Below are 56217 nucleotides of genomic sequence, written 5' to 3' on the forward strand. Positions count from 1 at the left end.
GGGGGGGGGGGGCCCCGCGGGCCGGGCGGCGGCCCGCCGGCCCCCCCCCGGGGGGGGGGCCCGGGGGGGCCCCACCCCCACCCCACACCGACCGCAAGGGACACGGCAGCGCCGCAACAAGGGACACGGACCCGAGGCAGCGCCCAACCCACGGACCGCAACAATCAGAAGGCGTACCGGACGCGGCAGTACGGCAGCTTGGCGGCGATCAGGTCCGTCAGCGCGGCGACGTAGGCACCCTTCCGCCCCGTGCGGTATCGCACGTTCCAGCCGCCGGTCTGGGACCGCTTGGGCTGCTGGAGATCCGGGCGCCAGAGCACGTCCTCGGCCTTCGGGTGCCAGCCCAGGTTGACCTCGTGCAGCCGATCGTTGTGGGTCAGGAAGATGACCTCGGCGGCGAGCTGCGCCTTGGCGCGGGGGCCGAGCGCGTCGTCGAGTTGGTCGAGCAGCTCCGCCCAGGTAGCCGGTGATCCGGTCGATGTTGGCGAAGACCGTCACCGGGTTGCTGTAGCCCTTGCGGCGCGGCACGTAACAGTAGGCGCAGGCCATCGCGCAGCCGTTCGCCGTGGACGGGGCGATGAAGTCGGCCGAGCGGCCGTTCGGGCGGGCGGTGAGGGACTTCTTGACCCCCAGCACGAGGGCCTCGCTCTTGATCCGCACCCACCGGGCCACGTTCGTCTCGTCCCCGTACAGCTCGGGGATGCGTGAGTGGCTCTCGACCTCGACGCGCTCGGCATCGGGGAAGCGGTCCAGCACGGCCCGGCCGCGGGGCAGCGCGGCGGCCTCCGGCTCCACGTAGATCCGCCGGATGTCGAACAGCCTCGGATGCGGCACAGCGTCGGTCACAAAACTGGACAACTGCGGACCGATCGGCATTGTTCCCGCCCTGGGCGGCACCGTTTTCCGGCACCGCCGCCCGGGTACCCGGGCGCATGCCCGAGGGCCACCTCATCCACCGGTACGCGCGCGACCAGCACGCCGCACTCGCCGGCCAGGTCCTCTCCGTGTCCAGCCCGCAGGGCCGCCTGGACGCCCGCCCGTACGACGGCCGGCGGCTGCGGGCCGTGGAGGCGTACGGCAAGCACCTGCTCTACCACGTCGACGGGGCACCCGGCCTGCACGTGCACCTCGGGATGAGGGGGCTGTTCCTGCGCTACGACGACCCGGACGTGCCGCCACGGAAGGGAGTGCGGCTGCGCCTGGCCGGCGCCTCTGTCGCGTACGACCTGATCGCCCCGACCCGCTGCGAACCGCTGCCGGCCGATGGCGAGCGCGCGCTGCGGGCCTCGCTCGGCCCGGACCCGTTGCGTGCCGACGCCGACGGCGACGAGGCCGCGCGGCGGCTGACCGCCGCGCGGGCCGCCGTCGGCGCGGCGCTGCTCGACCAGGCGGTGTGGGCGGGTATCGGCAACGCCTGGCGGGCGGAACTGCTCTTCCTCGCCGGCCTCGCCCCGGACGCCCGGGCCGTCGCGTCGGCGACCGCCCACCGGCTGTGGGACCTGGCCGTCCGGCATCTGGCGCTCGGCCGCGACGCCGGCCAGGTGGTCAGCGACCCGGCGGCGCCCGACGAGCGGTGGGTCTACAAGCGGACCACCTGCCGGCGCTGCGGTGCTTCGGTGCGGACGTGGGAGCTGGGCGGGCGCACGGCGTACGCGTGCCCGGTCGACCAGCCGGCGACCTGATCGCCGTCAGCGGCGGGAACGCCAGCGGCCCGCGAGGCGCAGCGCGTTGCAGACGTCGACGACACCCCGCACGTCCCAGGCGATCTCGCCGGCCACCTGCCGGGCGTCCGGTCCCGCCACGACGCCCGCGAGGATGACGACCCGGTTCTGCACCGTCACCACGATCTGCTGCCGGCGGGTGGTCCAGTCGCTGCCCAACCGTTGGGCGACCAGCGCGGCCAACCGGGCGTCCTCGTCGCCGGGCGCGGGCCGGGGCGGCTCGGAACGGAACGCGCCCTCGTCCGGGTACGGCCAGGGCATGAGCATGTGGGCGTCCTCTCGACGGGGCGCGGGTGGCGGTGTCGGCTCAGCGGGACGGCGAGTCGGCCGGCGCCGGGCGGCCGGTCCGGTCCGGCCCGGTCACGGTGGCCGTCAGCCCGGGGGGCTCGCCCGCCCCGGCCGGGGAGAGCCGCCGGACGGCCTCCTCCGGGCTGACGAAGATCGGGAACAGGCCGTCCAGTCGCATGGTGTGCAACACGGTGAGGATGAAGCGCGACGGAGCGGCGAGGCAGAGCACGGCGCCTCGTTCCCGGGCGTCGCGGTGGGCCCGCACGAGCAGCCCCAGCCCGCCCGCGTCGATCAGGTGGACCCGGGTCAGGTCGACCACGACGTGCCCGCAGATGTCCACCGCCTGCCGCAGGGCGGTCCGCAGGTCGTCGGCGGTGTCGACGTCGATGTCGCCGGCGGCGCTCACCACGGCGACGTCGTCGAGGTGGTCCACCCCCAACGTCCCGCCAACCACCTCGTCTCCCCGGCCGGCCTCACCGCCGAGCCCGGCGTCGGGGCCCAGGAGGCTGCAGCGGGGGCAGCGGTGCGGGCCCGTCGCGAAGGGCGACCCGCTCCAGCCCTGCTCGGCGACCAGGGTCCAGACGACCTCGGCGTCCGGCAGGACGCAGGCGGCTCCCGTCGTCACGTCTCCGCAGCTGTCGCAGATCAGCGTCATCGTGTTTTCGTCCGGTACGACGGTCATGGTGTCTTCCTCCACGGGAGGTCGGGCGAGGCGACCCGCCGGCCGGCGACCGGCGGCGTCGGGGTGGAATCGAGGTCCGGCCCCGTCCGGCGGGCCGGGAGGGGCGGGCGCCGCGGGCCCGCCGTGGCGGCCACGAGGGCGACGCCGAGGACGGCGGAGCCGGCCGGGACGGCCAGGCGCCACAGGTCGGAGCGACCGGTGTCGAGGCCGACGATGCGGGCCAGGATGACGCCGAGGACGGCGGTGACGACCCCGGTCACCAGGGCCAGCCAGGCCGGCACCTCCCACCGGCGCGGGACCACCAGCCACCCCGCCGCGGCGACGAGGAGACCCACGGCGAGTGCGGTGACGAGACCGGCGACGGTCATCTGCTCCCTCCTCCGCAGGGGCCGCTCGGCCGACGGCTGTCGTTCCGGCGAGCCCAGCCCGGCCGCGGTGACCGGCGGGCCGGCCGGTTGTCGTCCACCACCCTGGGCGGCACCCGTGGCGCGGGCCACGCGGTTGTATGACAGTTGCGTGACAAAACCGTCGAGCGCCGGACGCGGCTGGGCACTCGCGCCCTCCTTGGGGATGATGCGGGTATGACGGGCGTGCTGGTGATCGAGGACGACGACCGGATCCGTCTGGCGCTGCTGCTCGCGCTCGAGGACGAGGGCTACGCCGTCCGGGGGGCGGCGACCGCCGAGGAAGGGCTGCGGATGCAGCGCCGGGAGCCGGCCGACAACGTGCTGGTCGACCTGATGCTGCCGGGCCTGGACGGCTTCGAGTGCATCCGGCAGCTGCGCCGCGACGACGACGTGCCCATCGTGGTGGTCAGCGCCCGCGACGACACCCACGACATCGTGGCGGCGTTGGAGGCCGGCGCCGACGACTACGTGGTCAAGCCGGTGGCGGTCAAGGAGCTGTCGGCGCGACTGCGGGCGCTGCGCCGCCGGGCCCGGGCGGTGCCCGCGCCCGTGCCGGTCCTCACGTTCGGCCCCTTGGAGATCAGCCCGGACGCGGGGGAGGTGCGTCGGGCCGGCCGACCTGTGCCGGTGACCCGCACCGAGTTCCGGCTGCTGTGCGAGCTGGCCGAGCACGCCGGTCGGGTGTTGTCGCGCCAGCAACTGCTCCAGCGGGTCTGGGGCTACGACACCGGTGACGAGCGGCTCGTCGACGTGCACGTGGGTCGGCTGCGGCAGAAGATCGAGGACGACCCGGGCAGCCCTCGGCACCTGGTCACCCTGCGCGGCCTCGGCTACAAGCTGACCCGGTGAGGCGGCTCGGGCTGCGGGCCCGGGTGTCCGCCGGATTCGCCGTCGGCGCGCTGCTGCTGTCGGCGTCCATGGCGCTGGTCTCGTACGAGTTGACCAGGCGGTCCCTGCTCGACGAGCGGGAGCGCACCGCGGTGCGGACGGCGTACTTCGACGCGGCGGTGGTGCGTACGGGGCTGGACACGGAGGACCCGGATGTCGTGGAGGTGCTGCGGTCCCTCGACACCGGCGGCAACCGCCGACCGTTGCTGCACCGCGGCGACGACTGGTACGCCCGCAACGCCGATGCCGGTCTGACCGCCGCGATCCCGGCCGACCTGCAACAGCTCGTCCGGGCGGGGGAGCCGGCCGTGCAGCGGGTGCGGGTCAACGGCCAGCCCACCCTGCTCGTCGGCCTGCCGCTGGCCCCGTCCACCAGCTACTACGAGCTGACCTCGCTGCGTGAGCTGGACGAGACCCTCCAGGTCCTGGCGCTCGCGCTGACCGCCGTCGCCATCGTGGTCGCCGGCTCCGGCGCCGCCCTGGGCTGGTACGCCACCCGGCACAGCCTGCGCCCGTTGACCGCGGTGGCCGACGCCGCCGAGGAGATCGCCGATGGCAACTTCTCGGCCCGGCTCGCGCCGACCACCGACCCGGACCTCACCCGGCTTTCCACGTCGTTCAACCACATGGTCGACCAGCTCTCCCAGCGCATCGAGCGGGACCGGCGCTTCGCCGCCGACGTCAGCCACGAGCTGCGCTCGCCGCTGCAGACCCTGGCGGCGGCCGCCAGCGTCCTGGCCCGCCGCCGGGAGCATCTCGACGACCGGACCGCCACCGCGGCCGGCCTGGTGGCCGACGAGATCACCCGGTTCCAGCAGCTGGTCAACGACCTGATCCAGCTCGCCCGCAGCGACCAGCCGGCGGATCGGGGGCCGGTCGACGTGGCGGCGTTGGCCCGCCGGGTGTGCCAGGCGCGCGGGCTGCCGGAGGCGCTCGTGCACGTGGCGGCCGGGGTTGCCACGACCTGGCTGGTCGACCAGCGCCGCGTCGAGCAGATCCTGGCCAATCTGGTCGACAACGCGCTCCGCCACGGCGGCGGCCCGGTGGCGGTGCGGCTGTCGCAGCGGGGCGGGACGGGCATCGTCGAGGTCGACGACGAGGGGCCGGGCGTGCCGCCGGCCGACCGAAACGTCGTCTTCGACCGTTTCGTCCGTGGCCGCGCCGCGCACGCCCGCGCGGCCGGCGACGGCACCGGCCTCGGGCTCGCCATCGTCGCCCAGCACGCCGCCGCGCACCGGGGACGCGCCGGCGTGGACGACCGCCCCGGCGGGGGCGCGCGATTCCGGGTCGAATTGCCTGGGGTGTCGCCGTGAGCCGCCGGGCGTGCCGGCCGGGACGGTGGCGGGTCGCCGGCGGCGCGCTCGTCGCCCTCGGGCTGCTCGGCGGCTGCGGCGTCCCGACGGAGGACGCTCCCCGCGCCGTGGCACCCCCGCCCGGGCCGTTCCCCACCTCGGGCACGGTCGTGGCGACCCCGACCCCGACCCTGACGGCGGGGCGGGCGACCGAGGTGCTCTGCTTCGTCCGCGACGACCGCCTGGTGCCCGTCGAGCGCCGGGTGGACGGCACGCCCACCGTCGACGCCCAGCTCCAGCATCTGCTCGCCGGTCCGACCGCCGCCGAGCGCGACAGCGGCCTCAGCACCGCCCTGCCGGGGGCCGTCGCGGCCGCCGTCGCCCGGCCCCGGGGCACCGAGGTCGAGGTCGACGTCGGTGAGGCCGGCGACGAGACGGGCCGCAGCGACGAGGTCCTCGCCTTCGGCCAGATCGTCTGCACCCTGACCGCCCGTTCCGATGTCGACACCGTGGTGTTCCTGCGGGGTGGGGCGCCGCTCGGGGTGCCGCGCGCCGACGGGTCGCTGTCCCGGCGTCCCCTCACCGTCACCGACTACGGCGACCTCGTCGCGCCCCGGTGACGGCCGGGCATCCCCGCCAGCCCGTCGCCGGAGCCGGGGCGCTGCTCGAGCGCACCCCGGCCGGACTGTGCATACTTGCGCCGTCGATGTCGTGCCGGCGGGCGGGCCCCCGGCTGCTGCGAGGTGGTTGTGGTGGTCGAGAGGACGACGGCGCGGCGCGCCCAGCGGACCGGCGGCGGCACGGCGGCGATGGCCGATCCGGGGCTGCGGCAGTTGCTGGCCGGCCTGACGGCGGTGCGCGACGGCGACTTCGGCACCCGGCTGCCGGAGGACGCCGACGGCCTGCTGGGGGAGATCGCCACCGTCTTCAACGGGATGGTGGACCAGCTGTCGTTGTTCACCTCCGAGGTGACCCGGGTGGCCCGGGAGGTGGGCACCGAGGGACAGCTCGGCGGTCAGGCCGAGGTGCCCGGGGTGTCGGGCACCTGGAAGGACCTCACCGACTCGGTCAACGCCATGGCCGGCAACCTCACCGACCAGGTCCGCGACATCGCCGAGGTGGCCACGGCGGTGGCCCGGGGCGACCTGTCGCAGAAGATCACCGTCGACGTGCGCGGTGAGATCCTGGAGCTGAAGAACACCATCAACACGATGGTGGACCAGTTGTCGTCGTTCGCCGACGAGGTGACGCGGGTGGCGCGGGAGGTGGGCAGCGAGGGGCGCCTCGGCGGTCAGGCCGAGGTGCCCGGGGTGGCCGGCACCTGGCGCGACCTCACCGACTCGGTGAACTTCATGGCCGGCAACCTCACCAACCAGGTGCGCAACATCGCCCAGGTCACCACCGCCGTGGCCCGGGGCGACCTGTCGCAGAAGATCACCGTGGACGCCCGGGGCGAGATCCTGGAGCTCAAGAGCACCATCAACACGATGGTGGACCAGTTGTCGTCGTTCGCCGACGAGGTGACGCGGGTGGCGCGGGAGGTCGGCACCGACGGTCGGCTGGGCGGCCAGGCCCAGGTCAGCGGCGTCGCCGGCACCTGGCGGGACCTCACCGACTCGGTGAACTTCATGGCCGGCAACCTGACCAGCCAGGTGCGCAGCATCGCCCAGGTGGCCACGGCGGTGGCCCGGGGCGACCTGTCGCAGAAGATCACCGTCACCGCGCACGGCGAGATCCTGGAGCTGAAGAACACCATCAACACGATGGTGGACCAGTTGTCGTCGTTCGCCGACGAGGTGACGCGGGTGGCCCGGGAGGTCGGCACCGAGGGCCGGCTCGGCGGCCAGGCCGACGTCAAGGGCGTCTCCGGCACCTGGAAGGACCTCACCGAGTCGGTCAACGTCATGGCGGACAACCTCACGGCGCAGGTGCGCAGCATCGCCGAGGTGACCACGGCGGTGGCCAAGGGCGACCTCACCCAGAAGATCCGGGTCGACGCGCGCGGCGAGATCCTGGCGCTGAAGGAGACCATCAACACGATGGTGGACCAGCTCTCCGCGTTCGCCGACGAGGTGACGCGGGTGGCCCGCGAGGTGGGCACCGAGGGCCGCCTCGGCGGCCAGGCGCGGGTGTCCAACGTGGCCGGCACCTGGAAGGACCTCACCGACAACGTCAACGAGATGGCCAACAACCTCACCAACCAGGTGCGTTCGATCGCGCTGGTCGCCACCGCCGTGGCCCAGGGCGACCTGAGCCGGCAGATCACCGTGGAGGCGAAGGGCGAGGTGGCCGTGCTCGCCCAGACCATCAACACGATGGTCGGCACCCTCGGCGCCTTCGCCGACGAGGTGACGCGGGTGGCCCGCGAGGTGGGCACCGAGGGCCGCCTCGGCGGCCAGGCGCGGGTGCCGAACGTGGCCGGCACCTGGAAGGACCTCACCGACAACGTCAACTCGATGGCGAACAATCTCACCGGCCAGGTGCGCAACATCGCCCAGGTCACCACGGCGGTGGCCCAGGGCGACCTGACCAAGAAGATCGACGTGGACGCGCGCGGCGAGATCCTGGAGCTGAAGACCACCATCAACACGATGGTGGACCAGCTCTCGTCGTTCGCGGCCGAGGTGACGCGGGTGGCCAGGGAGGTCGGCAGCGAGGGCCGGCTCGGCGGCCAGGCCGAGGTCGAGGGCGTCTCCGGCACCTGGAAGCGGCTCACCGAGAACGTCAACGAGCTGGCCGGGAACCTGACCCGCCAGGTGCGCGCGATCGCCGAGGTGACCAGCGCCGTCGCCACCGGCGACCTGACCCGCTCCATCACGGTGGACGCCCCCGGCGAGGTCGGCGAGCTGAAGGACAACATCAACTCGATGGTGGAGTCGCTGCGCGAGACCACCCGGACCAACCAGGAACAGGACTGGCTCAAGACCAACCTCGCCCGTATCGCCGGCCTGATGCAGGGCCACCGCGACCTGGACGTGGTCGCCGGCCTGGTGATGAACGAGCTGGCCCCGCTGGTCTCCGCCCAGCTCGGCACGTTCCTGCTGGTCGACGAGAGCGCTGGCGGGACCGGGCTGCGGGTGGTCGGCGGGTACGGGCACGCCGCCACCGGTCGCCGGTACGCCCTCGGCGACTCCCTCGTCGGGCAGGCCGCGGTGAGCAAGCGCGCGATCGTGGTGGACGCCGTGCCGGCCGACTACGTCACCGTCTCCTCCAGCCTCGGCGCCGCCGCCCCGCTGCACCTCGTGGTGCTGCCGATCCTCTTCGAGGACCAGGTGCTCGGCGTCATCGAGCTGGCCAGCATGAGCCGCTTCACCGAGGTGCAGCGCGACTTCCTCGACCAGCTGACCGAGACCCTCGGCGTCAACGTCAACACCATCGTCGCCAACGCCCGGACCGACGTGCTGCTCACCGAGTCGCAGCGACTCGCCGCCGAGCTGCAGGCCCGCTCGGAGGAGCTGCAGGCCCGCTCGGAGGAACTCCAGCGCTCCAACGCCGAGCTGGAGGACAAGGCGGCCCTGCTGGTCCGGCAGAACCACGACATCGAGACGAAGAACTCCGAGATCGAGCAGGCCCGGCAGGAGCTGGAGACCCGCGCCCAGCAGCTCGCGCTCGCCTCGAAGTACAAGTCGGAGTTCCTCGCCAACATGAGCCACGAGCTGCGTACGCCGCTGAACTCGCTGCTCATCCTCGCCCAGCTGCTGGCGCAGAACCCGAACCGCAACCTCACCGCCAAGCAGGTCGAGTACGCCACCGTCATCCACTCGGCCGGCACGGACCTGCTCCAGCTCATCAACGACATCCTCGACCTGTCCAAGGTGGAGGCCGGGAAGATGGACATCAACCCGGAGACCTTCGAGCTGACCGCGCTTGCCGACTACGTCGACGCCACGTTCCGCCCGCTGACCACCCCCCGTGGCCTGGAACTGGAGATCACCACCGGCCCGGGCGTGCCGACCGAGCTGCACACCGACGAGCAGCGGCTGCGGCAGGTGCTGCGCAACCTGGTCTCCAACGCGGTGAAGTTCACCGAGCGGGGCCGGGTGCAGCTGCGCATCGAGCGGGCTGCGCCGAGCGAGCTGCCCGAGGGCTTCGCCCCGACGGACGCCGTCCTCGCGTTCCGGGTGATCGACACCGGCATCGGCATCGCCGAGCGGCACCTGACCGCCATCTTCGACGCCTTCCAGCAGGCCGACGGCACCACGAGCCGGCGGTACGGGGGCACCGGCCTCGGGCTGTCCATCAGCCGGGAGATCGCCCACCTGCTCGGCGGCCGGATCAAGGCGCACAGCGTGCTCGGTCAGGGCAGCACGTTCACCCTCTACCTGCCGGTCGGCGCCGTGCCGACGACGGCGGGCGCCGAGGCGGTCACGGACGGCGGGGCGTCGCCGTGGACGCCCCCGGCGGCGCTGCCGCCGGCCGTCGCCCTCCCGCCGGGCGAGCCCCGCCGGATGCTGGTACTGGAGCGCCACGACAAGGGGCTGCTGACGCTGCTCGCCCAGGGCGTGGCGGCGGACCTCGGCGAGGCGCACCCGCCGGTGGAGGTCTCCACCGCCGTGGACGTGGCCTCGGCGGTGGAGACGCTCGCCGGCGGGCGGCACCACGTCCTGGTGGTCCAGGTCGACCTGCCCGACGACGGCGGGACGACCCTGCTGAAGGCGCTGCACGACGACCCGGTGCTGCGGGGGGTGCCCGTGCTGGCGTACCACGGGCACCCGCTGGCGGCCGGGCAGCAGGCCCTGCTCCAGGCGCTGGCCCACGAGCGGCCGCTGGAGGTCCTGCGCGGCCTGGACGACCTGCGGGAGCGCATCGCCCTGCACCTGACGGCGGTGACCCCCGAGCGGGTGCTGCCGTTCGCCCCGGTGCTGCCCGACGTCCGGGCGGCCGCCGACCGGCTGCCCGGCGAGCTGGCGGGGCGCAAGGTGCTGGTGGTGGACGACGACGCGCGCAACGTCTTCGCGCTCACCAACATCCTGGAGCTGCACGGGCTCGACGTCGTCTACGCGGAGAACGGGCGGCAGGGCATCGAGACGCTCATGCGGCACGACGACATCGACCTCGTACTGATGGACGTGATGATGCCGGAGATGGACGGCTACGCGGCCACCGCCGCGATCCGCGCCATGCCGCGCTACGCCGACCTGCCGATCATCGCGGTGACGGCGAAGGCGATGCACGGCGACCGGGAGAAGAGCATCTCCTCCGGTGCCAGCGACTACGTGACCAAGCCGGTGGACGCCGCCGACCTGCTGGAGTGCATCCACCGCTGGCTCAACGGCTGACCGCGCCCGGCCCGAGCCGCCCGCCCGACCCCCCGACCCCGCCCCGCCGCCCGACCCCGCCGCGCCGGCCGATCCCCGCCCCGCCGGCCGCGCCGGGCGGTACCTGGGGCCGCGGCCCCGCCGCCCGGATCCGGCGGCGGGGCCGAGTCGGATTCCGGGCCGTCACCAATGCGACTCTCCGCATCCGGGCGACCGCGTGGAGTGCTCCGATGTCCCCCTCGGGCCCGAACCGTTCGGGCCCACGGGAACGGAGAGTGCGAGTGGGATCCCAACTACTGCGCCGGGTCGCCACGGCGGCCGTGGCGCTCAGCTGCGCCGTCCTCGGGACGGTGGTGGTCGCGGCGGGGCCGGCGGCGGCCAGCCCGATCCGCAACAACACCCCCTGGTCGGTGCTGCTCTGCAAGTTCAGCGACAAGCCGGCCGAGCCCAGGACCCCGTCGTTCTTCGCCAACTTCCTCACCCACGCCGGGCTCGGCACGGGCGGCGTCGCCGACTACCTCGCCGACCAGTCCGGCGGCCGGGTGTCGCTGGCCGGCTCGGCCGTGCGGGGCTGGTACACGATGCCGTACACCCTGGCGCAGTTCCAGTCGATCGACCGCGGTACGCGCATCCAGCGCTGCGTCGACACCGCGGCGGCCAACGGCTACACCGTCCCCGCCGGGCACCGGACGGCCGTCATGCTGAACGACTGGGTGGACTCCGGGGCGGCGGGCGGCCGGGTGCTGCTCGACCCGGGGGCGTGGAACGTCGGGTTCGCCGCCCACGAGATGCTGCACGGCTACGGTCTCGGGCACTCGTTCTCCAACGACACCACGTACCAGAACGCGCCGTGGTCCCAGCCGGGTGAGTACGACGACCCGTGGGACGAGATGAGCGCCATGCACATCTACACCTTCGCCACCGCGAACTACGGAACGAGCGCCGTCGGGCTCAACGCGTTCCACCGTGACGAACTGGGCTGGCTGCCGAAGAACCGGGTGTTCACCATGGCCGCCGACGGGGTGGGCTCGCGGACCATCACGATGGCGCCGCTGGAGGTGCCGGCGGCGAGCGGCCCGCAACTGGTCCGGATCCCGTTCGACCCGGCCGACCTGTTCCACTACTACACCGTGGAGTTCCGCCGGAAGACCGGCTGGAGCGCCGGCATCCCGGCCGACACCGTCCTGCTGCACGAGGTCCGCAACGGCACGCCCACCCTGCTGCGTACCGGGCCCGGCGGCGGTCCGGCCCAGTCGCTCAACGCCAACGGCGTGCAGATCGGCGTGAACTGGACCTCGGGCAACGCCGCGTCGGTCACCGTCACCACCGACGTGGTCGACCGCTGCCTGCAGGGGTACGTCTGGCGGGAGGCCCGGCCGGGCGACCTGGTCTGCGTCACCCCCGCCACCCGCAGCCAGGTGTGGGCGGACAACGCGGCCGCCCCGAGCCGCTGGATCAACGGCGCGTACGGCCCGCACACCTGCATCTCGGGTTACGTCTGGCGGGAGGCGTACGCCGGTGACGACGTCTGCGTGACCCCCGCGCAGCGCAGCCAGGCCGCCGCCGACAACGCCGCCGCGGCGTCCCGCCGCAACCCGGCCCGCCTGGTGTCCGGCCCGAACACGTGCGTCAGCGGGTACGTCTGGCGCGACGCCGACCAGTCCGACTACGTCTGCGTCACCGGGGCGACCCGGACCCAGGTGCTCGCCGACAACGCCGTCGCGGCGAGCCGCTGGGTCGACGGCGCGTACGGCCCGCACACCTGCGTCTCCGGCTACGTGTGGCGTGAGGCGTTCCTCGGCGACGACGTCTGCGTCACCGGCACCCAGCGCAGTCAGGCCGCCGCGGACAACGTCGCCGGCCCGAGCCGGGTGCTGCGGCCGGGCGGCTGACCCGCGGCGCTCCCCGGGCGGCCGCCCGGGGAGCGCCTCCGGCGTCAGCGGCGTGCCTCGAACGCCTCCCGGTCGAGGAACATCAGCCGGGCCCGCTTGTCGGGCAGGTCGATCAGCGGGCCGGCGACGAAGCCGGCCAGCAGCAGCCGATGCACCGCCTTGTCGTTGCGCGCGTCCGGCTCCATGACGACCCGCCGGCGCCCGGGGTCGGCGAAGACGAAGCCGAGGAACACGCCCAGCAGGGTGCCCGTGAAGCCGCGCTCGGTTCTGGTGGGCGGGCCGATCAGCAGGTGGACCCCTTGGTCACCGGGCCGGACGTCGTAGCACCGGCCGACCGGGTCGACCGCCGGCTCGTACGTCTGGAACAGGGCGACCGGCACGCCGTCGCGGTGCACGAGCCACGCGTGGTGGGTGGTCAGCGAGTCCAGGTAGCGGTAGATCTCGGCGACCCGCTCGCGGCCGGCGTCGCGCATGCCCCAGAACCGGGCCCGTTCCTCGCCGACCCAGCCGTGGATCAGGTCGATGTCCGCGTCCGGGTCGACGGGGCGGATAGTGACCCGGCCGAACCCGTCGACCTCCTGTCCGTAGGTGCCGGTCGCCTCACGCATCGTGACCACCGTACGGCGATTCCGGTCGACGCGCACGGACGTGGCCGCCCGGCCGGCGCGGGGCGGGGCTCAGGCCGGGTCCCCGCCGGCGGCCGCGACCGCCGGGGCAGGCGCGCCGGCCCGGCGGCGGGCGGCGGGGACGACCAGGGGGGTGCCGGTCTCCGGGTCGTCGATGACCCGGCAGGGCAGTCGGAAGACCTCCTCGACCAGATCCGCGGTGACCACCTCCCGGGGCGGGCCGGCGGCGACCACCCGGCCGTCGCGCATCGCGATCAGGTGCGTCGCGTAGCGGGCGGCGTGGTTGAGGTCGTGCAGCACCGCCACCAGCGTGCGGCCCTGCTCCTCGTGCAGCCGGGCGCAGAGGTCGAGGATCTCGATCTGGTGGGCGATGTCCAGGTAGGTGGTCGGCTCGTCCAGCAGCAGCAGGGGCGTCTGCTGGGCCAGCGCCATCGCGATCCACACGCGCTGCCGCTGCCCGCCGGACAGCTCGTCGACCGGCCGGTCGGCCAGGTCGGCCACCCCGGTCGCGGCCATCGACTCGGCGACCACCCGCTCGTCCTCGCGCGACCACTGCCGCAGCAGCCCCTGGTGCGGGTACCGGCCGCGCGCGACGAGTTCGGCGACGCCGATGCCGTCCGGGGCGACGGACGTCTGCGGCAGCAGGCCGAGGGTGCGCGCGACGCCCCGGGCCGGCAGCCGGTGGATGTCCTCCCCGTCCAGCAGCACCGCCCCGGCGGTCGGCTTCAGCAGCCGGGACAGGGCGCGCAGCAGCGTCGACTTGCCGCAGGCGTTGGGGCCGATGATGACGGTGAAGGAGCGGTCGGGCACGGCGACGCTCAGGTCCTCGGCGATGGTCCGCCGCTCGTAGGCGAGGGTCATCGCGCTGCCGCTCAGCCGGGACTGCATGCTCCGTGCTCCGTTCTCGTCGTGGGTGGCCCGCCGGCCGTCCCCGGTCACAGCCGACCGGCCCGGCGTTCGGTGGCGAGCAGCCAGACCAGGTAGGCGCCGCCCAGCACCCCGGTCACCACGCCCACCGGAAGTTGGTGCCCGGGGAACGCGCGTACCGCGAGCTGGTCGGCGGCGACCAGCAGCACCGCCCCGACGGCCGCCGACGGCAGCAGGTTCGGCCCCGGCGCCCGGGTCAGCCGCCGGGCCAGGTGCGGCGCGGTGAGCGCCACGAAGTTCACCGGCCCGGCGGCGGCCGCGGCGAGGGAGACCAGCAGCACCGCCACCGCCAGCACGACCAGTCGCACCCGCTCCACGCGTACGCCGAGGGCGGAGGCGGTGTCGTCGCCCATCTCGACCAGGCGCAGGGCCGGCCCGAAGCCGACCAGCAGCACGGGCACCAGCACCGCCAGCGCGACCAGCAGGGGCAGCGCGTTGACCCAGCCGCGCCCGTCCAGGCTGCCGGTGAGCCAGAGCACGGCGCGGGCGGCGTCCATCAGTGGGGCCCGGGTCAGCAGCCAGCCGTTGACGCCGGTGAGGATCGCCATGGTGCCGATGCCGACCAGGATCAGCCGGAACCCGTGCACGCCGCGCCGCCAGGCCAGCGCGTACACCAGGATGCCGGTGGCCAGGCCGCCGACCACCGCCGCCGAGGCCAGCAGCATGCTGCTGCCGCCGAGCACCACCACGACCAGCGCGCCGGTCGACGCGCCCTGGGTGAAGCCGAGCATGTCGGGGCTGCCCAGCGGGTTGCGGACCAGCGACTGGAAGACCGTGCCGGCCAGCGCGAGCGCGGCGCCGACGCAGAGCGCGGTCACCAGCCGGGGCAGCCGCAGCTCGGTGACGATGAACTCCTCGGCCGGGCTGCCCCGGCCGGCGAGGGCGCGCAGGACGTCGGAGGGGCTCATCGGATAGTCGCCGCTGCCGATGGCGAGCACGCCCAGCGCCAGGGCGAGCACCACGCAGGTGAGGCCGACGGCGATGGCGCGGGGGCGCAGCCGCAGGGACACGCCGCCGGGGGTGCGGATGGTGATCACGGGTGGCCCACCCGCCCGCGCAGCACCAGCCAGAGGAAGAGCGGCCCGCCTGCCACGGCGGTCACCATGCCGACCTGGAGTTCGCCCGGCCGGCTCAGCACCCGGCCCAGCACGTCGGCGCCGAGCAGCAGCACCGGGGCGAGCACCGCGCAGTACGGCAGCAGCCAGCGCAGGTCCGGCCCGGTGAGCGCGCGGACCAGGTGGGGCACGAGCAGACCGACGAAGACGATCGGCCCGCAGGCGGCCGTGGCGGCTCCGCAGAGCAGCGTGATCGCCACGATGACGGTGCCCCGGACGAGGGCCGGCCGGGCGCCGAGGGCGCGCGCCGCGTCGTCGCCGAGCGCCAGCGCGTTGAGCGCGCGGGTGGCGGACAGGGCGACCAGCAGGCCCGCCGCGATGAACGGTGCGACCGTGCGCACGGTCGATGCCTCGGCGCTGGCCAGCGAGCCGACCGTCCAGAACCGCAGCCGCTCCAGCGACGCCGTGTCGAGCAGCATCACGGCGCTGACGTACGAGTAGAGGGTGGCGTTGAGCGCCGCGCCGGCCAGCGCCAGCCGGGCGGGGGTGGCGCCGCGCCCGCCGCCGACGAGGTAGACGGCGGCGGTGACGACGGCCGCGCCGAGCAGCGCGAACCAGACCTGGCCGCCGACGCCGCCGATGCCGAGCAGGGCCGCCGCGCTGGCCACCGCCGCCGAGGCGCCGGCGTTGATGCCGAGCAGCCCGGGGTCGGCCAGCGGGTTGCGGGTCAGCGCCTGCATCACCGCGCCGGCCACGCCGAGCGCCGCGCCGGCGAGCAGGCCGAGCAGCGTACGCGGCAGCCGCATCCGGTGCACGACGGCGTACTCGGCGGCGTCGCGGTGCAGCAGGCCCTGCCACACGTCGGTGAGCGGGAGCTGCTTGGCGCCCACGGCGATGCTGAGCACCGCGACGGCGACGAGCAGCAGCACCGACGCCGCGAGGCCGGCGGCCCGCAGCGCGGCGCGGCCACGCCGGGGCGTGACGGACCGTGCCGGTGGCACGCCGATGCGTGGGGAGAGGGTGGCGGACAGTGTGGGCTCCGATGTGGTGCGTGATTCCGGACCGGCCTTGACAGCAATTTAGGTTAGGTTAACCTAACTCCGCTGTCCATGGTCCTTCGCCCGACCCTGATCGAAAGACATCGCCATGCCGCATCCCGCGACCGCCCGCCGACTCTCCCGCCGGGGCCTGCTCGCCGCCGGTGGCGCCGCCACCCTGGCCGCCCTGCTCGCCGGCTGCGGCCGGGACGACGACTCCGCCGCCCCCGCCGCGTCCGGCTCCGGCGGACCGTGGTCGTTCACCGACGACCGCAACGAGAAGGTGAGCGCCGCCAACCGCCCGACCCGGGTGGTCGCCTTCACCGGGGTCGCCGCCGCGCTGGTCGACTTCGGACTCGACAAGCAGATCGTCGGCGTGTTCGGCGAGACGAAGCGCGCCGACGGCACCGCCGAGCCGCAGGCCGGCGACCTGAACGTGGACGCCGTGGAGATCCTCGGCAACGTCTGGGGCGAGTTCAGCCTGGAGAAGTACGCGGCCCTGCGGCCGGAGCTGCTCGTCACCCACATGTACGACCCGGGCGCCCTGTGGTACGTGCCGGACGAGAGCAAGGACAAGATCCTCCCGCTCGCCCCCAGCGTGGCGATCACCACCGCCCGGGTGCCGATGACCAAGCCGATCGAGCGGTACGCGCAGCTCGCCGAGTCCCTCGGCGCCGACCTGTCCGCCAAGAAGGTCACCGACGCCAAGGCCCGCTTCGAGGCCGCCGCCGAGGCGGTCCGCCAGGCGGTCAAGGCGAACCCCGGCATCAAGGTGCTGGCCTCCTCCGGCAGCCCCGACCTGTTCTACGTCTCCAACCCGAAGGTCAGCACCGACCTGATGTACTTCGCCGAGCTGGGCGTGGAGATCGTCGTCCCCACCAAGCTGGAGGCCGGCGACTACTTCGAGGCCCTGAGCTGGGAGAACGCGGGCAAGTTCCCGGCCGACCTGATCCTGCTCGACAACCGCAACACCGCCCTGCAGCCCAAGGACATGGCCAGCAAGCCGACCTGGCAGCAGCTCCCGGCGGTCAAGGCCAACCAGATCACCCCGTGGGACGCCGTGCCCCGCTTCTCGTACGCCGGCGCCGCCCCGCTGCTGGAGAACCTGGCCACCGCCATCCGGAACGCGAAGAAGGTCACCGCATGACCACGGTGGTCGCCCTCCAGTACCGCTTCTACGCCGCGCGGGTCGTCGGCGCCCGGCGGATCGGCGCCTCCCTGATCCGGGTCACCCTCGGCGGACCGGAGCTGGCCGACTTCGCCGGCGGCGGCCGGGACCAGAGCGTCTCCCTGTTCCTGCCGCACCCCGGCCAGCCCGCGCCGGTGCTCCCCGTCCAGGCGGGGGAGGACTGGTTCGGCGCGTACCGGGCGATGGACCCCGACGTGCGCGCGGTGATGCGCTCCTACACCATCCGGGAGCAGCGGCCCGAGCTGGCCGAGGTGGACATCGACTTCGTCAGCCACGGCGAGACCGGCCCCGCCTCCCGCTGGGCGGGGCACGCCCTGCCGGGCGACCGGGTGGTGCTGCTCGGCCCGGCCGTGCACGACAACCGCAGCGTCTGCTTCCGCCCGCCGGCCGGCACCGACTCGGTCCTGCTGGTCGCCGACGAGACCGCCCTGCCCGCCGCCGCCGGGATCCTGGCCTGGCTGCCCGCCGAGGCCCGGGCCCGGGCCTGGATCGAGGTCCCCGACGCGGGCGACATCCAGGAGTTGCCCACCGCCGCCCGCGCCGAGGTGAGCTGGGTCGTCCGGGGCGGCACCGCCCCCGGCAGCACCCTGCTGGCGGACGCGGTCCGCGCCGCCCGGCTGCCGGCCGGCACCCCGTACGCCTGGGTCGCCGGCGAGTCGTCGATGGTGCGGGCCGTGCGGCGGCACCTCGTCGGCGAGCGCGGCCTGGACCGGCGTCACGTCACCTTCTCCGGCTACTGGCGCCGCGGCGCCTCCGAGGAGGACCTGCGCGCCGAGGCCGCCGCCGCGGCCACCGCCTGACGGCCGGCGGCCGGCCCCGCTCCGTGGACGGGGCGGCGCCGGGTCAGAACTCCCGGTACATCACGTGCAGGCCCACCCGGCCGAGGGTGGGGTGCGCGAACGCGCCGGGCACGGTGCCGACCACGGCGAAGCCCTCCCGCCGGTACAACTCGACGGCCGAGGTATTCGTCTCGACCACCGCGTTGAACTGCATGCCCGCGTACCCCCGGTCGCGCGCCCAGTCGAGCGCGTAGCGGCACAGCGCGGTGCCCACGCCCCGGCCGCGCGCGTCACGGGCCACCATGAAGCTCGCGGTGGAGACGTGCGACCCCGGGCCGGGGCGGTTGGTGCCCATCTTGGCGGTGCCCAGCACCCGGTCGCCGTCGACCGCCACCACCGTGCGGCCCGGTGCGGCCTCCACCCACATGTCGTACGCCTGGTCGGCGGTCATCTCCGGGTCGTACGGGAAGGTCTCCCGCGCCCGGACCACCTCCCGGACGATCGGCCACACCTGGGTCCAGTCGGGCTCGTGGAACTCGCGGATCTGCACGGCGGCACCCTAGGAGGCCGCCGCGCGCCCCGGCAACGCGTTTCGGACGGGGTCGATCGCCCGGAAACGTGGCCGGGACGGCTCGCGGCCGTGGCCGGACCCGACGCTCACCCGAGCGGGGCCGCCTGCGGCGTGGGCGCGGAGTCGTCGGAAACAGCCTCCGCCGGCCGGGACCGGCCGGTCCCCATCCGGGCCACGGCGAACACCGCATGGGCCAGCGCGAGGGACCCGGCCAGGACGGCCACGGCCACAGCCGCGTGCCCGACGTCGGGCGTCCAGAGCATCAGCGCCTCCAGACCGCCCAGGAACGACGGCAGCACCCCCAGCACGACGCCGGACAGGGCCGCCCAGCCGACCGCCCAGGCGACGGCCGCGACCAGCGCCTGGCCGCCGGGCGACGGACCGGCGCGGTGCCGACGCACCCCGCGGACCACCGTCGCGACCAGGACGAGCAGGAGCAGGCCGGCGACGCCGAACAGCACGGGGGCGACCGAGAGCAGAACGGTGTCGTTCGACGCCGGGTCCGGTGGGACGCCGAGCATGATGCGCGCGATGTCGAAACCGGCCGAGGCGAGCGCCGGGTCCGCGGCCGGGTGATAGATGTTGGCCAGCACGATCACGGCCAGCTCGGAGTCGGGCACCAGCACGACGTGCGCGAAGTAGCCGGGGGTGGCGCCGGCGTGCCAGACCAGCCGCGCGCCGCTGCCGTCGAGGGTCGTGTCGCGCCAGCCCAGGGCGTACCGGCCGCCGCTGCCGATGGCGGCCTGGCCGTGGTGCATCTGCGCGACGCCGGCGGCCGACAGCAGCCGGGACTCCCCGAACCGGCCGCCGTCGAGCTGGGCGACGGCGAAGTGGCCGAGGTCGGCGAGGCTGGCGGCCAGATAGCCGTACGGGACGCCGGACGTGTCGTACGGCGGGTCGAAGCCCTGCGGCTGACCGAGGTAGCGGCGATGGCCGGCGGGCAGGCCCACCCGCTCCGCCTCGTCGGCGGTGGCCGCCGCCTGCCGCATCCGCAGCGGATCGAGAACGCTACGACGCAGGTGGTCGGCGAACGGCCGGCCGGTGACCTCCTCGACGAGCGCGCCGAGCACCATGTAGTTGGCGTCGCTGTAGCGGTGTTTTTCGCCCGGCGGGCCGGCGAGCGGCACGTCGGCGAGGTCCCGCACCGACCGGGCGAGCCCGCCCGGTGTGTTGTCGTAGCGGTCCGTCAGGCCCCTGGTGGCGACCTCGGGGAGCCCGCTGGTCTGGGTGAGCAGTTGCCGGACGGTGATCCGGCCGGTCGTCGCGTCGTCGCCCAGCCGCAACCAGGGCACGTACGCCCGGGCCGGCGCGTCGAGGTCGATCCGGCCGGCCTCGGCGAGCTGCAGCACCGTCAGCGCGGTGAACGGCTTGCTCACCGAGCCGAGCAGGAAGGGCGTCTGCGCGGTCACCGGCGCGCCGTCGCCGGTGACTCCGGCGACATGTTCCTGCACGACCCGGTCCCCGCGCACCACGGCCACGGCGAGTCCGGGTACGCGGTTGGTGTCCCGGTAGCGGTCCAGGTGCGCCTGCACCCGGGCGGTCTCGTCCCCGGCGGCGCGCGCGGGGAGGCCGCCGACCGTTGCCAGGCAGACGACCGCGGCCAGCACCGCCACGGACCGTCGTAGCTGATGTCTCACTCTTGCTGTTCCTGTCTCTGGCACTGGATCCGGCTCAGCCGATCTGGCTGAGCAGTCGCTCCAACTCGGTCAGGCGCGCCCTGACCTGCGCCAGCTCCGTGTGGGTCGCCTGGACGTCCGACCGCAGGCCTGTCAGCTCCGCGGTCGTCTGCCGCGCGCTCTCGGCCAGCCGGGCCTGCGCCTCGCCGGCCTGCTCGGCGAGGGCGCGGTACTGCGCCTCCCGAGCGGCGGCGTGCCGGGCCCGGTAGATGCCCAGCGCCACGAACGCCACGATCGCCACCAGGGCGATCAACAGAACCGTCGACGTGACGATCGCGATCTGGGCGATGTCGTCCTCGGCTGCTGCTGTGATCACTTCTTGTCCTTTCCGGAGCCACCGGCTTCCAATGTCGGTACGGCCGCCGCCACCGTCGCGGGCGTCAGCGTCAGCGCGAAGGGCGCGACCTCGAACCACTTCACCGAGTTGCCGTCGGGCGCCGTCTCCAACGAGCCGGCGACGAGCCCGGCGGCCTCCAGCCGCTGCAGATGCATGTAGAGCAGGGGTCGGTTCATCTCCAGGCGTCGTGCCAGCTCGCTGACGTAGCTGCGGCCCTCGGCGAGCGCGGCGATGATCCGCAGTCGGTGCGGGCTCGCGAGCGCGGCGAGCGCGGCGAGCAGTTCGTCCCCGTTCGACTGCGTCTCGTCCATCTCCTGCGCCTTCCCGGGTGTCAGAAATGTATGACACCCCCCTGTCAGAGAATGCTGACAGGGGGTGCGCGGAAGCGCCAGGGAGGGTGTCCGACGCCACACGGCGCCGGCCCTCGGGCCGGCGCCGCTGTCGCCCATTGGCTCTCGGCCCGCTCGGCGGGCCGGCGTGGGCCGCTCGCCCGGGGGCCGGCGTGGGCCGCTCGCCCGGGGCGGCGCGGACTGCTCGCCCGGGGCGGCGTGGGTCGGTCGCCCGGGCCGGCGTGGGCCGCTGCGCCGGCCGCGCGGCGGGCGGCTCAGCCGAGGCGTACCTGCGGCGACCGTTCGGGCCGGGAGGCGCCGTCGAGCGTGGCACCGGCCGGGGCGGTGGGCCGGGCCGGCACGACGGGGGCGTCCCGGCCGGTGCCCCCGCGGCCGTTGCCGTCACGCGTCGACTCCTCGTGGTAGTCCTGCTCCACGTTGACGGACCAGACGTCGTGGCGGGTGCCGCAGGCGATGTTCTCGGCGGTCAGCATCGCCGTGAGCATGGAGTGGTCCTGGTTGTTGTAGCGGTGCATGCCGTTGCGGCCGACCGGGTGCACGTTCGGCACCTCCCGGGCCAGCCAGTCCCGGATCACGTCCACGTTGCGCTGGTAGCGCTCGTCGTAGACCGGGTAGGCCTTCGGCATCCGCACCACGTACCCGGCCTCGACGACGCCCGGCCGGACCAGGCCGAGCCGCTCCAGCTCGGCCGTCGCGGCGGCGACCAGCTCGGCGTCCGGCGTACGCCAGGTCTCGTCGTCCTCGAAGACGAAGTACTCCAGCCCCAGGCAGGTGCGGCCGTCCTTGACCAGGTGCGGCGACCACGAGCCGAAGTTCTGGATCCGGCCGACCTTGACCGCCGGGTCGTGCACGTAGATCCAGTTGTCGGGGAACGAGAACTCCTCCGGCACCACGAGCGCGACGGTCAGGAAGTCCCGGTACCGCAGGTCGGCCGCGGCGGCCAGCACCTCCGGCGGGGCGGCCGGGCGCATCGCGGCCACCAGTTCCGAGATCGGCATCGACGAGACGACGTGCTCCGCCGGCTCGGTCCGCTGCCCGCCCATCCCGTTGACGGTGACCGCCACCGCCCGGCGGTGCGCCGGGTCGCGGTGCACGGCGGTCACCCAACTGCCGGTCTCCACCCGGCCGCCGCGCCGGCGGACCTCCTCGGCGCAGCGTTCCCACATCATCCCCGGACCGAGCTTCGGGTACTGGAACTCCTCGATCAGGCTGGTCACGTCCTTGCGGTTGCGCCGGGGCAGCACGGCGTTGCGCACCGCCTTGGCCAGCGACAGGTTCTTGATCCGCTGCGCGGCCCAGTCGGCCTGCAACCGGTCGGCCGGCATTCCCCAGACCTTCTCGGTGTACGTCTTGAAGAACATCGAGTACAGCCGCCAGCCGAACCGGGCCGAGACCCAGCCCTCGAAGTGCGACTGGTCCTTCGGCGGGCGCAGCCGGGCCCGGGCGTACGAGCCCATGCACAGCGCCGCCTCCCGGACGCCCAGGTTGCGCAGGGCGTTCGCGGCGCTCAGCGGGTAGTCGAACAGCGCGCCCCGGTAGTAGATCCGGCTCATCCGGGGCCGCAGCAGGAAGTCCTCGTCGGGCAGGATCTCGTGCCAGAACTCCTCGACCCGGGCGACCTTGGTGAAGAACCGGTGCCCGCCGATGTCGAAGCGCCACCCGTCCCGTTCGACGGTGCGGCTGATCCCGCCCACCACGTCGTCGGACTCGAACACCCGGACCGGGGCGCCCCGCCGGAGCAGCTCGTACGCCGCCGTCAGGCCTGCCGGGCCCGCGCCGATGACCACCGTGCCGCGCTGTTCGTCCATGCCGTGCCGCTCCCTGCTTCCGCCTGCCGGAGGCGGCCCGCTTACCCGGCATCGGCCCGAACTCACCCCGGATTCGCCGCGTACACGTGTCAACCGCCCCGGAACGGGGATGTGGCACCGTTCTGGCGGCCGGATCGGGAGACGCGCGGTGATCGACAGGTGGCGGGCAGGCGCCCGGCTCGCCGGGCGCGGCCACGACCTGCGGCGCGCCGCCGCGCGGGCCGCCGACCGGGTGCCCGCGCCGTGGCTGTTCGTGGTCGGCGTCTTCCTCGGCACGAAGATCGTGCTCAGCCTCGTCGGGGTGGTCGCGTTGAGCGCCTTCGACGAGGTGCCGTGGGCGCCGCCGCCGGACGAGACGACGATGCGCGAGCAGCAGCGGGCGGTCTCCGGGCACCGCGTGGTCTGGCTCTGGTTCGCCTGGGACTCGTTCCTCTACGACCACCTGGCCCGGCTCCCGCTCGACGAGCCGTGGCGGGACTTCGGCTTCCCGCTGCTCTACCCGTTCCTGGCCCGGCCGCTGGCCCCGCTGCTGGGCGGGAACACCGCGCTGGCGCTGCTGCTCGTCGCCAACGTCGCGTTCCTGCTGATGCTCTACTACGCCCACCGGCTGGGGGAGCGGCTGCTCGGCGACGACGTGGCGGCCCGCCGGTTCGTCCGCTACCTGGTGCTGTTGCCGGCCGCGTTCCTGTTCCAGGCGGCGCTGACCGAGTCGCTCTTCCTCTGTCTCGCGCTCGCCGCCTTCCACTACGCCGAGCGGCGGCGCTGGCTGCTCGTCGGCGTCGTGGGGTTCTTCCTGGCGCTGAGCCGCTCGGTCGGGTTCTTCGTCGTGCTCCCGCTGGCCCTGGTGCTGTTGCGGCAGCACGGCTACCGGCTGGGCCCCCGCGCGTGGGTGGCGTACCTCCGCGTCGGCTGGCCGCTGGTGCTGGTGCCAGCCGGGTGGCTGACCTTCATGGCGTTCTGCCGGTGGCAGAGCGGCGACTGGTTCGCCTACAAGCACGCCCAGGAGCGGGGCTGGGGCATCTCCGTGCAGAATCCCCTGGCGGTGCTGTGGCACGGCCTGACCGACACGCCGCCGCGGGACGCCCTGCGCGTGTGGTTCGCCGTCGTGGTGCTGGTGGTCCTGATCGCGGGCGTCCGCCACCTCGGGCTGCCCTACCTCGCGTACGGGTTGATCATGGTCCTGGTGCCGCTGTCGATGGGCCCGCCGGTCTACAAGAGCCTGCTGCGCTACCTGCTCGCCGCGTTCCCGGTGGGCCTGGTGCTGGCCCGCTGGGCCAGGAACGCCTCCGCCGACGCCTGGCTGACCGCTGCCCTCGCCCTCCTCCAGGGCGCACTCTTCGTCACCTGGCTCGCCTACTGGACCCACTTCATCATCTGACCCGCCGTCTTCACCTGGCCGGCCCGGCTCTCTATGATCGTTGAAAACTCTCGCCGGCCGCTGAGCCCGGATCGGCAGAAATCTACGGGCGCGAGCGGCGCGCCGGGAGGGGCCTGCCCATGGCGCTGTCCGCGACCGTCCTCGCCGAGCTGCGTGGCATCGTCGGCCCGTCCCACGTGCACGACGCGGCCGGCGACCTCGTGGCGTACGCCCGGGACGCGACCCCGCTCTTCTCGCACCGCCCCGACGCCGTGGTGTTCCCCGCCGACACCGCCGAGGTCGCGGCCGTGCTGGCCCTGGCCACCCGGCACGGGGTGCCGGTGGTGCCGCGTGGCGCGGGCTCCAACCTGTGCGCCGCGACCGTGCCGCTGCACGGCGGGATCGTGCTGGTCCTGACCCGGCTGAACGCGATCCTGGAGGTCAGCGCCGACGAGCTGCTGGCCCGGGTGCAACCCGGCGTGACCAGCGCCGCGCTGGCCGACGCCGCCGCGGCGCGCGGCCTGCTCTGGGCGCCCGACCCGGGCAGCCGCACCGTCGCCACCGTGGGCGGCACCATCGCCACCTGCGCCGGCGGGCTGCGCGGGCTGAAGTACGGGGTGACCCGCAACTACGTGCTGGGCCTGGAGGCGGTGCTGCCCACCGGCGAGGTGATCCGCACCGGCGGCCGGCTGTGGAAGGACGTCGCCGGCTACGACCTGACCCGGCTGCTCACCGGCTCCGAGGGCACCCTCGCGGTGATCACCGAGGCGACCGTGGCGCTGCTGCCCGCGCCCGCGTCGACCAACACCGGGGTGGCGTACTTCCCGACGCTCGCCGAGGCGGGGGAGGCCGTCGCCCGGGTGATCCGGGCCGGCGTGGTGCCGGCGACGCTGGAGTTCCTCGACCGGGCCTGCATCACGGCGGTGGAGGACTTCGCCCACCTGGGGCTGCGCGCCGACGCGGGGGCGCTGCTCCTCTTCGGCGACGACGGCCCGCCGGACCTGGTCGCCGCCCACCTCGACCGGATCGGCGCGGCCTGCGCGGACGCCGGCGCGGTGGAGGTCACCACCGCCCGCGAGGTCGCCCAGGCCGAGGCGCTGCTGGCCGCCCGCCGCTGCGCGCTGCCGGCGCTGTCCCGCCGGGGCGGGGTGACGATCCTGGAGGACGCCACCGTGCCCCGGCCCCGCATCGCCGAGATGGTCGACCGGATCGACGCGATCGCCGTCCGGCACGACGTCGCCATCGCCACCTTCGGCCACGCCGGGGACGGCAACCTGCACCCCACCTGCGTCCTCGACTCCGCCGAGGACCACGACGCGGTACGCCGGGCCGAGGCGGCCTTCGCCGACGTCTTCGCCGCCGCCCTCGACCTCGGCGGCACCATCACCGGCGAGCACGGGGTGGGGGCGGCGAAACTGCCGTTCCTCGCCGCCCGGCTCGGCGACGACCAGCTCGCCCTGCTGCGCCGGATCAAGTCCGCCTTCGACCCGGCGGGCGTCCTCAACCCCGGAAAGCTGGGCTCGTGACCGGCGACGTATTCAACCCGGAGCAGTTGTCCCGCTGCATCTCCTGCGGATTCTGCCTGCCGGCCTGCCCCACGTACGCGATGACCGGCGACGAGGCGTCGTCGCCGCGCGGGCGGATCACGCTGATGCGGGCGCTGCAGGACGGCACCCTGCCCCCGGACGACGACACGCTCGCCGAGCAGTCCTCGTTCTGCCTGGGCTGCCGCGCCTGCGAACCGGTCTGCCCGGCCGGAGTGGAGTACGGCAGCCTGCTGGAGCAGTGGCGGGTGCACCAGTGGCGTGGCCCGCGCCGGCCGCTGGTGGCCCGTGCGCTGATGCTGCTGGTCGAGCAGCGGTGGGTGCTGCGGCTGCTCGGCCTGGTCCGCGGCGCCGCCCGCGGCCCGGCCGCCACCCCACCGCCGTCCCCGCCCGCCACGCCGGCTGCCGCGCCCGCCGATCCGCCCGCCGCGCCGGCCGGGTCGGTCACTGACGCGCCCGCCGCCGCCGGGACGCCGACGGCGGGGGCGGCCGGCGGTCCCGACGTCGCCGGCGGGCCGGGTGCGCACCTGATGCTGGGCTGCGTCGAGCGGGGCCTGTTCCCGGCGGTCAGCCGGGCCGCCCGGGCCCTCGACCCGGGGCTGGCCGTTCCCACCGCGCAGGGCTGCTGCGGCGCGCTGCACGCGCACAACGGCGACCTGGCCGGCGGCGAGCGGCTGGCCGAGCGCCTCGGCGAGGACCTGCCGGGCACGATCGTGACCACCTCCGGCGGCTGCGCCGCGCACCTCGCCTCGGTGCTGGGCCGGGACCGGGTGCGCGAGCTGTCCACCTGGCTCGCCGAGCGGCCCGCCGGCGCGGAGCTGCGGGTGGCCGGCCGACGCGCCCGGGTCGCCCTCCAGGACTCCTGCCACCTGCGCAACGGCCTCGGCGTCTTCGCCGAGCCGCGGGCGCTGCTGCGCCAGGTCGCCGACTACGTGGAGTTGCCCTCGGCGGCCACCTGCTGCGGCGCCGCCGGCACCTACTCCCTGCTGCGGCCGAAGGAGTCGCGGCGGATCCTGGACGCGAAGCTCGACGAGATCGAGGCCGCCGGGGTCGACCTGGTGGTGGCGGTCAACCCGGGCTGCCTGCGGCAGTTGCGCACCGGGCTGCGCCGGCGCCGGTCCGCCGTGCGGGCCGTGCACCTGGCCGAGCTGCTCACCCGCGTCGAGCCGGCGTCCCGACCCGACTGAGCGGGTCGGGACGCCGGCTCGCGGCCTCACTCGGTGCGGATGCCGTCGGGCCGGGTCAGCCGCCACAGCGCCGGCAGGCTGAGCCCGGTGACCAGCAGCACCACCGCCGCGCCGAGCCCGGTGGAGAGGCCGACCGCCGGCCAGGCGACCGTGACCGGCGCCTGCACCATCCGCAGCAGCACCGCGCCGAGCGCCAGCCCGAAGACCACCGCCAGGGCGAGCCCGATCACCACGGGCACGGTCGTCTGCCACAGCACCGACCAGCTCAACGTGCCGCGCCGGGTGCCCATCGCGACCAGCATCGCCAGCAGCCGGCGGCGTTCCCGCAGCTGCTCCAGCACGCCGACCAGCATGCTGGCCCCGATCAGCAGCAGGGCGACCGCCGCGCCGACGTAGAGACCGCGTTGGACGTTGACGAACTGTGCGGTCCGCGTGGTCCCGGTGAGGGTGAGCACCGAGGCGAACGGGTCGGCCCCGGCGGCGACGTTGCGGACGTGCTCCAGCGCGTCCGGCCGGTCGGCCGCGAGCCGCAGGTACGCGTCCGCGCGCAGCGGGCCCAGCCGGGCGGCGTCGACCGCGCCGGGGGTGGCCAGCACGCTGGTCTGCGCGTGGCCGACGGGGTCGGGGCGGATCGGCGCCTCCCGGGCGTCCCGGGGAACCTGCCACGCCGACCCTCCGACGTCCGGCACCGTGACGGTGGCGCCCGGCCGGATGTCCGCCTGCGGCGCGGTGGCGTCGCGGACCAGGAAGACGTCGCCGTCGGCGCACCGGTCGAGCCGGGCGAACTCGGCCAGCGCGGCGCAGTCGCCGACTCGCAGGTCGACCAACGTGCCGCCCTCGACGGCCCCGACGACGGTCCGCAGGGTGGCGTTGCTGCCGGTCACCCCGGGTGCGGCGGCCAGCCGGTCGAGCGCCGCGGTGGCGTCGGGGCGGGCGGGGAACTCCACCAGGACCTGGGCCCGGGTGGTGTCCTGCCCGGTGTCGACGGTGAACCGGCCGGAGACGCCGGCGAAGAGCATCTGCAGCCCGATGGTGCCCGCCACCGCGACCGCGATGCCGTTGACCAGGCGCGCCGAGGCGGCGCTGTCGAGCTGGATGCGGCGCACCGCGAGCTGCCACGGCACGGGACCGCCGCGCAGCCGGCGTACCAGCAGATCCGTCAGCCAGGGCAGCAGGGTGACCACGCCGATCAGCAGCAGCATCGCGCCGGCCGCCGTCTGCCGCTCGGCGCCCGGCGGCGCGACACCGGCGGCGCCGGGCAGCAGCAGCCCGAGCCCGGCGGCCGGCAGCAGCAGCCGCCACGCCAGCCGGCGGCGTACCGGCGTCGCCCGCCGGGTCACCCCGAGCGGCTCGACCAGCACGGTGCGCATGGCCACCTGGGTCACCACGACGGCGAGCGCCGGCACCGCCACCACGACGGCGGCGACCAGGGGCAGCGGCGGTCGCACGTCCGCGGCGTACACGCTGAGGTCCATCAGGGTGACCAGCGGCACCACCTGGCGGCCGAGCGCGAAGAGCGCGCCGCCGACCGCGACGCCGAGCAGTGCGGCGGCGGCCGCCTCCCCGGCGGCGATCCGTCGGACCATCGCGGCGTCCGCGCCCACCAGCCGCAGCGCGGCCAGCCGCCGGTCGCGGCGTTCGCCGCCGAACCGCACCGCCGCGCCGAGGAAGACGGCGATGGGCAGCAGCAGGACGACGAAGATGACGACCACCAGCACCATCAGCACCGGGCCGAAGGGCTCGCCGGGCAGCCCGCCGCCGAACGCGTCCAGCCGGGTCGCGCCGTCCTCCACGCTCAGCCGGTCGCTGCCCAGGTAGAAGGCCAGCTCCCGGGGGCCGGCCAGGCCCTCGTCGCCGATGATCCCGGTGACCCGCGCCCCGCCCAGCCGGGGCGCGAACAGCGCGCCGTCGGCGGAGTCGAGCAGGTCGCGCAGCGCGGGGGAGACCACGACCTCGCCCGTGCGGGGCAGCGTCGCCACCCCCGGCGGCGCCGGTGCGGCCGGCCCCTCGGCCTGCACCATCCGGCCCCGGACGGGCTGCCCACGGAACGCGGTGTCGGCGTGCCGGAGCAGCAGGGTGTTCGCGGCGGCCGGGAGCTGCTCGCCCCTCCGCAGGTCGTCGCGGGCGTCGCCGCGCGCCTCGCGGGCGTCCAGCGCGCCCGGCACCGCGGCGGCGAGCAGCAGCATCGCCACCCCGACCCCCACGCCGAACGCCGTCAGCACCGTGCGCAGCCAGCCGTCCCGGCCGCCGGCCGGCACCATCCGGGCGCCCATGGCCAGGTCGGCGGCGCCGTGACGCAGCCGCCTCACGCCACGACCTCCAGGTCGCGGGTGCGGCCGTCGCGCACCACCACCTCCCGATCGGAGTACGCGGCGACCCGCGCCTCGTGCGTCACCAGCACCACCGCCGCGCCGGTCTCCCGGGCGGCGCCGGTGAGCAGCCGCATCACCCGTTCGCCGTTGAGCGAGTCCAGCGCGCCGGTCGGCTCGTCGGCGAACACCACCCGGGGACGGGTGACCAGCGCCCGGGCGACCGCCACCCGCTGCCCCTGCCCGCCCGAGACCTCGCCGGGCCGCTTTCCGGCCACCTCGGCGACCTCCAGGCGGTCCAGCCACTCGGCGGCCCGGCGCTCCGCCTCGCGGCGGCCGACCCGGTCCAGTCGCAGCGGCAGCGCCACGTTCTCCAGGCAGGTCAGTTCCGGCACGAGCTGGCCGAACTGGAAGACGAAGCCGAACGCCTCCCGGCGCAGCGCGCTGCGCGCGGCGTCGGTGAGCGCCGCCAGGTCGCGGCCGGCGAAGGACACCCGGCCGGAGTCGGGCCGGACGATGCCGGCGAGGCAGTGCAGCAGGGTCGACTTGCCGGAGCCCGACGAGCCCATCACGGCGAGCACCTCGCCCTGGTGGACCCGCAGGCTGGCGCCGGCGAGCGCCCGGGTCGGGCCGAACGAGCGGTGCAGGTCCTCGGCGACCAGCAGCGGGGCGGTCACGACCGGACCGCCGCGGCGAGGTCGTCGAGGCGGGCGGCGGTCAACTCCAGCCAGCGCAGGTCCGCCTCCAGGTGGAACAGGGCGTGGTCGCAGATCAACTGCTCGGCGAGGTCGCCGTCGCGCTTGCGGCGGGTCAGCTCGCGCATCATCCGCAGGTGCTCGCCGCGCTGCACGTCGAGCAGGTCGGCGGCGGAGCGGCCGGTCAGCAGGGCCAGCACCACCTTGGTGTAGAGGGTGCTCTGCAGGTACGGCTCGGGTTTCTCCGCCCGCGCCAGCCACTGCCCCACGTCGGTGACGCCGGCTTCGGTGATGGCGTACCGCTTGCGCTCGGGGCCCTCGCCGGGCTCGACCGCGTCCACCTCGACCAGGCCGCTGCGCAGCAGACGGGAGAGGGTGGCGTAGACCTGCCCGTACGCGAGCGGGCGGGCGTGGCCGAAGCGCTCGTCGTAGAGGCGCTTGATGTCGTAGCCGTGGCGGGGGCTGGCCTCCAGGAGGCCGAGGAAGGTCTGTCCGATCGACACGACGGGCACTATACACACCGCGTATACGCCAGGTGTATAGCGGTAGATTGTGGCGGCAACCGTCGCACGGGAGGTCACGTGTTCGCCCTGTCCCTGACCGAGGACGTCGAGATGCGTCCCCTCGAGCCCTGGCGGGCCGAGGAGTTCCTCGCCCATCTGGACCGGGCCCGCGCGCACATCGCGCCCTGGGTGTCGCCGTCGTTCGTGGCCACCGACCTCGACTCCGCCCGGGCCGTGCTTCAGCGTCACGCGGACCGGTGGGCGCGCGGCACCGGCGGCATCTGGGGCCTCTGGCGGCAGGGCACCCTGGTGGGCGGGGTCCTGTTCGTCTCGCTTGACACGGTGACGGGCGTCTGCGAGGCGGGGTGCTGGCTGGAGCCCGCCGCCGAGGGCCACGGCCTGGTCAGCCGGGCCGTCGAGCGGATCGTCGACTGGGCCGTCGAGGAGCGGGGCATCCACCGGATCGAGTGGCGCACCAACGCCCGCAACACCCGCAGCATCGCCACCGCCAAGCGGCTGGGCATGCGCCACGACGGGACGCTGCGCGAGGTCTATCCCGGCCCGGACGGGCGCATCGACCTCCAGGTGTGGTCCGTGCTGGCGCCCGAGTGGCGGGCCCGCCGGTCAGACGTGGGCGAGCACCGCGTCGAGTGAGCGGGGCATCCGGTCCGGCTCCAGCGCTCGCACCAGCAGCTTCGCGTACGCGCTCTTGCGGCCGGCCCGGGTGCCGAGGAACCGGCGCAACTGCGCCTCGACGGCGCGTCCCTGCTGGGCCGGCTGCCGCTGGAACAGCTGGAACGTGCGCAGCTCCCCCTCGGCGGCGATGACCTCCCGCACCCCGGCGGCGCCGAGGGCGCGGATCAGCTCGTCCTCCAGGTCGGCCACGCAGGCGTGGAAACCCAGGGCCGCCAGGTCGGACCGGGACAGGCCGTCGCCCAGGCCGCACCGTTCCAGCCCTCGCCGGAAGAAGCCCTCCTCGGCGTCGTCGTAGAGGCCCGCCAGCCGCAGCCCGCGTCCGGCCGGGCCGAACAGGTCGAGGAAGTGGCCGATGTTCGTCGCGCCGCCCATCGACACCACCCGTACGCCGTCGGCGTCGAGGTCCCGGCCCCGCCGGGCGGCGAGGGTCTCCAGCGCGACCCGGTCGCTCGTCCCCTCGACGAGCACCACGGCCCGCGCGTCGATCCCGGCCGTCAGCTCGTGGATGCTCCGCACGGTCGTCATCCCGTCTCCTGCTCGTCGCCCCGCCGGATCCGCGTTCCGGCGCGCCCGGCCCGGTCCGTCAGGGGATCCTGGCCCGGCGCGCCCACCGGCGCAAGCGAGTTGCGGCGGGATCCGGTGCGGCCGCGGGCCGACGCCCGGCGAGATCGGGGCGACGCCCGGAGGACCTGGCGGCGGCGCGCACCGGGCGCGCCGCCGCCAGGGGGTCAGCGCCGGCCCCCGCGGCGCTTCAGCGTGCGCTCGTAGTCCTGGAACCGCGCCTTGGCGATGACCGAGCGATCCGCCGCGCGGAGCACGAGCCCCTCGGACCGGCCGGCCGGCCCGTCGAGGGCCACCGTGGTCCTCGGCAGGTGGTCCACGAGGAACGTGTGGGTCTTGTCGATCTCGCGCGGCAGGTCCCCCGCGGCGACGGTGGCCAGGCGGGGCACGGTCGCCAGGCCCAGCGCGTCGGCCCGCGCGACGAGGTCGGTCTCGCCGAGGAAGCGCTGGCCGCCGCCGTCGCGCCAGGCCGAGATCCGCTGGGCCGGCCAGGAGAGCATCGGTGCGGGGTCGTCCAGCACGGCCACGTCGAACAGCCGGTGCCCGACCTGCCGGCTGGCCGTGTAGTGCCGGGAGGCGGCGGTCACCTTGCCGCCGTACACCTCGAGGTAGAAGACCGTGACCCGGTCGTCGGCCGCCGCGCCGGTCAGCCGCTCGGCCACGTCGCGCAGCGCGTCGACGATGCCGAGCGCCGGGTTGCCGATCAGGTCGCCCCGCGCGTACAGCAGCTCCTCCCGGCTTCCGATCAGGTACGCGCCGTCGGGCAGCACGACGACCCGGGCGTTCGTCCCGTCGATCTTCTCGGTGAGGGTGACCGGCCCGGCGAACTCGACGCACTCCGCCAGCAGCCCGCCGTCGCGGGGGTCGAGGGCGTGGTAGGTCGGGATCGACGGGTACTTGGTCAGCGAGTTGATCGCCCGCAGGTCGACCGTCCGGACGTCGAGGCTGGACACGGCATCCTCCTGGGTGGCAGGTCCGCCGCACCGGGCTGCGGCGCGGCGCTGGGCGGGCAGCGTAACCGCCCTCGGCGGGTCGCCTCGCGGCAATTTCCGCCCCGACGCGTCCATCCTGGACCGTCGACGGGCGGAAATGTCGTACCCGGCGGCGACCATCCATCCATGGCTGTCCCCGCTCTCACCCCGCACGCCGACCAGCCGCGTTCGGTGCCGCTGCGCGAGGCGCGCACCCGGTTCACCCAGCTCGTCGCGCTGGCCGAGCTGACCGACGCCGTCACCGTCGTCACCCGCGACGGCGACCCCCGACCGGTCGCCGCGATCGTGCCGGCCGCCGCCGCCCGCACCGCCGCCCAGGCCCGCGCCGACGCGGACCGCCTCGCCGCCGTGACCGCCGGCTGGGCCCGCCGGCTCGACGAGGCGCACCGGCGCAGCAGCCGGCGGCACTCCGCCGAGCTGCGCGCGGTCACCGCCGCCCTCGCCGAGGCGTGGGCCGAGCTCGACCGCCGCGTCAGGCCGGGCAGCGATCCCGAGCTCGCCCGGCTGCGCGCCGCCCACGCCGACCTGCTGGCCGCCGACCCCGCGCCCTGACCGCGGCGGCACCACGAACCGCGGCGGCACCACGAACCGCGGCGGCGCCGCGTTCCGCCGGCGTCGTCAGACGGCGGGGTACGCGTGGGTCTCCGCCGCCTTGACGGCGGCCCAGACCGGCTGCCCCGGAGCCAGCCGGAGCTGGGCGGCGGCGGCCGGGGTGACGTCCGCCGCCACCTCGACCGGCCCGCCGAGCCGCACCCGCAGGTTGTCTCCGTGCCGCTGCACTCCGACCACCGTCGCCGCCCAGGTGTTGCGCGGGCTGCCCTCCGGCCGGGACGGGTGCAGGGCCACCGCCGACGGCCGGAAGGCGACGAACGCCTCCCCGTCGAGCCGGTCGGCGACGGTGAGGGTCAGCGCGTCGGCGACCCGGACGTGGTGCCCGTCCGCGCGCCCCCGGTGCAGGTTCAGCCCGACCAGCCGGGCCACGTAGTCGGTGCGGGGCCGGGCGGTCACCGTCGCGGCGTCCCCCTCCTGCACCACCCGTCCCTCCTCGACGATCACCAGCCGGTCGGCCAGCACCAGGGCGTCCAGCGGATCGTGGGTCACCAGCAGGGTGGCCCCCGGGTGTGCGGCGAGGTGCCGGTGCAGCTCGGCCCGGGTGTCCAGCCTGGTGCGCGCGTCGAGCGCGGCGAGCGGCTCGTCGAGCAGCAGCAGCGCCGGCGCGACGGCGAGCGCGCGGGCCAGAGCCACCCGCTGCGCCTGCCCGCCGGAGAGTTGCCGGGGCCGGCGGTGGGCGTGCTCGGCCAGGCCGACCCGGTCCAGCCAGGCGCGGGCGGTCTCCCGGGCGGCGCGCCGGTCGGCGCCGTGCCGCCGCGGCCCGAACGCCACGTTGTCCAGGGCCGTGAGGTGCGGGAAGAGCAGGTAGTCCTGGAACACCACGCCGACCGGTCGGCGTTCCGTCGGCGTCCAGGCGCGCCGCGCCGGCCGGTCCAGGTCGACGCCGTCGAGGGTGAGGTGGCCGGCGGTCAGCGGGAGCAGGCCCGCGAGGGCCCGCAGGGCAGTGGTCTTGCCCGCGCCGTTGGGGCCGAGCAGCGCGACGACCTCGCCGGCGGCGACCCGCAGCGGCACGTCGAGGCGGAACCCGCCCCGGTCCACGACGAGGTGGGCGTCGAGCAGGGGCGCGCTCACGGGCTGGTGATCCAGCGGTCGCGCAGCCCGGCCAGGATGGCCACGGAGACCGTGAGCAGGACGAGGCTGAGCACCACGGCGGCCTGGACGTCCGTCTCCAGCGCCAGGTAGACCGCCAGCGGCATGGTCTGCGTCCGGCCGGGATAGTTGCCCGCGAAGGTGATGGTGGCGCCGAACTCGCCGAGCGCCCGGGCCCAGCACAGCACCGCGCCGGCGGCCAGGCCGGGGGCCACCAGGGGCAGGGTGACGTGGGTGAACGTCGTCCACCGGCCGGCGCCGAGGGTCGCCGCCGCCTCCTCGTACCGGCGGTCCGCGCCCCGCAGCGCGCCCTCGACGGCGATGACGAGGAACGGCATCGCGACGAACGCCTCGGCCAGCACGACGCCGGTGGTGGTGAACGGCAGGGTGATCCCGAAGGTCGCGTCCAGCCAGCCGCCGAGCAGGCCCCGTCGGCCGAAGACCAGCAGCAGCGCCACCCCGCCGACGACGGGCGGCAGCACCAGCGGCACGGTCACGAGGGCGCGTACCAGGCGGCGGCCGGGGAACTCGACGCGGGCCAGCAGCCACGCCAGCGGCACCCCGAGCAGCAGGCAGAGCAGGGTGGCGAGGGTGGCGGTCAGCAGGGACAGCCGCAGCGCGGTGAGCACGCCCGGCGCGGTGAGCCGCTGCGGCAGGGTCGCCCACGGCGTACGGGCCAGCAGCCCGACCAGCGGCAGGACGAGGAACACCAGGCCGAGCACGGCCGGCAGCAGCAGCGCGACCGGCACCCCGGCGCCCCGCCGCCGTCGCCGCACGCGGTCGGTACGCCTCACGGCGCCTGGAACCCGGCCCCGGCGAGCACCGCCCGCCCCCGCTCGGACCGGACGTACGCGACGAAGGCCCGCCCGCCGTCGGGGTTGGGCGCGTCCCGCAGCGCCACGATCGGGTAGTCGTTGACGGCGCGGGCCGACTCGGGGAACTCGACGGCCATCACCTCGGCCGCGGCGGCCAGCGCGTCCGTGCGGTAGACGAGGGCCGCGTCGACCTCCCCGAGGCGCACCTTCGACAGCGCGCCCCGGACGTCCTGTTCGAGCGTGACCGGGGTGAGGCTGACCGAGGCGGCGTCGAGTGCCGTCCGCGCCGCCGCGCCGCAGGGCACCTGCTCGGCGCAGAGCGCGACGGTCAGCCCGGGGCGGGTCAGGTCGGCCAGCCCGGTGACGCCGCGCGGGTTGCCCTTCGGCACGGCGACGACGAGCTGGTTGCGGGCGAAGACGACCGGGTCGCCGTCGGCGTTGCCGGCCTCGGTGACCGTGGCCATGTTCCGGTTCGCCGCCGAGGCGAACACGTCGGCCGGCGCGCCCTGGTTGACCTGGGCGGCCAGCGCCGAGCTGCCGGCGAAGTTGAAGACCACGGTGGTGCCCGGGTGGGCCGCCTCGAAGTCCCGACCGAGCCGGGTGAACGACTCGGTCAGCGAGGCGGCGGCGAACACCGTCACCGTGCCGCCGACGCCCGCGCCGCCGGCCGGCCCGCCGGCGGCCGAGCCCCCGCCGCCGCAGCCCGCCAGGCCCGCGAGGGCGAGCACCGCCGCCACCGTACGCAGCCAGCGCCGGCCCGGGCGTCCGGGCCGGGGCCGGGGAGCCGCCGTCACGATGCCTGCCTCCCTCGGCTGCCGGCCGGGGTGGTGGCCCGTTCCACCACCACCGTGGTCGACTTGATCACCGCGACCGCCAGCGAGCCGACCCGCAGGTCGAGCTCGTCGACGGCCTCCCGGCTCATCAACGAGACGATCCGGAACGGCCCGGCCTGGATGTCGACCTGCGCCATGACCGTGTCCTTGACGACGTTGACCACGATGCCGCGCAGCCGGTTGCGGGCCGAGGAGGAGTCCGACCGCTCGTCGGGGTCGGCGGCCTGCCCGCGCGCGAACGCGGCGAGGTCGACCCCGTCGATCACCCGGTGCCCGTGTTCGTCGCGGCCGGCGGCGAGCCGGCCGGCGTCCACCCACCGGCGCACGGTGTCGGCGCTGACCCCGAGCAGCTCGGCCGCCTCGCCGATGCGGAACGTCGTCACCGGCCCACCCTAGCCGCCCGGCAGATGCGAGGCGCAGGCCCCCTCCTGCCTCGCGGTTGCCGTACCTCCGGGAAGTCATCCCTGGCGTTCACGGGAGACGGCGCTGGACTGGACGATCCCCCGGCTGCCGGTGGGCAGGCCGGACCCGCGCTGCCACGGCCGCCTGCCGGCCCCCGATCCGGCCGCCGGCCGCTCCGCCTTCCCAGGGTCCCCGCTGACGGGGGAGCGCTCGACGGTCAGCCCCGCCGCGCGGTGCGGCCCTTGAGGCGGCGGCCCAACTCGCGGGCGATCTCCCGGTCGGCGTCCCGCTGGGCCAGCACCTGCCGCTTGTCGTACGACTTCCGGCCCTTGGCCAGGGCGAGTTCCACCTTCGCCCAGCCGCCCGCGAAGTACATCGACAGCGGCACCAGGGTCAGCCCGCCCTCGCGGGTCTTCTCCAGGATCCGGGCGATCTCCACCCGGCGCAGCAGCAGCTTGCGGGTCCGCCGGGGCGCGTGGTTGGTCCAGCTGCCGAAGCCGTACTCGGCGATGTGCAGGCCGTGCAGCATGAGCTCGCCGTCGTGTTCCTGGGCGAACGCGTCGACCAGCGACGCCCGGCCCTCGCGCAGCGACTTGACCTCCGTGCCGGCCAGCACGATGCCCGCCTCGTAGGTCTTCAGGATCGTGTAGTCGTGCCGCGCCTTCTTGTTCGAGGCGATCAGCGTGCGCTCGGTCTGCCGGCCCGCGTTCACCTTGCGGAGGATATCCGCCCGACGCCCCCGGGCGACGGGCCGGTGCTCCGTTCAGAGCCGGCGGGCCTCCTCGGCCAGGCCGGCGAGCAGGCGGGCGACCGCGGGCGGGTGGTGCCGCCCGGCGGCGGTGGCCGCGTACACCCGGCGGGCCGGCGCGTCGTCGGCGTGCAGGCGCAGCAGGGCCAGGTCGGCCGGGGCGGCCCGGATCGCCAGCGCCGGCACCAGCGCGACCCCGAGACCGGCCGCCACGCAGCCCAGCTTGCCGGTCCAGTCGGCGGCGACGATGTCCACCCGGGGCCGGAAGCCGGGCGGCATGGTGGCGCGCATCAACGGGTCCTCGCCGCCGGGCGACCCGGCGACGAACGGGTCGTCGGTCAGCTCCGCCAGGCGTACCGTGCGGCGCCGGGCCAGCCGGTGGTCCCGGGCGACCGCGACCAACAGGCGCTCGTCGAGCAGGTGGTGCAGGTCGAAGCGCCCGGCGTCCAGCGGACGGTCGGGTGGCGCGCTCACCACGGCGACGTCGGCGTCGCCGGCGAGCAGCCGCTCCAGCAGGTCCGGCGTCCGCCCCTCCACCACCGACAGGGCCACCCGCGGATGCGCGCCGCGGAACCCGGCCAGCGCGCGCGGCACGAGGGCCGCCATCGCGGTCGGGAACGCGCCCACCCGCAGCCGGCCGCCGCCCAGCCCGCGCAGCGCGTCGAGGTCCCGGTGCGCGGTCGCCAGCCGTTCCAGCACCGCGTCGGCGTGCGGCAGCAGGCACCGCCCCGGCTCGGTCAGCGCGACGCCGCGCGGAAGGCGGTCGAACAGCACCACCCCGAGGTCGGCCTCCAGCGCGGCGATCTGCCGGGAGACCGCCGACTGCGTGTAGCGCAGCTCGCGGGCGGCGGCCGTGATCGAGCCGTGCCGGGCCACCGTCCGGAACACCTCCAGGGCCAGCGGTTGCATCCCGCGAGCGTACGCGGAGCCATGCGGCAGCCGCATGGCAGCCATAGGGAAGATTCGCTGGTCGCATGGCAGTGCCCTGCCTACGGTTCGGTGCATGACGAAGATCGCCGTACTCGGCGCCGGGCGGATGGGCGCGTCGATCGCCCTGCGCCTGCTCGACGCCGGCCACCAGGTGACGGTGTGGAACCGCACCGCCGCCCGCGTCGCCCCGCTCGGTCGGGCCGGCGCGGGCGTGGCCCGGACGCCGGCCGAGGCCGCCCGCGACGCCGAGGTCGCCATCACGATGCTCACCGACGCCGCCGCCGTCGAGACGGTGCTGTTCGGTCCGGTCGGAGCCGGTTCGGCCCTGCCGCCGGGCGCCTGCCTGGTCGAGATGTCCACCATCGGCCCGGCCGCCGTCCACGACCTCGCGGCGCGGCTGCCCGCCGCCGTCGACCTCGTCGACGCCCCGGTGGGCGGGAGCGTGGCCGCCGCCCGCGCCGGCCGGCTGCGGGTGCTCGCGGGCGGCACCGACGCCGCCGTCGCCCGGGTCGCCCCCGTCCTGGCGACGCTCGGCGCCGTACGCCACTGCGGCGGCACCGGCAGCGGGGCCGCGCTGAAGCTCGTGCTCAACACGGCACTGCTCGTGGCCCTCGGCGGGCTGGCCGACACCCTCGCGGTCGCCCGCGCCGTCGGCGTCGACCCCGCCACCGCCCTCGACGCGCTGGCCGGCGGCCCGCTCGGCGGCGTGCTCGGGCGGGCCGCCGCCCGCGACGCCGACTTCCCGGTCGCCCTCGCCGGCAAGGACCTCGACCTGGCCCGCGCCGCGCTCGACGCCACCGCCGCCCCGTTGGTCCGGGCGACCCGCGCCGTGCTCGACGCCGCCCCCGACCCGACCGCCGACATCGCCACCCTCGTCAGCCTGGAGCGCTCGTGAACCTCACCCTCGACAACCCGCCGACCGTGGCCGCGCCGTTCGGCGACCGGTTCGCCCACGTGGCCCGCCTCGACCTGCCCGGCGGCGCCCTGCTCGTCCTCGCCGGCCAGGTCGCCGTCGACGACGCCGGCCACCTCGTCGGCCCCGGCGACATCGTCGCGCAGTCCGAACGGATCTTCGAGATCGTCAGCGGCGTGCTGTCGGCCCACGGCGCGGGGCTGGCGGACGTGCTGCACATCCGGACGTTCATGACCGACCTCGGCGACCTGCCCGGGTACGCCTCGGTCCGGCGCCGGCTCTTCACCGCCACGCCTCCGCCCGCCAGCACGACGGTGGAGGTGAACCGTCTCTTCCTGCCGGGCGCGCTGATCGAGGTGGAGGTCACCGCCGCCGTCACCGGCCCGGGCGTCACGGCCTGACCCACGCGGGCGGGGCGCATCCGGTGGCCGGGCCGGCGTGGGTGGTCGCGGGGCGCCCCGGGTCGACCGTCGGGCGGCTCGCCGGATCAGCCCAGCGGCCGTGTGGGCCGACGGCGCGACACGCCGTTAGTACGCTCGTTCGACACGCCGAACACGGGGAGACGTCGCGCGATCGCAGCCAGTAGTCTCGGGCGGTCCTCGCCGGTCGGACGCGTCACGGCCACCCCGCCCGGCGGGGACGTCCGGTGAGCCCGCCGAAGGAGCGTCCGTGGAGTCGGTGACCCGCCAGCGCCAGCCGTCCGGGGAGGACGACCACCCCGACGACGCCTCCGCCACCACGCTGCTGCCCGAGCTGGAGGACGCGGAGTGGATGCACCACGCGCGGGAGTTCGCCCACACCAGCTTCTGGGCGGTCGCCCGCCGGCTGCCCCGGCTGGTCCGGGAGGCGATCGCGCTGGCCTGGGCGACCAGCCGCCGGGACACCGTCGCCTCCATCGGCCTGAACGTCGCCGCCGGGGTGATGACCACGTTCGGGCTGCTCGCCACCACCGGCGTCCTGCGCGAGCTGTTCACCGCCGGGCCCACCCCGGACCGGGTCCGCGCCGCGCTGCCGGCGCTGGCCGTGGCGGCGGCGGCCGTCGCGGCCCGGGGCGGGTTGACGATCGCGGCCGGCTGGGCGCAGGCCCGGCTGACCCCGCAGATCAACTACGAGGTGGAGCTGCGGCTCTTCGAGGCCACCACGGCGGTCGACCTGGCCGCGTTCGACGACGCCGGCTTCGCGGAGGAGATGGACCGGGCCCGGGACCGGGGCATGGGCGAGGCGGCCTACATCGTCGACCACACCGTCAACCTGGTCACCGGGGTGGTGGGGATGCTCGCCACCGCGGTGGCGGTGACGGTGATCCAGCCGGTGCTGCTGCCCTGCCTGCTGCTCGCGGCGGTGCCGCAGGCGGCCACCGCCGTCCGGATCGCCCGCCGGCAGTACCTGGCCATGCTCGCTCGGATCACCCGGCGGCGACGGATGTGGATGCTGGCCCGGCTGATGGCCAACCGGCACACCGCGGCCGAGGTCCGGGCCTACCAGATGCGCGACTTCCTGCTCGCGGAGTACCGCGCCATGATGGCGGTCGAGACCCGCGCCCACCTGCGGCTGGTCCGCGCGCAGACCACCACCCGGGTGGCCGGCGCGACCGTCGCCGGCCTCGCCACCTTCGGCGTCTACGCGGTCCTCGCCGCGCTGCTGCTGAACGGCATGGTCGCGCTCGCCGCCGCCGCGACCGCCCTGTTCGCCCTCCAGTCCGCCCGCACCAGCCTCAACGTCGCGGTCCTCGCCACCAACTCGCTCTACGAGGACGCCCTCTACTACCAGGACTACCGCGACTTCCTGGACCGGGCCGGGGCGCGCGTACCGGCCGGGGGCGGGCGGGCCGTGGACGGGTTCGACGAGGTCGAGCTGGACCGCGTCAGCCTGCGCTACCCGGACACCGAGCGGCCGGCCGTCGACGAGGTCAGCCTCACCGTGCGGCGCGGCCAGGTGGTCGCCCTGGTCGGCGAGAACGGCTCCGGCAAGACGACCCTGGCCAAGCTCATCGCCGGGCTCTACCGGCCCACGGGCGGCGCCGTGCGGTGGGACGGCGTGGACGCCCGCGAGCTGGATCCGCGGGCCACGGGCGGGCACGTGGCGGTGATGACGCAGGACTGGTGGAAGTTCCCGTTCACCGCCCGGCAGAACATCCGCGTCGGCCGGCACGACCGGGGGCCCGAGCGGCCGGGGCCCAGCGTGCAGGACGCCGCCCGGGCGGCAGCCGCGCACGACATGATCACGGGCCTGCCCTTCGGGTACGACACCCTGCTCGACCGCGAGTTCAAGGACGGCCAGGACCTCTCCGGCGGGCAGTGGCAGCGGCTCGTCGCCGCCCGTGGCCTCTACCGGGACGCCGCCCTGTTGATCTGCGACGAGCCGTCGGCCGCCCTGGACGCGCGGGCCGAGCACGCGCTCTTCCAGCACCTGCGTCGCCGTCCCGACCGGGCCGTCGTGCTGATCACCCACCGGCTGGCCAACGTCCGGCACGCCGACCAGATCTTCGTGATGGAGCAGGGCCGGCTCGTCCAGCAGGGCACCCACGACGAGCTGATGTCGGCCGACGGCCTCTACCGGGAGCTGTTCGACCTACAGGCCAGCGGCTACCTCGCCCGCTTGCCGGCGACCGACGACGCCCTGCCCCGTTGACCGGCCACCCGGCCCGTGGCCGTGTTGACTTCCAGCGCACTCGAATTCCTAGCGTGACCCGGACGCCCGGCGCACCCACGCCGGGCGCGGCGACACGAGGAGCACGACATGCGTTACCGCGTCCTGGGCGGCACCGGCATCGAGGTGAGCGTCCACGCCCTCGGCACGATGATGTTCGGCGCGGTCGGCAACCCCGACCACGACGACTGCGTCCGGATCATCCACGCCGCCCTCGACCGCGGCGTCAACCTGGTCGACACCGCCGACATGTACTCGGCCGGCGAGAGCGAACGCATCGTCGGCCGGGCGCTGCGGGGCCGCCGGGACGACGTCGTGCTCGCCACGAAGGTGCACTTCCCGATGGGGGAGGGGCGCAACCGGGGCGGCAACTCCCGACGCTGGATCCTGCGGGCCGTCGAGGACAGCCTCCGCCGGCTCGACACCGACTGGATCGACCTCTACCAGGTGCACCGCCCCGACCACACCACCGACACCGAGGAGACCCTCGGCGTCCTGAGCGACCTCGTCCGGGCCGGCAAGATCCGGGCGTTCGGCTGCTCGACGTTCCCGGCCGAGGAGATCGTCGAGGCGCAGCACGTGGCCGAGCGGCGCGGCCTCGGCCGGTTCCGCACCGAGCAGCCGCCGTACTCGATCCTGGCCCGGGGCGTCGAGGCCGACGTGCTCCCGGTCTGTCAGCGGTACGGCATGGGGGTGCTCGTCTGGAGCCCGCTCGCCTCGGGCTTCCTGTCCGGCCGCTACCGCCACGGCCGCCCCGTCGACCTGGCCACCGGCCGCCCCGCGCTCACTCCGGCGCGGTTCGACCCGTCGATCCCCGGCAACGCCGCCAAGTACCAGGCGGTCGAGCGGCTGGTCGAGCTGGCCGGGGACGTCGGCTGCTCGCTGCCGGAGCTGGCCGTGGCGTTCACCGTGGCCCACCCCGGGGTCACCTCGGCGATCCTCGGGCCGCGGACGATGGGGCAACTCGACGGGCTGCTCGCCGGCACCGCGCTGACGCTCGACGACGCCACGCTCGACCGGATCGACGAGATCGTTCCACCCGGCACCGACCTGTACGCCCCGGACGGCGTCTGGCGCCCGCCGGCGCTCACCGACCCGGCCCGTCGTCGCCGCCCGGCCGCCGACCGGCCCGCCGCCTGACCGCCGGCAGGCCCGCCTAATCGCCTGGCGCGGATCATGCTCGGGGAGGCAGACTCCGGGGGTGGATCATCGGGCGATGGTGGGGCTGAGCAAGCGGATGTCCCTGGCGCTGCGGCACCAGCCCGGCCGGTTCGGCCTCGTGCCGGACCTGGCCGGCTGGGTACCGGTCGACGATCTGCTCACCGCACTGCGGATCGACCGCGCCGACCTCGACGCCGTCGTCGCCGGCAACGACAAGCAGCGTTTCGCCGTCGAGCGCGGCCCCGACGGCGTCGAGCGGATCCGGGCCAACCAGGGGCACTCCATCCCGGTCGACCTGGGGCTCACGCCGTGCCCGCCGCCGGCGCGGCTCTACCACGGCACCAGCAGCGTCGCCCTCGACTCCATCCGGGCGACCGGCCTGCACCGGGGCGGTCGGCACCACGTCCACCTGTCACCGGACGTGGTGACGGCCCGGCAGGTGGGCGCCCGCCGGCGGGGAGACGTGGTGATCCTGACGGTGGACGCGGCGGCGATGGCCCGCGACGGGCACGCCTTCTACCGCAGCGCCAACGGGGTCTGGCTCACCGACGCGGTGCCCGCCCGCTACCTGGCGGTCTGACCGGCCACGTCCCGACCCGACCGAGCCGGCTGAGCCGGTGCGGCGACGTCTCCTCGCCCACCGGTCAGGCCTGGTATCCCACCGCTCCACCCTGAGCCGGATCGGCCCGGCTCGGGCTGTGCGGCGGCGGAGTCAGGCCGCCCGCTCGGCGAGGAAGTCGGCTAGCACCCGGGTGTGGGTGGAGAAGGCCAACTCCGTCGGCTCGGTGAGCACCAGCCACTCGGTGGCCTCCTCGGTGGGCGCCGAGGGCGGCAGCGCCTCGGCCCGCTGCTCGGGCAGCTCCCCGAAGACCATCATCGTGCCGCCGGCCGGGGCGCTGTGCACCGCGAAGAGGCGGGCGTCGGCGGCGTCGGCGCGCAGGCCGGTCTCCTCCCACAGCTCCCGGACCAGGGCGTCCTGCCACTCCTCGCCGTACTCGATGAAGCCGCCCGGCAGCGCGAGCAGGCCGCGCGCCGGCTCGATGTCCCGGCGGACGACGACCACGCCGAGGCCCGCCTCCGTGCGGACCGGCAGCACCGCCACCGCGACGGGCAGCGGGTTGCGCCAGACGGTCTCGCCGCAGGCCGCGCAGACCCGCGGCCACCCGGCCGCCGCCGGGTAGGCCACGCCGCAGAAGGAGCAGTGGGAGTACGCGGCGGCCGTCATGCCGCAGCACGTTACCCGCCCCGCTCGCGGGCGGCGGTCACGGACCGCCCGCGCGGAGGGCGTCGCGGGCGTCCATCAGGGCGAAACCGAGCAGGTTCGCGCCCTGCCACGCCCGCGGATCCTCGGCGCGCGGATCGTCCGCGGCCAGCCCGATGCCCCAGACGCGGTCCACCGGGCTGGCCTCCACGAGCACCCGCTCGCCGGTGGCCAGCAGGAACGCCCGCAGGTCGTCGTGCTGGCCGAACTTGGCGACGCTGCCGGCCACCACGATGTCGTAGCGCCGGGCCGCCCAGGTCGCCTCGTCGAAACCGCGCACCCGGCGGCCGAGCGACTTGGCGCGGTGCGGGTGCCCGGCCGCCAGGATCTGGGCGGCGACGTCCGCGTCGCCGAACAGCGTCGCCTTGTGCCACATCATCCAGTGTTCGGCGGTGGCATACGTCCGGCCGCCGCCACGGAACGGGGCTGGCCACCACTGGCTCAGGCAGCCGGGACCGACGCCGTCGCGTCGCGGCCGGTGGCCCCAGAAGTGCAGGAAGCGGAGCCTCTCGCCGGCCTGCGCGGCGGCGACGAGGTCGGCGACGGATCGCGGCGACATGCCGGAGAGTCTGCCCGACGGCTCCGACAGAACGCCGCACGTTTTCCGGCGGCGCCTCAGCGGTCGTCGTCGGTGGTCGCGTCGCCGGGTCGCCCGCGCAGCCGCCGTTCGCGCATGCCCCGGGCGAGCTCGGTCGCGAGGGCGTGCAGGGGTGGGGTCCAGAACCGACGGAAGTGGTCGAGCCACTGGTCGATCTCCCGGAGGGGTCGGGGGTCGACGGCGTAGAGCCGCCGGGTCCCCTGCGCGCGCACGGTGGCGAAGCCGTTGTCCCGCAGCACCTTCAGGTGCTGCGAGACGGCGGGCTGGGAGATCCCGAACTCGCGCCGGATCACGTCGCACAGCCCGCCGGCGGTCATCTCACCGTCGGTGAGCAGTTCGAGGATGCGGCGCCGCACCGGGTCGCCGAGCACATCGAAGGCGTGCACCGGTCATTTATATCAACTTCAACTTAATTAGGCGAGATCTGATGAACGCGGGCCGGTGTCGGGGACGCGACGCCAGGTCGTACGTCCCGGGCCGCCTGGCCGCGGCCATCCGTGGCGCCGCCCCGGCGGTGGCCGCCCCCCTCGGATCGCCGGCCCCCGGGCCACGATGTCGCACCCGTGGTCCATGATCCTCGTCGTGACGGCGACGCCGGGCCCATCCGGCGTCGGCGTGGTCACGGCGGCGCCGCGCGGCGGCGGACGGGAGGTTCGGACAGTGGCGGACGCGGAACAGGCCGCGTGGAGACGGCGCAGCACCCTGCGGGTGGTGCCGCCCGCACGGACCCGCAAGTTGGCGAAGGTGCCCTTCGTGGAGCTGGCCGACGGGCGGTTGCAGGGCGTGGTGTCCAGCGGATCGGACGTCGACCGGGTCTACGTGTCGTCGATCGCGTCCGGCACCCACGCCTACCACTGCAGCACCAACAACAACCGCCCCTGCGGAGGGCTCCGCGGTGTCCTGTGCAAGCACCTGCACGCCCTCGTGGACGAGGCCGTCCTCCAGTACGGCGTCGACCGGGTCGCCCGCTACCTGCGGGTCGAGGTCGGTGACGGCGCGAGCAGCGGCGCGGACGTGATCGCCGCGCTGGACGCGCGGCACGAGCCGACCCCCGCCGCGGTCGTGTTCAGCCGATTCCTGCGCCACCTGTCCTACCTGGAACTCCCCGGCAGCACGGCCCCCCTGCCCGAGCTGCACTGGTTTCCGGCCACCGGGGCGGGCCGCTGATGCTCGGCACGCAGTTCGCCGTCCTGCGCGACGGTGCCCCGACCGGTCTCACCGACGCCCTCGACCTCGTCGCCGGCCTCGACGGCGCCCTGGTCCGCGGGTTCGCCCGGGTCAACGAGGAGGACGCGGCGGCGCTGGCCGCGCTGGCCGCGGCGCTCGCCCCCACCCCGCTCGGCGACCTGGTGACCGAGGCGGTCGGCAAGGTGACCGCCGGTTCGGTGACCGAGGACCACCTCGTCGCCCTCGCCGGTGCCCGGTGCGCGCTGCTCGGCGCGGCTCACGACGCGCTGCTCGGGCAGTTCGACACCGCTCTGGGCCGGGCGCGGGCCCCCTGGGCCCCGGGCCCGCCCGAGCCTGCGGCCGACGCGCCGCCGCCGCTCGCCGGCGTCCGCGCGTGGCTGCACGAGCTGGCGCTCGCGGGCTGGGGCGGCGTCGACCACGAGCTCGTCGCCGCGGCCGCGACCCCGATCGAGGCCGCGCTCGCCGAGCCGGGCCTGCGTCGGCTGGGCGTGCTGCTCGACGGCCTGGCCGCCGAGCTGCGGGCCTGCGCGCCGGTCGCCACGATGACGCATCCGCCGGTCCGGCGCTGGGCCGACCTGTGGGCCCGGGGCCTGTTGCTCGCCCAGGACGCGGCGGCCGTGACCGCCCCACCGGCCGTGGAGGAGGTGTCCGGGCGGCTCCTCGTGCTCGGTGTCGACGTGCACGAGCACGACACCGCCGTGCAGGCACAGCTGCACGGGATCCTCGAACCGTCCGACGGTGGGGCACCCCGGCTGGTTTGCACCGCCGTCGGCGCGGTCAAGGTGGAGACGATCGTCGGGCCGGCGCTCTGGCGTCTGCTGGACGCCCACCCCGTGCTGTTGGCCGCGCTGGCCGAACGGCGAGGCGTGACGGTCACCGGCCTGCCGCTGCGCGGCGCCGACCTGATCTGGCACGACGACCGGGCGCGGCTCGGCGAGGCAGCCGACCCGTTCGCCACCGCGCGGGTCCTGCTGCCCACGGCGGTCGCGGCGGCGTCGGCGCCACTGGACCGGCACCCGGTCGGGATCGCCGAGCCCGTCCTGCTGGAGGGCTACACCGTGCGCGACGACGACGGCTCGCTCACCGTCGACCTGGACGGCCACCCGCTCGCCGTCGCGGTCGACCGGCTGCCCTCCTGCGGCCCGCTCACGCCCGGCCTGGTCGCGGCCTCCTCGGCGTGTCTCGGCCTGGTCCGGTGGGACGACGGACGGTGGCTGCTCCAGCCGCTGGCGGTGCAGGCCACCGTCAAGCGCAAGCCGGTCGACGCGCACACCGGCGACTGGGCGTGCGGGGTGACCGACCCGAAGGTCGCCAAGGCCGAGGCGAAGGCGGGCGACGCCGTGGCGGTGCTGCGCGAGCGCGCGGGACGGTTGCTGCGCCGATGACCGACTCCCTCGCCCCCGCCGAACACGCCGACGCCAACCGACGTCAGGTTCTCTACTGGCGCCTGCTCGCCCGGCTCTTCGACCCCGACGAGCAGCCCGCCCTGGAGTCGGCCAGCATGGCGGTCGTCGACGACCTCGGCCTGCCCGCCGCGCTGCTGGATCCGGCGGTGTCGGTCGACACCGTCGTCCAGCGCTTCCCGGAACTCGCCGCCGAGCTGCGCGGCCTGCTCCAACCGGGACAGGACGCGGGCCCGGGCCACACGCCGGGCGGTGGGCCCACCCCGCCCGGCCCCGCCACCACGACGGACGCCGGCTCCGACTCCGACACCGGTATCGACGTGGGGTCGGGCGCCGGCACCGGGTCGGACGCGAACGTCGGGTCGGACACCGACGCCGGGTCCGGTGCCGGCACCGGACCGGGCGATGCGGGGTCGGGCGGTGCCGGGCCGGCGACCGCGCCGGGTGCCACGGAGGTACGCCGCGCCGCCCTGGTGTCGAAGCTGCTGCTCAACGTGTTCGCCACCGGCCAGGGGGCGGTCGACGCCGGTCAACTGGCCCGGTGGCAGTCCGACGCGGGCTGGTTCGAGCAGGCGCTCGGCCTGGAGCCCGGGGAGCTGCGCCGCCACGGCGGCGCCGACGGTCTGGGCGGGGTGCTCGCCGGCCTGGAGGGTGACCTGGTCCGGCGGATGCACCTGCGGGAGGTGCTGGCCGACCCGGCGCTGGCCAGCCGGCTGACGCCGAGCATGTCGCTGATCGAGCAACTGCTGCGGGACAAGGCCAACCTCTCCGGCGTCGCCCTGGCCAACGCCAAGGCGCTCATCCGCCGGTTCGTCGACGAGGTCGCGGAGGTGCTGCGTACGCAGGTCGCGCAGACCAGCGTCGGCGTCGTCGACCGGTCGGTGCCGCCGAAGCGCGTGTACCGCAACCTCGACCTCGACCGCACCATCTGGCAGAACCTGACCAACTGGAGCCCGGAGGACGAGCGCCTCTACGTCGACCGGCTCTACTACCGTCAGACGGCCCGCCGGGTCACGCCGGCCCGGCTGATCGTGGTGGTGGACCAGTCGGGCTCCATGGTCGACTCGATGGTCAACTGCACCATCCTCGCGTCGATCTTCGCCGGGCTGCCCAAGGTGGACGTGCACCTCATCGCGTACGACACGCGGGCGCTGGACCTGACGCCGTGGGTGCACGACCCGTTCGAGGTGCTGCTGCGCACCAACCTGGGCGGCGGCAACGACGGCCCAGTCGCGATGGCGATGGCCCGCCCCAAGATCGTCGAACCGAAGAACACGGTCATGGTGTGGATCTCGGACTTCTACGAGTTCGGCCGATCCCAGCCGCTGTTCGACGGCATCGAGGCGGTGCACCGCTCCGGGGTGCGGTTCATCCCGGTCGGCTCGGTCAACAGCTCGGGCCAGCAGAGCGTCAACCCCTGGTTCCGGCAACGCTTCAAGGACCTGGGCACGCCGGTGATCTCCGGCCACATCCGCAAACTCGTCTTCGAACTCAAGAGCTTCCTCACCTAGGAGAACAGACCCCTCATGTCCGAGATGCTGCGTGCCCCCGCCGAGGTCAAGTACGCCGAGGAACTCGACTACCTGGAGTCGGTCGACACCGACCCGAAGCCGTTCTCGTGGCGGCTGAGCCCGCGGATGGTCCGATTGTTCATCCTCGGCTCGGAACGGGCCGACGGGCTCGACCGGGAGATCCCGCAGAAGTGGTTCGGCGACCGTACGTTCGTCGAACGGAGCATCGTGACCCTGGCGTCGGACCGGGGCCTGCTGCTGATCGGCGACCCGGGCACCGGCAAGAGTTGGCTCGCCGAGCTGCTGGCGGCGGCGGTCTGCCGCAACTCGACCCTGGTGGTGCAGGGCACCGCCGGCACCACCGAGGACCACATCAAGTACTCGTGGAACGTGTCCATGGTGATCGCCAGGGGCCAGTCCCGGGAGTCCATGATCCCGTCGCCGATCATGACCGCGATGGAGCAGGGCGTGGTCGGCCGGTTCGAGGAGCTGACCCGCTCCACCAGCGACGTGCAGGACGCGCTGATCTCGATCCTGTCGGAGAAGTACGTCTCCATCCCGGAGCTGGACCACGACAACATCGTCTTCGCCAAGCCCGGCTTCTCGATCATCGCCACCGCGAACAGCCGGGACCGGGGCGTGAACGACCTCTCGTCCGCGCTCAAGCGGCGGTTCAACTTCGTCCGGATCCCCGTGGTGACCAACAAGCGCAGCGAGGCGGAGATCGTCCGCTTCCGCACCGAGGAGCTGCTGCGCCGGCACCAGATCACGCTCGACGTGCCGCCCACCCTGCTGGACATCCTGTTGCAGAGCTTCGCCGACCTGCGCGCCGCCGCCTCCTCGGCGACCAGCGACGACGAGAAGCTGGAGTCGGCGCTGTCCACCGCCGAGCAGATCGGCGTGCTGGAGGACGCCATCCTGCACAGCCAGTTCTTCGGCGACCGCACCCTGCGCGCCGCGACGCTGGCCGGGTCGCTGGTCGGCTCCCTGGCCCGGCGCAGCCCGGAGGACCTGGCGATCCTCAACAAGTACCTGCACGGGGTGGTGGAACCGCGCGCCAAGCAGGACGGCGGCCCCTGGGAGGGCTTCCTCGACGGCGGCCGCCAGGCCATCGCCTCCCTGTCGTGACCGCGCCCACCGAGGCCGGGCCGTTCGGCGCGCTGCGTCAGCAGCTCACCGCCGCCGCCACCGCCTTCGCCGACAGCCCGGGTGCCGTCGCCGACATCCTCGCCGGCATGGTCGACGACGTCGACCGCGCCCTCGGCGAGGAACTGGAGATCTTCCCGGTCTGCCACCACTCGCCGGCGTCCGCGCTGGCCATGGTCCGCCGGCTGCGCGCCAAGCAGCCGAAGGTGATCTACCTGGAGCTGTGCGAGGACCTCCAGCCGCTACTGGGCGAGCTGCGCAACTGCCGCCTGCCGGTGGCGGTGCAGGCGTTCGCCTCCGAGCTGGAGGGCTTCCCGGCCGACTGGGGGCCGCTCAGCGTGGTCGCGCCGATCACCGAGGCCAGCGCCGAATACCAGGCCATCGCGTACGCGCTGGAGACGCCGGGGGTCGAGCTGGTCCTGGTGGACCGCTCCACCGACCACGTCTTCCAGTGGCTGCCCCGCCCTCCCGGCACCGCCGACGACGCCCCGGCGGGCGGGGACGTCGAGCCGGCCGCGCCGCCGGAGGAGGAGGCGGCCCTGCACGGGGACGCCGTCGGGGTCGAGATCGGGGACCTGCGGCCCCGCTTCGCGGAACTCGAGGCGTACCTGCTGCACCACGGCAAGGTGCGGCACTGGTCGGAATGGTGGGACCAGTACGTCGAGCAGCCGCTCGCCGACGCCGACCACGACACCTACCGACAGGTGATGGTGCTGATCGGCAGCCTGTTCCGGCGGCTGCGCCCGGCCGGGGCGGACCGGCAGGACCGGGACGAGGACCGCGAACGCTACATGTGGACCCGGATGCGGCAGCACCTCGCCGATTCCGGGGCCGATCCCGCCGACTGCCTCTACGTCTGCGGGGCGTTCCACGCCGCCAGCCGGGTCGAGCAGTTCGGGCTGCGGGCCGACGCCCCGTTCGAGATCACCCCGCGCACCGGCACCCGGTGGCACTACGGCCTGATCCCCTCCAGCCACTCCGCCATCGAGGCGCAGTTCGGGCTCGCGCCCGGGTCGGTGTCGATCGCCGCGGCGACCTGGACGAAGGCGGTCGCCCGGACCGGGCTGTCGCCGTTCCGGCTAGAGGGGCAGCGCGGCACCCGCACGCGCGCCGGCCGTCGCCGCGCCGCCCCGGCCCCCGTGCCCGCCGCCCCGGTCGCCGACCGGCTCTCCGGCTACCTCGGGCGGCCGCCGGCGGTGCAGGGCCTCGACGAGGCGGAGCTGCGGGGCTGGTGCGTCGACATCGTCCGGCTGGCCCGGCGCAACGGCTACCTCGCCAGCACCGCCGACGCCATCGCCGTGTTCGAGACGTCGATCCTCCTCGCCGGCCTGCGCAACCGGGCCCGCCCCACGCCGTACGACTTCGCCGACGCGGCGGTCACCTGCATCGAGAAGGACGTCGTGCCGGGGCGCCGGGACGTCCGCCGGCTCTGCGAGATCCTGTTCGGCGGCGACCGGATCGGCCAGGTGGGCTACGAGGCGCTGCCGCCGCTCGCCCGCGACGTCCACGACCGGCTCGCCCCGCTCGGGCTGGACCTGGAGAAGCGCCAGATCCAGCGGGCGCTGCTGGACCTGCACGCCGACCCCGGGTTGGCGCCCTGCTCCGACCTGCTCTGGCGGCTGCGGCACCTGCTGCCGCCCGACGCGGTGCGACCCATCATGGGCGAGCGCCGGTTGGGGCACCGCTCGATCCAGGAGAGCTGGGACCTGGCCCTCGGCCGCCACCAGCGGGCGCTCATCGAGCTGGGCTACGAGGGCGTCACCGTCGAGCAGGTGCTGGAGCAGCGGCTGCGACGCGCCGTCCGGGGCCCGGACGCCACGGCCTCGGTCGCGCTGGAGGCCGTCGAGGACGCCGTACGCCTGCTCGACAGCCCGCGCCTGGTCGAGGAGCTGGGCAACCGGGCGGTGGAGCTGCTCGCCGCCGAACGCACCGTCGACGACGCGCCCGAGGTGCTGCGCCGGATCCGGCGGCTGCTGACCCACCACCGCGCCACCGGGCCGCTGCCGGCCTGGTGCGAGGCGTTCGTGACCACCGGGTACGCCCACTACTGCACCCTGCTGCCCACGGCGTTCGTCGACGAGGGGAGCGGGGTCCGTCAGGTCGGCGCCATGCTGGGTTTCCTGTTCGGCATGGAGAGCCTGGCGCTCTCTTTGGGCTGCGACCGGTCCCAGCTCGAACTCGCCGTCGCGCAGTCCCACCCGGAGGCGCCGGCCAAGGTCGCCCTGCTCTGGGTCGCCCGGCACCAGCTCGGCCTGCTGCCCCTGGCCGAGCTGCGCCGGCGGTGCGCCGACCTGCTCGGCAACCCGCTGGTGGTGCCCGCCTTCCCGCAGTACCTCAGCGGATTCGTGCAGGCCCTGGAGTCGGTGCCCGGGCTCGCCCCGTTCGTCGTGGAGGTGATGTCGTCCGCGTTCGCCCGGCTGCCCGACCCGGTCCTGCTGCCCTGGCTGCCCACGCTGATCACCACCCTGCGCGACCACGGCCCGGAACTGGTGCCGCTGCTGGTCCGCGAGGCGGGCCGCACCTTCCCGGGGTCGCTGCCCGCGCTGGACGCCTGGGTGCCGCCGTGGGAGGCCTCGGCGTCCCCGCCGCCGGCGGTTTCCGCCGTTCCGTCCGGGCCGGTGGCCGCCCTGCTGTCCGGCCATCCGGAGCCGGTCGACGCCGTCGCCGCGCTGCTCGGCTGCGCGGGTGACTGGCGTACGCCGGACGACGCCGCCGGGGCCGCCGTCCCGGCGGGGCTGGCCGCGCTGCTGGCCGCCCACCCGGAGACCACCGGTGCGGTGGCCGCCCTGATCGAGGCCGGGTCGTGACGGCGCGCGCACGGCCCGGCGATCCGTCGGCGGGTGCCGGGTGAGGATCGGCGAACTGGCGGTCGGCGGCGCCGCCTTCCGCGTCAGCCTGGCCGCCGCCAGGCTGGTCACCGGCCGCGTCGTCGTGTACGGCGTGGCCGGTGGTGAGGCCACGATCGCAACTGGGAACCGAACTCCACCCACCAGGTCCACCTGATCGGCCTGCACATCGGCGTGTTGGCGCAGCACGCGCCGGCGGTCTTCGACGAGCTGACCGCCGAGCTGTCCGCCCTCTTGGCCGCCGGGGTGCCCACCCCCGGTCGACCCACCGTGTACGACCTGGCCGACGGGCCGAAGGCGCTCGCCGCACCGGAGGCGCGGGCCACCGTCGGCAAGCTGGTCCTGCGGCCCTGAGCCGGTCCGGACGCCGGGCAGCGCGTGACGACTCCCGGCTGACGGCCCACCGCGATCGGACGCGGGTCCGAAGGGCACCCTGATCCGGGTCGCCGCCACCGGCCGCGTCCTGGTCTCGCCGGGATCCGTCGCGAATCGCGGTGCCTCGTCGATCCGGACCGGACCCGTTCGTGTGGAGGATGGGAGGCCGGCGGTGGCACCGGCCGCCGACGTGAGGAGAGCCCATGAAGCAGTACCTGCTCAGCATCTACCAGCCCGGCGGCGAAGGGATGGTGGACCCGGAGTTCCTGGCCGGGGTGATGCGCGAGTTGGGCGCGATCCGCGAGGAGTTGGAGGCGTCCGGGTGCTGGGTCTTCGGCCAGGGGCTGCACGCACCGGACACGGCGACCGTGCTGCGGCCGTCCGACGGCGAGGTGCTGGTCACCGACGGGCCGTTCGTCGAGGGCAAGGAGTACCTCGGCGGCTTCACCATCATCCGGGCGCCCGACCTCGACGCCGCGCTGGCGTGGGGCCGCCGGTACGCGCTGGCCACGACCCTGCCGATCGAGGTGCGCCCCTTCCAGGGCGAGGACTGAGCGTGTCGGACGTCGAGGCGGTGTTCCGCGCGGAGTACGGCCGCGCGGTCGCCGTCCTGACCCGCCTCCTCGGCGACCTCGACCTCGCCGAGGAGGCGGTGCAGGAGGCGTTCACGGTGGCGGCGGCGCGGTGGCCCGAGACGGGGCCGCCGCCCAGCCCGGCCGGTTGGATCATCACCACCGCCCGGAACCGGGCGATCGACCGGCTGCGGCGGGAGGCGTCCCGGGCCGACCGGCACGCCCAGGCCGCCCTGCTGCACACCCGCGACGTACCGGTGGAGGAGGGACCCGTGCGCGACGACCGGCTCCGTCTGATCTTCACCTGCTGCCACCCGGCGCTCAACCCGGCCGCCCGGGTCGCGCTGACCCTGCGGCTGCTCGGGGGGCTGACCACCGCCGAGATCGCCCGGCTCTTCCTCGTGCCGGAGGCGACCATGGCCCAGCGGATCGTCCGGGCCAAGGCGAAGATCCGCGACGCCCGCATCCCGTACCGGGTGCCGCGCGACGCCGACCTGCCGGACCGGCTCTCCGCCGTGCTGGCCGTGCTCTACCTGATCTTCACCGAGGGGCACACCGCCAGCTCCGGCGACCGGCTGGTCCGCGACGAACTGTGCGCCGAGGCGATCCGGCTGGCCCGGCTGTTGGCGGAGCTGATGCCGGACGAGCCGGAGGCGCTGGGGCTGCTGGCGCTGATGCTGCTCACCGAGGCGCGCCGTCCGGCCCGCACCACCGCCGACGGCGCCCTGGTGCCGCTGCCCGAGCAGGACCGCCGCCGGTGGGACGCCGGGCTCGTCGCCGAGGGCCAGGCCCTGGTCCGCCGCTGCCTGCGCCGGGACCGGCCCGGGCCGTACCAGATCCAGGCCGCGATCGCCGCCGTGCACAGCGACGCGTCCAGCGCCGCCGGCACCGACTGGGCCCAGATCCTCACGCTGTACGACCAGCTTTCCGCGTACGCCCCCGGGCCGGTGGTGGCGCTGAACCGGGCCGTCGCGCTGGCCGAGGTGGCCGGGCCGGCGGCGGCGCTGGCGGCCGTCGAGCGGCTCGACCTGGCCGGCTACCACGTGTTCCACGCGGTCCGGGCCGACCTGCTGAGCCGGCTGGGCCGGGCGGCGGAGGCGGCTGAGGCGTACCGGACGGCCGCGGAGCGGACGGACAACGCGGCCGAACGCGCCTTCCTGGCCGCACGGGCGGTCTTGGCGCGATCCGGCGCATAGCGCCGGCCGGCGGCCCGACGACGGTCGCCTCAACTCGCCGGCGACTTCCGGGCCACCAGACACCACCACGGCCCAGGGTGGCCGACGGACACCGCTATGGGCCCGCCGGGTGGCCGCCGGGCACCGCCGGACGGCCGGCGGCGGCGGGCGGGCGACCGGCGTTTGTCGCCTCCGATGGCCGGGAACGCGGGTTACCCGGCAGCGCGGCGCCCGGCGCGCCGCCCGACGAACGGACGCCGACGGCCCATGACGTACCGCCCGGCTGTCGCCACCGCGGTGCCCGACCTGGCCGCCCTCACCCTCGGGGTGGAGGAGGAGTACCTGCTGCTCGATCCCCGGACGGGGGAGAGCCTCCCGGTCGCCGACCGGGTGCTCGCCGCCCTGTCCGGAACGGCCCGGGACCAGAGCCGCCAGGAGTTCCGGCACAGCATGGTGGAGATGGTCACGCCGGTCACCGCCAGCCTGGCCGAGCTGCGCGCGCACCTGGTGGCGCTGCGTCGTTCCGCCGCCGACGCGGCCGACGCCGCCGGGGCCCGGCTCGTCGCGGTCGGTGCCACGCCCGTGCACGAGCCGCACCGGACGGTGCCGGACAAGCCTCGCTACCACGCCATGTCCCGCCGCTTCGGCCCGGTCGCGCACGATCCGGCGGTCTGCGGCTGCCACGTACACGTCGGGGTGCCCGACCGCGAACTGGCCGTCCAGGTCTGCAACCACCTGCGCCCGTGGCTGCCGGTGGTGCAGGCGGTCACCGCCAACTCGCCGCTGCACGACGGCCGCGACACCGGGCACGCCAGTTGGCGCTCGATGCAGCTGGAACGCTGGCCCAGCATCGGGCCGACCCCGCACTTCGAGTCGGCCGCCGACTACGACGCGACCGTGGACGACCTGATCCACGCCGGGATCATGCTCGACGCCGCGATGGTCTACTGGTACGCCCGCCCTTCCACCGCGTACCCCACCGTCGAGATCCGGGTGGGCGACGTCTGCCCGTGCGTGGACGACACGGTGCTCGTCGCCGGGCTGGTCCGGGCGCTCGTCGCGACGCTGGCCGACGACGTCCGCGCCGGGGTTCCCGCCCCCAGGCTCCGGGACTGCCTGGTCTCCGCCGCGCACTGGCGGGCCGCCCACGACGGACTGGAGGGCGACCTGATCGACCTGCGCTCCGGCGGCGCCCGCCCCGCCTGGGATCTGGTGGACGAACTCGTCGCCACGGTCGCGCCGGCCCTGGCGCGCCACGGCGACCTCGACCACGTACGCGGCCAGTTGGCCCGGGTGCGCCGGGACGGCAACGGCGCCACCCGGCAACGCCGGGTCATGGCCCGCACCGACAACGACGTGCGGG

General features: G+C 75.1%; 52 protein-coding genes and 4 pseudogenes (1 of these 56 only partly in view). 28 read left to right on the forward strand and 28 right to left on the reverse strand.

Going from position 1 to position 56217, the window contains the following annotated elements:
* Positions 1 to 164 precede the first annotated feature (164 nt).
* Both ACFY23_RS25675 and ACFY23_RS25680 read right to left on the reverse strand, forming a co-directional pair.
* Entirely contained in the window at positions 165 to 320 is a 156-nt protein-coding gene (locus ACFY23_RS25675) for a hypothetical protein (RefSeq protein ID WP_350687560.1), read from the reverse strand.
* A gap of 208 nt (positions 321 to 528) precedes the next feature.
* Positions 529 to 876 (reverse strand): annotated as a pseudogene (locus ACFY23_RS25680) (spore photoproduct lyase family protein); the annotation flags it as partial.
* 56 nt (positions 877 to 932) lie between these two features.
* Here ACFY23_RS25680 and ACFY23_RS25685 point away from each other — a divergent pair.
* Positions 933 to 1682 (forward strand): DNA-formamidopyrimidine glycosylase family protein, encoded by a 750-nt coding sequence (locus ACFY23_RS25685; protein ID WP_350819660.1) that lies wholly within the window; start codon positions 933 to 935, stop codon positions 1680 to 1682.
* Positions 1683 to 1688: 6 nt separating this feature from the next.
* Here the strand turns inward: ACFY23_RS25685 and ACFY23_RS25690 are convergent, their stop codons facing one another.
* From ACFY23_RS25690 to ACFY23_RS25700, 3 genes are read right to left on the reverse strand one after another with little or no spacing between them, the layout of a single operon-like run.
* Complete coding sequence (locus ACFY23_RS25690) at positions 1689 to 1988, reverse strand: BON domain-containing protein (protein WP_350686355.1); 300 nt, start codon at positions 1986 to 1988, stop codon at positions 1689 to 1691.
* A gap of 40 nt (positions 1989 to 2028) precedes the next feature.
* The gene (locus ACFY23_RS25695; RefSeq protein WP_350686353.1) at positions 2029 to 2691 is read right to left on the reverse strand and encodes an STAS domain-containing protein; all 663 of its coding nucleotides are present in this window, start codon (positions 2689 to 2691) and stop codon (positions 2029 to 2031) included.
* Complete coding sequence (locus tag ACFY23_RS25700; RefSeq protein WP_350686352.1) at positions 2688 to 3059, reverse strand: hypothetical protein; 372 nt, start codon at positions 3057 to 3059, stop codon at positions 2688 to 2690. Before ACFY23_RS25700 ends, ACFY23_RS25695 begins: the two co-directional genes overlap by 4 nt.
* 213 nt (positions 3060 to 3272) lie before the next feature.
* On the opposite strand from ACFY23_RS25700, the gene ACFY23_RS25705 reads away from it, so the two are divergent.
* The 5 genes from ACFY23_RS25705 (at position 3273) to ACFY23_RS25725 (ending at position 12428) form a co-directional block, all read left to right on the forward strand.
* The gene (locus ACFY23_RS25705) at positions 3273 to 3947 is read left to right on the forward strand and encodes a response regulator transcription factor (protein WP_350686351.1); all 675 of its coding nucleotides are present in this window, start codon (positions 3273 to 3275) and stop codon (positions 3945 to 3947) included.
* Positions 3944 to 5299: a HAMP domain-containing sensor histidine kinase gene (locus ACFY23_RS25710; protein WP_350686349.1), complete on the forward strand. Its 1356-nt coding sequence runs from the start codon at positions 3944 to 3946 to the stop codon at positions 5297 to 5299. Before ACFY23_RS25705 ends, ACFY23_RS25710 begins: the two co-directional genes overlap by 4 nt.
* On the forward strand, positions 5296 to 5898 hold the full coding sequence (locus ACFY23_RS25715) for a GerMN domain-containing protein (RefSeq protein ID WP_350686348.1): 603 nt from the start codon (positions 5296 to 5298) through the stop codon (positions 5896 to 5898). The genes ACFY23_RS25710 and ACFY23_RS25715 overlap by 4 nt, the downstream gene beginning before the upstream one ends.
* A gap of 189 nt (positions 5899 to 6087) precedes the next feature.
* Positions 6088 to 10557: a HAMP domain-containing protein gene (locus ACFY23_RS25720; RefSeq protein ID WP_350819674.1), complete on the forward strand. Its 4470-nt coding sequence runs from the start codon at positions 6088 to 6090 to the stop codon at positions 10555 to 10557.
* 260 nt (positions 10558 to 10817) lie between these two features.
* Positions 10818 to 12428 carry a hypothetical protein gene (locus tag ACFY23_RS25725; protein WP_350687487.1) on the forward strand — a complete coding sequence of 537 codons (1611 nt, stop codon included), beginning with the start codon at positions 10818 to 10820 and terminating at the stop codon, positions 12426 to 12428.
* 44 nt (positions 12429 to 12472) lie between these two features.
* Here the strand turns inward: ACFY23_RS25725 and ACFY23_RS25730 are convergent, their stop codons facing one another.
* The 4 genes from ACFY23_RS25730 to ACFY23_RS25745 all read right to left on the reverse strand — a co-directional run bounded on the left by ACFY23_RS25730 (position 12473) and on the right by ACFY23_RS25745 (position 16115).
* On the reverse strand, positions 12473 to 13036 hold the full coding sequence (locus ACFY23_RS25730; protein ID WP_350687307.1) for a GNAT family N-acetyltransferase: 564 nt from the start codon (positions 13034 to 13036) through the stop codon (positions 12473 to 12475).
* A gap of 69 nt (positions 13037 to 13105) precedes the next feature.
* Positions 13106 to 13942 (reverse strand): ABC transporter ATP-binding protein, encoded by an 837-nt coding sequence (locus ACFY23_RS25735; RefSeq protein ID WP_350687305.1) that lies wholly within the window; start codon positions 13940 to 13942, stop codon positions 13106 to 13108.
* A gap of 47 nt (positions 13943 to 13989) precedes the next feature.
* Complete coding sequence (locus tag ACFY23_RS25740) at positions 13990 to 15018, reverse strand: iron chelate uptake ABC transporter family permease subunit (protein ID WP_350687303.1); 1029 nt, start codon at positions 15016 to 15018, stop codon at positions 13990 to 13992.
* Positions 15015 to 16115, reverse strand: coding sequence for a FecCD family ABC transporter permease (locus ACFY23_RS25745; RefSeq protein ID WP_387038125.1), 1101 nt, complete (start codon positions 16113 to 16115; stop codon positions 15015 to 15017). Before ACFY23_RS25745 ends, ACFY23_RS25740 begins: the two co-directional genes overlap by 4 nt.
* Positions 16116 to 16182: 67 nt before the next feature.
* On the opposite strand from ACFY23_RS25745, the pseudogene ACFY23_RS25750 reads away from it, so the two are divergent.
* Together ACFY23_RS25750 and ACFY23_RS25755 are read left to right on the forward strand one after the other, a co-directional pair.
* Positions 16183 to 17121: pseudogene (locus tag ACFY23_RS25750) on the forward strand (ABC transporter substrate-binding protein); the annotation flags it as partial.
* Between the two features lie 95 nt (positions 17122 to 17216).
* Positions 17217 to 18062 carry a siderophore-interacting protein gene (locus tag ACFY23_RS25755; RefSeq protein WP_350686467.1) on the forward strand — a complete coding sequence of 282 codons (846 nt, stop codon included), beginning with the start codon at positions 17217 to 17219 and terminating at the stop codon, positions 18060 to 18062.
* A 43-nt stretch (positions 18063 to 18105) separates the two neighbouring features.
* On the opposite strand, the gene ACFY23_RS25760 is transcribed toward ACFY23_RS25755, so the two are convergent.
* From ACFY23_RS25760 to ACFY23_RS25780, 5 genes are all read right to left on the reverse strand, one after another.
* Positions 18106 to 18591, reverse strand: a complete 486-nt coding sequence (locus tag ACFY23_RS25760) for a GNAT family N-acetyltransferase (protein ID WP_350686469.1) — start codon at positions 18589 to 18591, stop codon at positions 18106 to 18108.
* 107 nt (positions 18592 to 18698) lie between these two features.
* Complete coding sequence (locus ACFY23_RS25765) at positions 18699 to 20249, reverse strand: serine hydrolase domain-containing protein (protein ID WP_350686471.1); 1551 nt, start codon at positions 20247 to 20249, stop codon at positions 18699 to 18701.
* Between the two features lie 34 nt (positions 20250 to 20283).
* Complete coding sequence (locus ACFY23_RS25770; protein WP_350686472.1) at positions 20284 to 20604, reverse strand: hypothetical protein; 321 nt, start codon at positions 20602 to 20604, stop codon at positions 20284 to 20286.
* The gene (locus ACFY23_RS25775; protein ID WP_350686473.1) at positions 20601 to 20936 is read right to left on the reverse strand and encodes a winged helix-turn-helix domain-containing protein; all 336 of its coding nucleotides are present in this window, start codon (positions 20934 to 20936) and stop codon (positions 20601 to 20603) included. Before ACFY23_RS25775 ends, ACFY23_RS25770 begins: the two co-directional genes overlap by 4 nt.
* A 293-nt stretch (positions 20937 to 21229) precedes the next feature.
* Entirely contained in the window at positions 21230 to 22783 is a 1554-nt protein-coding gene (locus ACFY23_RS25780; RefSeq protein ID WP_350686475.1) for an NAD(P)/FAD-dependent oxidoreductase, read from the reverse strand.
* A 148-nt stretch (positions 22784 to 22931) separates the two neighbouring features.
* Here ACFY23_RS25780 and ACFY23_RS25785 point away from each other — a divergent pair, with 148 nt between their 5' ends.
* From ACFY23_RS25785 to ACFY23_RS25795, 3 genes are all read left to right on the forward strand, one after another.
* Positions 22932 to 24161 carry a hypothetical protein gene (locus tag ACFY23_RS25785; protein WP_350686477.1) on the forward strand — a complete coding sequence of 410 codons (1230 nt, stop codon included), beginning with the start codon at positions 22932 to 22934 and terminating at the stop codon, positions 24159 to 24161.
* A gap of 119 nt (positions 24162 to 24280) precedes the next feature.
* Complete coding sequence (locus tag ACFY23_RS25790) at positions 24281 to 25666, forward strand: FAD-linked oxidase C-terminal domain-containing protein (protein WP_350819663.1); 1386 nt, start codon at positions 24281 to 24283, stop codon at positions 25664 to 25666.
* On the forward strand, positions 25663 to 26871 hold the full coding sequence (locus tag ACFY23_RS25795) for a (Fe-S)-binding protein (RefSeq protein ID WP_350819665.1): 1209 nt from the start codon (positions 25663 to 25665) through the stop codon (positions 26869 to 26871). Before ACFY23_RS25790 ends, ACFY23_RS25795 begins: the two co-directional genes overlap by 4 nt.
* Before the next feature lie 26 nt (positions 26872 to 26897).
* Here the strand turns inward: ACFY23_RS25795 and ACFY23_RS25800 are convergent, their stop codons facing one another.
* Genes ACFY23_RS25800 through ACFY23_RS25810 form a run of 3 tightly spaced genes read right to left on the reverse strand, consistent with a single transcriptional unit; the run spans position 26898 to position 30378 of the window.
* Complete coding sequence (locus tag ACFY23_RS25800; RefSeq protein WP_350819666.1) at positions 26898 to 29180, reverse strand: ABC transporter permease; 2283 nt, start codon at positions 29178 to 29180, stop codon at positions 26898 to 26900.
* Positions 29177 to 29857 carry an ABC transporter ATP-binding protein gene (locus tag ACFY23_RS25805; RefSeq protein ID WP_350687039.1) on the reverse strand — a complete coding sequence of 227 codons (681 nt, stop codon included), beginning with the start codon at positions 29855 to 29857 and terminating at the stop codon, positions 29177 to 29179. Before ACFY23_RS25805 ends, ACFY23_RS25800 begins: the two co-directional genes overlap by 4 nt.
* A complete protein-coding gene (locus ACFY23_RS25810; protein WP_350687037.1) occupies positions 29854 to 30378 on the reverse strand; it encodes a PadR family transcriptional regulator in 525 nt (174 codons plus the stop codon). The genes ACFY23_RS25805 and ACFY23_RS25810 overlap by 4 nt, the downstream gene beginning before the upstream one ends.
* 78 nt (positions 30379 to 30456) lie before the next feature.
* Between ACFY23_RS25810 and ACFY23_RS25815 the strand changes: the two genes are divergently transcribed.
* Positions 30457 to 31032 (forward strand): GNAT family protein, encoded by a 576-nt coding sequence (locus ACFY23_RS25815; protein ID WP_350687036.1) that lies wholly within the window; start codon positions 30457 to 30459, stop codon positions 31030 to 31032.
* On the opposite strand, the gene ACFY23_RS25820 is transcribed toward ACFY23_RS25815, so the two are convergent.
* Both ACFY23_RS25820 and ACFY23_RS25825 read right to left on the reverse strand, forming a co-directional pair.
* A complete protein-coding gene (locus tag ACFY23_RS25820) occupies positions 31003 to 31599 on the reverse strand; it encodes an ATP-dependent endonuclease (RefSeq protein ID WP_350687035.1) in 597 nt (198 codons plus the stop codon). The genes ACFY23_RS25815 and ACFY23_RS25820 overlap by 30 nt on opposite strands.
* Before the next feature lie 203 nt (positions 31600 to 31802).
* Positions 31803 to 32588, reverse strand: coding sequence for an RNA ligase family protein (locus ACFY23_RS25825; RefSeq protein WP_350819667.1), 786 nt, complete (start codon positions 32586 to 32588; stop codon positions 31803 to 31805).
* Positions 32589 to 32753: 165 nt separating this feature from the next.
* Between ACFY23_RS25825 and ACFY23_RS25830 the strand changes: the two genes are divergently transcribed.
* On the forward strand, positions 32754 to 33179 hold the full coding sequence (locus ACFY23_RS25830; RefSeq protein ID WP_350819669.1) for a type II toxin-antitoxin system Phd/YefM family antitoxin: 426 nt from the start codon (positions 32754 to 32756) through the stop codon (positions 33177 to 33179).
* A 66-nt stretch (positions 33180 to 33245) separates the two neighbouring features.
* Here the strand turns inward: ACFY23_RS25830 and ACFY23_RS25835 are convergent, their stop codons facing one another.
* From ACFY23_RS25835 to ACFY23_RS25860, 6 genes are all read right to left on the reverse strand, one after another.
* Complete coding sequence (locus ACFY23_RS25835) at positions 33246 to 34310, reverse strand: ABC transporter ATP-binding protein (protein ID WP_350819671.1); 1065 nt, start codon at positions 34308 to 34310, stop codon at positions 33246 to 33248.
* Positions 34307 to 35122, reverse strand: coding sequence for an ABC transporter permease (locus tag ACFY23_RS25840; RefSeq protein ID WP_350679240.1), 816 nt, complete (start codon positions 35120 to 35122; stop codon positions 34307 to 34309). Before ACFY23_RS25840 ends, ACFY23_RS25835 begins: the two co-directional genes overlap by 4 nt.
* Positions 35119 to 35889 (reverse strand): molybdate ABC transporter substrate-binding protein, encoded by a 771-nt coding sequence (modA, locus tag ACFY23_RS25845; protein WP_350679296.1) that lies wholly within the window; start codon positions 35887 to 35889, stop codon positions 35119 to 35121. Before modA ends, ACFY23_RS25840 begins: the two co-directional genes overlap by 4 nt.
* 44 nt (positions 35890 to 35933) lie before the next feature.
* Positions 35934 to 36359 carry a TOBE domain-containing protein gene (locus ACFY23_RS25850; RefSeq protein WP_350679238.1) on the reverse strand — a complete coding sequence of 142 codons (426 nt, stop codon included), beginning with the start codon at positions 36357 to 36359 and terminating at the stop codon, positions 35934 to 35936.
* Between the two features lie 236 nt (positions 36360 to 36595).
* Entirely contained in the window at positions 36596 to 37090 is a 495-nt protein-coding gene (gene smpB / locus ACFY23_RS25855; RefSeq protein ID WP_350679236.1) for an SsrA-binding protein SmpB, read from the reverse strand.
* Between the two features lie 51 nt (positions 37091 to 37141).
* The gene (locus ACFY23_RS25860; RefSeq protein WP_350679234.1) at positions 37142 to 38035 is read right to left on the reverse strand and encodes a LysR substrate-binding domain-containing protein; all 894 of its coding nucleotides are present in this window, start codon (positions 38033 to 38035) and stop codon (positions 37142 to 37144) included.
* 94 nt (positions 38036 to 38129) lie between these two features.
* On the opposite strand from ACFY23_RS25860, the gene ACFY23_RS25865 reads away from it, so the two are divergent.
* The 5 genes from ACFY23_RS25865 to ACFY23_RS25885 all read left to right on the forward strand — a co-directional run bounded on the left by ACFY23_RS25865 (position 38130) and on the right by ACFY23_RS25885 (position 43359).
* Complete coding sequence (locus ACFY23_RS25865) at positions 38130 to 38951, forward strand: NAD(P)-dependent oxidoreductase (RefSeq protein WP_350679232.1); 822 nt, start codon at positions 38130 to 38132, stop codon at positions 38949 to 38951.
* Positions 38948 to 39370, forward strand: coding sequence for a RidA family protein (locus tag ACFY23_RS25870; RefSeq protein ID WP_350679230.1), 423 nt, complete (start codon positions 38948 to 38950; stop codon positions 39368 to 39370). The genes ACFY23_RS25865 and ACFY23_RS25870 overlap by 4 nt, the downstream gene beginning before the upstream one ends.
* A gap of 370 nt (positions 39371 to 39740) precedes the next feature.
* Positions 39741 to 41600, forward strand: coding sequence for an ABC transporter ATP-binding protein (locus ACFY23_RS25875; protein ID WP_350679294.1), 1860 nt, complete (start codon positions 39741 to 39743; stop codon positions 41598 to 41600).
* 108 nt (positions 41601 to 41708) lie between these two features.
* On the forward strand, positions 41709 to 42758 hold the full coding sequence (locus ACFY23_RS25880; protein WP_350679228.1) for an aldo/keto reductase: 1050 nt from the start codon (positions 41709 to 41711) through the stop codon (positions 42756 to 42758).
* A gap of 61 nt (positions 42759 to 42819) precedes the next feature.
* Complete coding sequence (locus ACFY23_RS25885) at positions 42820 to 43359, forward strand: RNA 2'-phosphotransferase (RefSeq protein WP_350679226.1); 540 nt, start codon at positions 42820 to 42822, stop codon at positions 43357 to 43359.
* A 132-nt stretch (positions 43360 to 43491) separates the two neighbouring features.
* Here ACFY23_RS25885 and ACFY23_RS25890 read toward each other — a convergent pair whose 3' ends face one another.
* From ACFY23_RS25890 to ACFY23_RS25900, 3 genes are read right to left on the reverse strand one after another with little or no spacing between them, the layout of a single operon-like run.
* Positions 43492 to 44004, reverse strand: a complete 513-nt coding sequence (locus ACFY23_RS25890) for an NUDIX domain-containing protein (RefSeq protein WP_350679224.1) — start codon at positions 44002 to 44004, stop codon at positions 43492 to 43494.
* A gap of 37 nt (positions 44005 to 44041) precedes the next feature.
* Positions 44042 to 44599, reverse strand: a complete 558-nt coding sequence (locus tag ACFY23_RS25895) for an NADAR family protein (RefSeq protein WP_350679222.1) — start codon at positions 44597 to 44599, stop codon at positions 44042 to 44044.
* A gap of 56 nt (positions 44600 to 44655) precedes the next feature.
* On the reverse strand, positions 44656 to 45024 hold the full coding sequence (locus ACFY23_RS25900) for a metalloregulator ArsR/SmtB family transcription factor (RefSeq protein WP_350679220.1): 369 nt from the start codon (positions 45022 to 45024) through the stop codon (positions 44656 to 44658).
* 274 nt (positions 45025 to 45298) lie between these two features.
* On the opposite strand from ACFY23_RS25900, the gene ACFY23_RS25905 reads away from it, so the two are divergent.
* From ACFY23_RS25905 to ACFY23_RS25950, 10 genes and pseudogenes are all read left to right on the forward strand, one after another.
* On the forward strand, positions 45299 to 45805 hold the full coding sequence (locus ACFY23_RS25905; protein ID WP_350679218.1) for a hypothetical protein: 507 nt from the start codon (positions 45299 to 45301) through the stop codon (positions 45803 to 45805).
* On the forward strand, positions 45805 to 47211 hold the full coding sequence (locus ACFY23_RS25910; RefSeq protein WP_350679216.1) for a hypothetical protein: 1407 nt from the start codon (positions 45805 to 45807) through the stop codon (positions 47209 to 47211). Before ACFY23_RS25905 ends, ACFY23_RS25910 begins: the two co-directional genes overlap by 1 nt.
* Positions 47208 to 47477 (forward strand): annotated as a pseudogene (locus ACFY23_RS25915) (VWA containing CoxE family protein); the annotation flags it as partial. The gene ACFY23_RS25910 and the pseudogene ACFY23_RS25915, both read left to right, overlap by 4 nt.
* A 108-nt stretch (positions 47478 to 47585) precedes the next feature.
* Positions 47586 to 48740, forward strand: a pseudogene (locus tag ACFY23_RS25920) (VWA domain-containing protein); the annotation flags it as partial.
* Between the two features lie 15 nt (positions 48741 to 48755).
* The gene (locus ACFY23_RS25925) at positions 48756 to 49868 is read left to right on the forward strand and encodes an AAA family ATPase (protein WP_350679214.1); all 1113 of its coding nucleotides are present in this window, start codon (positions 48756 to 48758) and stop codon (positions 49866 to 49868) included.
* Positions 49865 to 52693, forward strand: coding sequence for a hypothetical protein (locus ACFY23_RS25930; RefSeq protein ID WP_350679212.1), 2829 nt, complete (start codon positions 49865 to 49867; stop codon positions 52691 to 52693). The genes ACFY23_RS25925 and ACFY23_RS25930 overlap by 4 nt, the downstream gene beginning before the upstream one ends.
* A 213-nt stretch (positions 52694 to 52906) precedes the next feature.
* A complete protein-coding gene (locus tag ACFY23_RS25935) occupies positions 52907 to 53086 on the forward strand; it encodes a hypothetical protein (protein WP_350679208.1) in 180 nt (59 codons plus the stop codon).
* A 224-nt stretch (positions 53087 to 53310) separates the two neighbouring features.
* Positions 53311 to 53661, forward strand: a complete 351-nt coding sequence (locus tag ACFY23_RS25940; RefSeq protein WP_350679206.1) for a YciI family protein — start codon at positions 53311 to 53313, stop codon at positions 53659 to 53661.
* A 2-nt stretch (positions 53662 to 53663) separates the two neighbouring features.
* Positions 53664 to 54875, forward strand: coding sequence for a sigma-70 family RNA polymerase sigma factor (locus ACFY23_RS25945; RefSeq protein WP_350819673.1), 1212 nt, complete (start codon positions 53664 to 53666; stop codon positions 54873 to 54875).
* A gap of 246 nt (positions 54876 to 55121) precedes the next feature.
* A protein-coding gene (locus ACFY23_RS25950; RefSeq protein WP_350679202.1) for a glutamate--cysteine ligase crosses the window boundary here: on the forward strand, positions 55122 to 56217 show its 5' portion. The gene runs 41 nt beyond the window's last position; only the first 1096 of its 1137 coding nucleotides appear in the window; its start codon is at positions 55122 to 55124; the stop codon falls past the right edge of the window.

Origin of the sequence: Micromonospora sp. NPDC000121 (assembly GCF_042899165.1) — a bacterium.
Lineage (GTDB): Bacteria > Actinomycetota > Actinomycetes > Mycobacteriales > Micromonosporaceae > Micromonospora.

Excerpts from the sequence above, each read along its gene's own strand:
- ACFY23_RS25685 (WP_350819660.1), top strand. The coding sequence starts at position 933 with ATGCCCGAGGGCCACCTCATCCACCGGTACGCGCGCGACCAGCACGCC.
- ACFY23_RS25690 (WP_350686355.1), bottom strand. The coding sequence starts at position 1,988 with ATGCTCATGCCCTGGCCGTACCCGGACGAGGGCGCGTTCCGTTCCGAG.
- ACFY23_RS25695 (WP_350686353.1), bottom strand. The coding sequence starts at position 2,691 with ATGACCGTCGTACCGGACGAAAACACGATGACGCTGATCTGCGACAGC.
- ACFY23_RS25700 (WP_350686352.1), bottom strand. The coding sequence starts at position 3,059 with ATGACCGTCGCCGGTCTCGTCACCGCACTCGCCGTGGGTCTCCTCGTC.
- ACFY23_RS25705 (WP_350686351.1), top strand. The coding sequence starts at position 3,273 with ATGACGGGCGTGCTGGTGATCGAGGACGACGACCGGATCCGTCTGGCG.
- ACFY23_RS25720 (WP_350819674.1), top strand. The coding sequence starts at position 6,088 with ATGGCCGATCCGGGGCTGCGGCAGTTGCTGGCCGGCCTGACGGCGGTG.
- ACFY23_RS25730 (WP_350687307.1), bottom strand. The coding sequence starts at position 13,036 with ATGCGTGAGGCGACCGGCACCTACGGACAGGAGGTCGACGGGTTCGGC.
- ACFY23_RS25735 (WP_350687305.1), bottom strand. The coding sequence starts at position 13,942 with ATGCAGTCCCGGCTGAGCGGCAGCGCGATGACCCTCGCCTACGAGCGG.
- ACFY23_RS25755 (WP_350686467.1), top strand. The coding sequence starts at position 17,217 with ATGACCACGGTGGTCGCCCTCCAGTACCGCTTCTACGCCGCGCGGGTC.
- ACFY23_RS25775 (WP_350686473.1), bottom strand. The coding sequence starts at position 20,936 with ATGGACGAGACGCAGTCGAACGGGGACGAACTGCTCGCCGCGCTCGCC.
- ACFY23_RS25780 (WP_350686475.1), bottom strand. The coding sequence starts at position 22,783 with ATGGACGAACAGCGCGGCACGGTGGTCATCGGCGCGGGCCCGGCAGGC.
- ACFY23_RS25790 (WP_350819663.1), top strand. The coding sequence starts at position 24,281 with ATGGCGCTGTCCGCGACCGTCCTCGCCGAGCTGCGTGGCATCGTCGGC.
- ACFY23_RS25820 (WP_350687035.1), bottom strand. The coding sequence starts at position 31,599 with ATGACGACCGTGCGGAGCATCCACGAGCTGACGGCCGGGATCGACGCG.
- ACFY23_RS25830 (WP_350819669.1), top strand. The coding sequence starts at position 32,754 with ATGGCTGTCCCCGCTCTCACCCCGCACGCCGACCAGCCGCGTTCGGTG.
- ACFY23_RS25860 (WP_350679234.1), bottom strand. The coding sequence starts at position 38,035 with ATGCAACCGCTGGCCCTGGAGGTGTTCCGGACGGTGGCCCGGCACGGC.
- ACFY23_RS25865 (WP_350679232.1), top strand. The coding sequence starts at position 38,130 with ATGACGAAGATCGCCGTACTCGGCGCCGGGCGGATGGGCGCGTCGATC.
- ACFY23_RS25875 (WP_350679294.1), top strand. The coding sequence starts at position 39,741 with ATGCACCACGCGCGGGAGTTCGCCCACACCAGCTTCTGGGCGGTCGCC.
- ACFY23_RS25880 (WP_350679228.1), top strand. The coding sequence starts at position 41,709 with ATGCGTTACCGCGTCCTGGGCGGCACCGGCATCGAGGTGAGCGTCCAC.
- ACFY23_RS25890 (WP_350679224.1), bottom strand. The coding sequence starts at position 44,004 with ATGACGGCCGCCGCGTACTCCCACTGCTCCTTCTGCGGCGTGGCCTAC.
- ACFY23_RS25895 (WP_350679222.1), bottom strand. The coding sequence starts at position 44,599 with ATGTCGCCGCGATCCGTCGCCGACCTCGTCGCCGCCGCGCAGGCCGGC.
- ACFY23_RS25910 (WP_350679216.1), top strand. The coding sequence starts at position 45,805 with ATGCTCGGCACGCAGTTCGCCGTCCTGCGCGACGGTGCCCCGACCGGT.
- ACFY23_RS25925 (WP_350679214.1), top strand. The coding sequence starts at position 48,756 with ATGTCCGAGATGCTGCGTGCCCCCGCCGAGGTCAAGTACGCCGAGGAA.
- ACFY23_RS25940 (WP_350679206.1), top strand. The coding sequence starts at position 53,311 with ATGAAGCAGTACCTGCTCAGCATCTACCAGCCCGGCGGCGAAGGGATG.